The 57671-nt window shown below is 59.3% G+C and carries 39 protein-coding genes (1 of these 39 running past the window's edge); 25 read left to right on the forward strand and 14 right to left on the reverse strand.

Translation table 11 applies throughout. The annotated features are described in order from the left end of the window. From AC13QO_RS22770 to AC13QO_RS22780, 3 genes are all read right to left on the reverse strand, one after another. Positions 1–1804 (reverse strand): recombinase family protein (locus AC13QO_RS22770; protein ID WP_488541926.1); only part of this gene is annotated, 1804 nt, incomplete at its 3' end. Positions 1805–1891: 87 nt separating this feature from the next. Beyond that, complete coding sequence (locus tag AC13QO_RS22775) at positions 1892–2728, reverse strand: recombinase family protein (protein ID WP_488541927.1); 837 nt, start codon at positions 2726–2728, stop codon at positions 1892–1894. Between the two features lie 158 nt (positions 2729–2886). Next, positions 2887–3684 carry a hypothetical protein gene (locus tag AC13QO_RS22780; protein ID WP_488541928.1) on the reverse strand — a complete coding sequence of 266 codons (798 nt, stop codon included), beginning with the start codon at positions 3682–3684 and terminating at the stop codon, positions 2887–2889. Between AC13QO_RS22780 and AC13QO_RS22785 the strand changes: the two genes are divergently transcribed. Continuing rightward, the gene (locus AC13QO_RS22785) at positions 3671–4060 is read left to right on the forward strand and encodes a hypothetical protein (protein ID WP_184337107.1); all 390 of its coding nucleotides are present in this window, start codon (positions 3671–3673) and stop codon (positions 4058–4060) included. The genes AC13QO_RS22780 and AC13QO_RS22785 overlap by 14 nt on opposite strands. 245 nt (positions 4061–4305) lie before the next feature. Here AC13QO_RS22785 and AC13QO_RS22790 read toward each other — a convergent pair whose 3' ends face one another. Next, positions 4306–4641: a hypothetical protein gene (locus AC13QO_RS22790; RefSeq protein WP_184337108.1), complete on the reverse strand. Its 336-nt coding sequence runs from the start codon at positions 4639–4641 to the stop codon at positions 4306–4308. An 858-nt stretch (positions 4642–5499) separates the two neighbouring features. Between AC13QO_RS22790 and AC13QO_RS22795 the strand changes: the two genes are divergently transcribed. The 12 genes from AC13QO_RS22795 (at position 5500) to AC13QO_RS22850 (ending at position 23481) form a co-directional block, all read left to right on the forward strand. After that, positions 5500–6678: a hypothetical protein gene (locus tag AC13QO_RS22795; protein ID WP_184337110.1), complete on the forward strand. Its 1179-nt coding sequence runs from the start codon at positions 5500–5502 to the stop codon at positions 6676–6678. A gap of 320 nt (positions 6679–6998) precedes the next feature. After that, complete coding sequence (locus AC13QO_RS22800; protein ID WP_184337111.1) at positions 6999–8063, forward strand: hypothetical protein; 1065 nt, start codon at positions 6999–7001, stop codon at positions 8061–8063. 117 nt (positions 8064–8180) lie between these two features. Beyond that, positions 8181–8723 carry a hypothetical protein gene (locus AC13QO_RS22805; RefSeq protein ID WP_184337112.1) on the forward strand — a complete coding sequence of 181 codons (543 nt, stop codon included), beginning with the start codon at positions 8181–8183 and terminating at the stop codon, positions 8721–8723. Next, complete coding sequence (locus AC13QO_RS22810; RefSeq protein WP_488541929.1) at positions 8716–10686, forward strand: AAA family ATPase; 1971 nt, start codon at positions 8716–8718, stop codon at positions 10684–10686. Before AC13QO_RS22805 ends, AC13QO_RS22810 begins: the two co-directional genes overlap by 8 nt. Beyond that, a complete protein-coding gene (locus tag AC13QO_RS22815) occupies positions 10683–11453 on the forward strand; it encodes an ATP-dependent metallopeptidase FtsH/Yme1/Tma family protein (RefSeq protein ID WP_184337114.1) in 771 nt (256 codons plus the stop codon). Before AC13QO_RS22810 ends, AC13QO_RS22815 begins: the two co-directional genes overlap by 4 nt. Positions 11454–11495: 42 nt before the next feature. Then, positions 11496–12434, forward strand: a complete 939-nt coding sequence (locus tag AC13QO_RS22820) for a DUF429 domain-containing protein (protein ID WP_184337115.1) — start codon at positions 11496–11498, stop codon at positions 12432–12434. Positions 12435–12763: 329 nt separating this feature from the next. Next, complete coding sequence (locus AC13QO_RS22825; protein WP_488541930.1) at positions 12764–15613, forward strand: SNF2-related protein; 2850 nt, start codon at positions 12764–12766, stop codon at positions 15611–15613. An 11-nt stretch (positions 15614–15624) separates the two neighbouring features. Next, the gene (locus AC13QO_RS22830) at positions 15625–16155 is read left to right on the forward strand and encodes a very short patch repair endonuclease (RefSeq protein WP_210289379.1); all 531 of its coding nucleotides are present in this window, start codon (positions 15625–15627) and stop codon (positions 16153–16155) included. A 36-nt stretch (positions 16156–16191) separates the two neighbouring features. After that, positions 16192–17436: a DNA cytosine methyltransferase gene (locus AC13QO_RS22835; protein WP_184337117.1), complete on the forward strand. Its 1245-nt coding sequence runs from the start codon at positions 16192–16194 to the stop codon at positions 17434–17436. Continuing rightward, on the forward strand, positions 17433–19226 hold the full coding sequence (locus tag AC13QO_RS22840) for a site-specific DNA-methyltransferase (protein WP_184337118.1): 1794 nt from the start codon (positions 17433–17435) through the stop codon (positions 19224–19226). Before AC13QO_RS22835 ends, AC13QO_RS22840 begins: the two co-directional genes overlap by 4 nt. Before the next feature lie 17 nt (positions 19227–19243). Then, positions 19244–20509 (forward strand): HNH endonuclease family protein, encoded by a 1266-nt coding sequence (locus AC13QO_RS22845; protein ID WP_184337119.1) that lies wholly within the window; start codon positions 19244–19246, stop codon positions 20507–20509. Beyond that, complete coding sequence (locus tag AC13QO_RS22850; RefSeq protein WP_488541931.1) at positions 20506–23481, forward strand: restriction endonuclease; 2976 nt, start codon at positions 20506–20508, stop codon at positions 23479–23481. Before AC13QO_RS22845 ends, AC13QO_RS22850 begins: the two co-directional genes overlap by 4 nt. Before the next feature lie 455 nt (positions 23482–23936). Here AC13QO_RS22850 and AC13QO_RS22855 read toward each other — a convergent pair whose 3' ends face one another. Continuing rightward, positions 23937–24755: a BrxR family transcriptional regulator gene (locus AC13QO_RS22855; protein ID WP_184337121.1), complete on the reverse strand. Its 819-nt coding sequence runs from the start codon at positions 24753–24755 to the stop codon at positions 23937–23939. A 72-nt stretch (positions 24756–24827) separates the two neighbouring features. Between AC13QO_RS22855 and AC13QO_RS22860 the strand changes: the two genes are divergently transcribed. The 5 genes from AC13QO_RS22860 to AC13QO_RS22880 all read left to right on the forward strand — a co-directional run bounded on the left by AC13QO_RS22860 (position 24828) and on the right by AC13QO_RS22880 (position 37958). Next, positions 24828–25976, forward strand: a complete 1149-nt coding sequence (locus tag AC13QO_RS22860; RefSeq protein ID WP_488541932.1) for an exonuclease SbcCD subunit D — start codon at positions 24828–24830, stop codon at positions 25974–25976. Further along, positions 25973–29035, forward strand: a complete 3063-nt coding sequence (locus tag AC13QO_RS22865) for an AAA family ATPase (protein WP_184337123.1) — start codon at positions 25973–25975, stop codon at positions 29033–29035. The genes AC13QO_RS22860 and AC13QO_RS22865 overlap by 4 nt, the downstream gene beginning before the upstream one ends. Positions 29036–29195: 160 nt before the next feature. After that, positions 29196–32342, forward strand: a complete 3147-nt coding sequence (locus AC13QO_RS22870) for an SNF2-related protein (protein WP_184337124.1) — start codon at positions 29196–29198, stop codon at positions 32340–32342. A 1-nt stretch (position 32343) separates the two neighbouring features. Next, positions 32344–33966: an Hsp70 family protein gene (locus tag AC13QO_RS22875; RefSeq protein ID WP_184337147.1), complete on the forward strand. Its 1623-nt coding sequence runs from the start codon at positions 32344–32346 to the stop codon at positions 33964–33966. Positions 33967–34424: 458 nt separating this feature from the next. Then, a complete protein-coding gene (locus tag AC13QO_RS22880) occupies positions 34425–37958 on the forward strand; it encodes an AAA family ATPase (RefSeq protein WP_488541933.1) in 3534 nt (1177 codons plus the stop codon). 287 nt (positions 37959–38245) lie between these two features. Here the strand turns inward: AC13QO_RS22880 and AC13QO_RS22885 are convergent, their stop codons facing one another. The 3 genes from AC13QO_RS22885 to AC13QO_RS22895 form a co-directional block, all read right to left on the reverse strand. Beyond that, positions 38246–38569, reverse strand: coding sequence for a hypothetical protein (locus tag AC13QO_RS22885; protein WP_184337126.1), 324 nt, complete (start codon positions 38567–38569; stop codon positions 38246–38248). Positions 38570–38644: 75 nt separating this feature from the next. Then, the gene (locus AC13QO_RS22890) at positions 38645–39037 is read right to left on the reverse strand and encodes a hypothetical protein (RefSeq protein WP_488541934.1); all 393 of its coding nucleotides are present in this window, start codon (positions 39035–39037) and stop codon (positions 38645–38647) included. A gap of 147 nt (positions 39038–39184) precedes the next feature. Then, complete coding sequence (locus AC13QO_RS22895) at positions 39185–39379, reverse strand: hypothetical protein (RefSeq protein WP_184337128.1); 195 nt, start codon at positions 39377–39379, stop codon at positions 39185–39187. A gap of 450 nt (positions 39380–39829) precedes the next feature. Between AC13QO_RS22895 and AC13QO_RS22900 the strand changes: the two genes are divergently transcribed. After that, on the forward strand, positions 39830–42097 hold the full coding sequence (locus tag AC13QO_RS22900) for an McrB family protein (protein ID WP_488541935.1): 2268 nt from the start codon (positions 39830–39832) through the stop codon (positions 42095–42097). A gap of 8 nt (positions 42098–42105) precedes the next feature. Next, on the forward strand, positions 42106–44733 hold the full coding sequence (locus AC13QO_RS22905; RefSeq protein WP_488541936.1) for a hypothetical protein: 2628 nt from the start codon (positions 42106–42108) through the stop codon (positions 44731–44733). Positions 44734–44959: 226 nt separating this feature from the next. Here the strand turns inward: AC13QO_RS22905 and AC13QO_RS22910 are convergent, their stop codons facing one another. From AC13QO_RS22910 to AC13QO_RS22925, 4 genes are all read right to left on the reverse strand, one after another. Next, on the reverse strand, positions 44960–46903 hold the full coding sequence (locus tag AC13QO_RS22910) for a DUF3732 domain-containing protein (RefSeq protein WP_184337132.1): 1944 nt from the start codon (positions 46901–46903) through the stop codon (positions 44960–44962). After that, positions 46900–47385 (reverse strand): three component ABC system middle component, encoded by a 486-nt coding sequence (locus tag AC13QO_RS22915; protein ID WP_184337133.1) that lies wholly within the window; start codon positions 47383–47385, stop codon positions 46900–46902. Before AC13QO_RS22915 ends, AC13QO_RS22910 begins: the two co-directional genes overlap by 4 nt. After that, positions 47382–48593 carry an ABC-three component system protein gene (locus AC13QO_RS22920; RefSeq protein ID WP_184337134.1) on the reverse strand — a complete coding sequence of 404 codons (1212 nt, stop codon included), beginning with the start codon at positions 48591–48593 and terminating at the stop codon, positions 47382–47384. Before AC13QO_RS22920 ends, AC13QO_RS22915 begins: the two co-directional genes overlap by 4 nt. A gap of 209 nt (positions 48594–48802) precedes the next feature. Next, entirely contained in the window at positions 48803–49558 is a 756-nt protein-coding gene (locus AC13QO_RS22925; protein WP_184337135.1) for a DUF2971 domain-containing protein, read from the reverse strand. A 141-nt stretch (positions 49559–49699) separates the two neighbouring features. Between AC13QO_RS22925 and AC13QO_RS22930 the strand changes: the two genes are divergently transcribed. The 5 genes from AC13QO_RS22930 (at position 49700) to AC13QO_RS22950 (ending at position 53742) form a co-directional block, all read left to right on the forward strand. Next, positions 49700–50653, forward strand: coding sequence for a phage exclusion protein Lit family protein (locus AC13QO_RS22930; RefSeq protein WP_488541937.1), 954 nt, complete (start codon positions 49700–49702; stop codon positions 50651–50653). A gap of 571 nt (positions 50654–51224) precedes the next feature. Then, a complete protein-coding gene (locus AC13QO_RS22935; protein WP_285194050.1) occupies positions 51225–51416 on the forward strand; it encodes a DUF6494 family protein in 192 nt (63 codons plus the stop codon). A gap of 263 nt (positions 51417–51679) precedes the next feature. Continuing rightward, positions 51680–52681: an NADH-quinone oxidoreductase subunit NuoH gene (gene nuoH, locus AC13QO_RS22940; RefSeq protein WP_488541938.1), complete on the forward strand. Its 1002-nt coding sequence runs from the start codon at positions 51680–51682 to the stop codon at positions 52679–52681. Positions 52682–52691: 10 nt separating this feature from the next. Continuing rightward, positions 52692–53258 carry an NADH-quinone oxidoreductase subunit I gene (locus tag AC13QO_RS22945; protein ID WP_097600739.1) on the forward strand — a complete coding sequence of 189 codons (567 nt, stop codon included), beginning with the start codon at positions 52692–52694 and terminating at the stop codon, positions 53256–53258. 43 nt (positions 53259–53301) lie between these two features. Further along, the gene (locus tag AC13QO_RS22950) at positions 53302–53742 is read left to right on the forward strand and encodes a CBS domain-containing protein (RefSeq protein ID WP_085779269.1); all 441 of its coding nucleotides are present in this window, start codon (positions 53302–53304) and stop codon (positions 53740–53742) included. A gap of 76 nt (positions 53743–53818) precedes the next feature. Here AC13QO_RS22950 and nuoG read toward each other — a convergent pair whose 3' ends face one another. Both nuoG and nuoF read right to left on the reverse strand, forming a co-directional pair. Then, positions 53819–56398 (reverse strand): NADH-quinone oxidoreductase subunit NuoG, encoded by a 2580-nt coding sequence (nuoG, locus tag AC13QO_RS22955; RefSeq protein WP_285194371.1) that lies wholly within the window; start codon positions 56396–56398, stop codon positions 53819–53821. A gap of 33 nt (positions 56399–56431) precedes the next feature. Continuing rightward, on the reverse strand, positions 56432–57671 hold the 3' portion of the coding sequence (nuoF, locus tag AC13QO_RS22960; protein WP_488541939.1) for an NADH-quinone oxidoreductase subunit NuoF. It continues 26 nt past the right edge of the window; 1240 of the gene's 1266 nt are visible here — the last part of the coding sequence; its start codon lies off the right edge, out of view; it ends in the stop codon at positions 56432–56434.

The following is a 57671-nucleotide window of genomic DNA, read 5'->3' on the forward strand; positions in this document are numbered from 1 at the left end:
CTGAGACTTGAATATTTTGCCATTCAAGTCGTTTAACAGAAAGCTCCTCCGCGTAAGCGTCGAGGAGCTTTTTGCGTTTCTGCTCCGTCTCGAGTTCGCCGGCGCGCAGCTTCTCCAGATAATCGTTCTGCTTCAGTGCTTCGAACCGCTTCTCCAGGATCGTCGCCGCTTCCATCGCCGCGAGGATCGAGGCGATCCGGCCGTGGACTTCGAGTGATGCCGGCTGGTGGCCGGGTGTCTTGCCGATCACCACCTTCTGGATGAACTGGCGCACGATGTTGATGAAGGGCTGCTTCGTCTCGGTATCGGCGTGCTCGCGCAGGTAATAGAAGGCGGAGTTGATGACCAGCTCGACAGTTTCCGGGCTGACTTCCGCCTTCAGCTTCCTGAGCTTCTCCCCGAAATCTTCCTCCGTCGGTGCCTGTTTCAGCCGTACCTCGAGCCCGGCCCGGCGCTCCTCGAGCTGGTCGAGCATATCATCCAAAGCGGCGAGGCGAGGGCGGCCTTCGGCCGCGCGATCACTGATCTGCTGAATGATCTGGCGCTGCTCCCGTTCGGCAGCCTTCAACTCCCCGGAAATGCGCTGGTGCTCGTCGGGTTCGTTCTTGACGGACGCTGTGAGGTTGCGGCGCGCCTGTCCGGCGAGGTCGTCGAATACGCCCATGCCAAAGAAGGCGGCGGGCAGGCACGACAGGACGCGGTCCTCCAGGTTCTTGCGTAGAATGGTCTTCTGGTTGGAGCAGCAGGCGCCGTCGAGCCCGTCGATTGGCAGGTTGTTCTTGTGGTTGGAACAGCCGTAGCGTTCCTTGGCCATGATGGCGTAGGAGCCGCCGCATTCGGCGCATTCCAGCATGCCGCTCAGCAGGTAGCTTGGCCGGTGTGTCCTGTTCAGCCGGTTGGTGGTCGTGCGGGAAAAGTTCTCGAGCGTCGTCAGTTGCCGTTCCTTTACGCGCGCCCAGAGTTCGTCGCTGACGATGCGCATGGCGGGAACCTCCGTCACGACCCAGTCGCTTTTGTCGTTGAGGCGAGCGGTTCGCCGTTCGGTCTCCGGGTTCTTGCGGTAGTTCTGCTTGTTCCAGACGATCCGGCCGACATAGAGTTCGTTGTGGAGGATGCCGGTCTGGCGTTTGCCGTCGCCGCGGATCGTGTCGTCGCGCCAGTACTTGTGCTGCGGCGCCGGCACGCCGCGGGCATTCAGGCTTTGGGCGATCGCCGCCGGACTGACCCCGTCGGCATATTGCTCGAAGATCCAGCGCACGGTCTCGGCCTCGGCCGGTTCGATCTCGCGCAGGCCCCTGATCCGGTCGCCGTTGGCGTCTCGCTGCTGGCCGAGGCGGTAGCCGTAGGAGAGGCGGGTGGTTGCGATGCCCTTGCGCGCCGCTGTCTTCATTCCTTCTCTCGTGCGGTAGCGGATCTGCTCGACCAGTTCGTGACTGAGCGTGGAGCGCATATGCAGCTCGATATGACTGATCTCCTGCCCGGCCTGGACCGTCCAGATCGCCGTGTCGTGGTAGTTGAGTTCCTTGAGGATTTTTGAGCTGTGCTCGACGTCGCGCGACAGCCGGTCGACAGTGACACAGAGCACGACATCGATCCGCTCGCGCTTTACATGCGCCAGTAGTTGCTGGATGCCGGGACGCGATGTGAAGGAGGTTCCGCTGATTGCGGAGTCGGCATAGGTCTCGACCAGCTTCCAGCCCCTGTCGGCGACAAATGTCTTGCCGAGTTCGATCTGAGTTTCGATCGATACCTCGTTCTGGCGGTCGGTGGAGTAGCGGGCGTAGAACAATACAGTCTTGGTCATCTGCGGAATTCCATCTCAAACAATCTCTTGGTGAACACTGGCCGGCTTTGCCGGCCAGTGTGATGCGGATTTGCTCGTGCTGGTGCGTTATTCCGCAACGCCCCGTGCTGCCAGACGCTGACGCTGCTTCACGCGGTGCCAAAGATCCTGGGTGACGATCTGAAGTGCCGGCACGAAGTCGAAACGGTCGCGGTCCGGTATCCAGAAGCGGCCGAGATAGATCTCATCGTTGAGAATGCCGGTCCTTTGCGTGCGGTCACCGCGGATCGTGGCGTCGCGCCACGCGTTGCCGCGAGGGCCGGCGATACCCAGTGTGTTGAGGAGTGCTGCAATCTTTGCCGGCGACATGCCCTCGGCATACAACTGGAAAATCTGCTGAACCGCGTTGGCAGCGTCTGCATCCACCGCCGTGAAGCCGAAGATGCGCTGACCGTCCGCATTGCAGGCGCCGGCATAACGGTAGCCGAACGGGAGAGGCACAAGATGCCCGGCCTCGCGCAGGTCATCGGGCACCTCGGCAATACGGCTGCCCATGACAAACATGTTGCTGCGGTCGCTGATATAGTAGTCGGACAAGTTCCGGGCAGTGATCCGCTCGCCAGGATCGGCGACCCAGAGTTCGATGCCTTTGCGAGCGAGTTCGCTCAAGAGTCGGCTGGTGATATCAAATCGCGAGCACAACCGGTCCAGCGTATGGCAGAGGACGATATCGATCGCCTCGCGCTCGATATGGGCGAAAAGCTTGCGCACGCCTGGCTGCGCCATGAAGACGACCTCGCCGATGTCCTCGTCAGCATAGGACTTCACGAAGGTCCAGCCATTCTCCTTGATGAAGCGGTGCCCGTAATAGAGCTGCGTTTCGAGGCAGGCATGGTCATGGTATCCGGCAGAATGGCGTGCGTAGAACAGAACGTTCCTGGTCAATGGAGTGAACTCCGTTCGAACTGGCTAAGTCGGGGACATGGTAACCGGCGGCGGGGTGCTTGAGAGCCCCGTCGCGATGCCGGGTCATCATGGCCCGGCAGGTGTGGGGTGTAGGCGGCAATAATTGCCGCCGATGAAGTGCTGCTCCTGAGCGCTGGTCAGTAACCCATCGTGGCGCGGTAGGCCGCGGCCGCATTGGTGTTGCCGCCAATCCAGCCATGCTCCTGAAGCTTGAGAAGGCTGTCGATGACGCCATCGCGCGCGCCGCACCACGTCCAGCCGGAATCGGCGGGGCGGATAATGAAGACTTCGGTGGAAGTCACCTTGATCCGCGTTGCACCGGTCTCCGCCTTGACGGCTTCGCGAAACAGGCGGTCCAGTTCCTTGATCCGGCCTTTCTGCTCGCCCGTCAGGTGCGCCGGCTGGACGCGGGACGGGGTCTTCGACGGGATCTGCGTCGCAGGGATGCGGTGGGTGAGGACGAACACACGGTGCACCTGCTTGCGCCGTGAGCGTGCCCGGTCGATATCGACCATCAAACCGTTATTGGTCACATCGCAAAACAGTTCGCCACTGATCGCTACGCGGTGGTTCCCCAGAAAAACGATGCAGGGGTGGCTCTGCTGAATTCCCGTCCGGGCGTTGAGGTATGCCGCAAGGGTCGGACGACGTTTGAAGTCGTGCCATTCTCCCGCATAACCCAGCAATCGCAAGGTGCTCTCGATCTCGTCGTCACTTGTCGTTGTAATCGCAGGAGCGCGGCGGCGGTCTACCCAGCCTGCGCCGTGACGGGCGAGCCGCACGGCATCCCGGACGCGGGACATAGATGCGCCCGTGATGGAGGCCATGGCCACTGTACCGGAATACAGCCGCGCTTTGGTGTCGTTGTCGACATCGTGGAGGTGATGCGTTTTAACCGCAACGATGGCAGACGGATGCTGGATGATATTCGACATGGAATCTCCTTGTGCTCGTGGATCGTCGTCGCTTGCGACGGCGATCCACGCGGAGAACTTCCTCGCGCATGCGGCCGGTGCAGATTCCGAGACCGGAATCGTCCTTGCACTCGATGTCCCGGGACGGCTGGATCGTGGCGCCGTCGACATGGAAAACGTGAACCATGGGCGCCTCCTTTCCGTTGCGGGCTGGCCTGTTGAACACTTGTCGGCGCCAATAGCGCACAAAGCGGGGCGCTTCTCAAGTGTCCTTATCTGCATGGCTTTCGATGCCAGTTTGCCGAAAATTACCGGAATTCCCGAAATGGCACGGCCAGAATCGTTGATCGGTGGGCGAGCGCTTTCAGCTATCAAAACGTCAATAAATCATTGTTAAGTATATATTTATTTGGACTGTAGCTGATGCGCAACACGCTTGTTCCCGCGACGAATCCGTCAAATCGTGGATCACGTGTCGCCCCCCAAATCCCCGCGAAAGTGCTGGAAACATTCGATTCACGACAAACGGCGTTTAACCGAGTAATGGGGGGAGGTGTCGTAGAGATTGCAAACGCCGTTAGGCGTTCCGGTGGCGGCACAGGGTGAGCAAGCCGGGATCGGTATGCAGGCAGACGAATCCGCTCAATCGCCCTCGTTGGCACCCTCAGGATAAAGCAGATGAGGCTTGCGGCGGAAGGGCCAGTCGCCGTCTGCGTACTTCTCGACGAGCTCATCGACGACGGTGCGGGACGCGCGTTCATCGAAACCCTGCTGAACAAGCATCTCGATAACGAGAGACCGAAAGGCTTCCAGCGCGTCGTGGCTCCCTTTCGCTACCATGCTCGAAATCGACATGAACAGTGCCGTGCGGGCCACATCGTCGCGTCCGGGGCGCTTGGCCTTTCGGTCGGCATCACGCAGCTTCTGCTGTCGCTCGCGCTGTTTGCGGTTGCGGATCTCCTCGGACTTCGCTGGCATGCACTCTTCCCGGTCAGGTCTCTGGCTACCGATGCCAGACCGTTGTCGCCACGGCAACGCCGTTTGCATGGAATCGGAAATCCCGGTTTATGAATCGTTTTCTTGGGGTTCTGAATCAAATGATCGCAATTTGAGATCAATTGCGGGCACGTTGAGACAGGTCGAGATAAGCTGGCGAGGGACAAACGGCGGTCGTGAATCAAATGATCAACGTTTGGAATCAAAAATATCGGACCGTGAATCAAATGAGCGCAATTTGTTTCGACGTGAGGGCACATCGAAACGACCTGTGGGCAAGCTGACGGAAATCGCCGGCGGTTTCGTGTCGCGCTTGCGCCTGCAGACTCATCTCCCTCATCTCCATTCCGGCCTATGAGGCCGGCGAACCAAAACCTTCCCGTTTGGTTCATCCGCGAAGGCGCATGTCCTATGTCCAAGCCGTTCGCGCGGAATGTGCCATCTCTGGGTGGGAATCAGGCGTTGCCCCTGACGACGCGACGTTGGCCCCGTGTTTACTTCGTTGCGTGTTTCCGTGACGACAACACTACTTCGTGAAGGCCTTTAATGTGGGAGGTCGGCTATCCGGCTCCGGATTCTGGATTTTGCGGTGAAATAATATCGATGAAATACGAATTCAAAATTTTTTGAAATATTGTATAGCGTGATATTTAATGATTAATGCGCCGTTTATTATTAAGTATAATCGCCAGAAACTACATCAAAATAAAGATTACAATTGAACATATACTATAATGATATTTTACTTGAATTTGCATTAAATCCGTATTGGCGCGATCATATAGTCATCCGATGCGTTGTTCGTCGGATACATTGTAAACGCGTCACACGGAGACTTCCATGCGCACAAAGACCACCAAGACCACTGCGACCGCCGCCTTCTCTTATAACTATGAAGAAGAGGGGATCGGGCACACAACGCGCGATCTGCTTGAAAGCAGCGCGGCCCATATCTTCGACCTCGGGCGCCGCACCACCGAGCAGACTTTTGAGCTCGGCGACCATCTGAGCCGGGCTGCCGACCTGCTGCCCGACGGCCGGTTCGACAATTGGGTGAAGATGCGTTGTGGTCTCGCACCGCGCAGCGGTCGCAACTATATGGCGGTGTTCCGCAACCTCGGCCATGTTCGTGATGAATTGGTCGATCTCTCGGTCGGGGCGACGGTATTGTTCCACCTGAGTTCGGCAACCGACGATCAGGTCAAGGCTGCCATTGCCTTTGCCGAGGAGAACGGGCGCCTTCAGGTCGCCGACGTGAGGGCCATTTTGACCGGTGGCGAGGAGGGTGGTGACAAGGTCGAGAGGGACGATCAGTTCTGGACCGGCGGTGTTGGCGGGCTGAAAGTGTTGATTGCGTCCAAGATCCGCGATGGATTGAAGGTGTTCATCGAGCACGTCGTTACGATCTGCAAGGCCGTCGAGGCTGCGCTGGGCAGGAGCCGCGTGATCAAGGAAGCGCTGGCGAAGGAAATCCAGGACATCGCCCGTGTCGCCCGTGAGGAGCTCGAAAGCCTGGCCTTGTTCCTCGAGCCGGAGCTCGATTATGGCCGCAACACCAAGCCAACGAAGTTCCCCAAAAAGACCGGCTGGGCGGAGGTCAACGACACGCTCTACACATTGGGTGGTGTCGATGGCTGGCCGAAGTCGAAAGAAATGCCAGATTGGCTTCGGCTTCATGTGCTTCCGGTGCTCGGCTGGGCGGTGTCCAAAGAGCGGAAGCCGGAATGGCCGCTCGCCATGCCGAGTGCTCCGGCTTCCGAACCGGCGGTTCCGGCAGAAGCGGACAGCGTCGGCGATAGCCACGATGCCGAGCCGGTAATGTCGGACGAGGTCTCTGATGATGCCGATGCCCCGGATGAGGTGGTCGACCGGTTTGGTGCTGCGCTCGAGGAGGCGACCGGCGGCTTCATGACGGTCAGCCGGGAGGCGCCGCGAAACCGCAAGCAGTTTGCCAAGGTGCCGGCGCTTGCCGATGACAGCGTCGCCGAGGCTGAACTCGTACCCGCCGTCACGCCGTAAGATGCAGTTTGCACGAGGGCCGGGCGACCGGCCTTCCCGCCAAACACGAAAGGGCCGCATGTCGGCCCTTTTCCTTTCGCCTGATGATGGCGCGCGGAAACGCGTTGCAATCACCGCAAGCGTTCATCGGCCCGGGCTTCGTGAGCCCACCGTTAACTATGTACCGGCTTTGTTCTTTTTTGCTCTTCCGGGTCCTTGAGCCCGGCTCCCGGTCCTGCCAGGTTGGGGTCGTCCGCAAGACCGGACACAAACGGCCCAAGGCAGCGCGCCAACGCTACCGAGGGCCTGACCCTCAAGCCTTCTGGAAAAGGAATCGGGCTATGACCACGCATACTCTCTCTACCCCTGCCGGGGAAGTTCTCCTTTCGACCGCAGCAGCGGCATCTGTCTTCTCCAACCGCTCATTCGGTATCGGTGCCTACAGCATCAGCGAACCGGCCGCCTTGCGCCGCCATCCCCACATCGTTCGCTTCGCCGAGGTCGAAGCCGATCTCGATCTGCTGATCGATCGCGCCATCGCGGCGATCGCCGACGGCGACCCGGTCGAGGACGAAATCCTCGGCCACTACGTTCACATCGCCTCGCTCGTTCGCGCCGTCTCGTTCCGTGAAGGCAAGCTCCTGGAGCAGGCGGTCGAGCGTCTGGCGAAGGCCAATTCCAACATTGTTGTCTTGACGCAGTCGCTGAAGTTGCCGCTGGTCAAGGCGGCGCTCGAAGCCGTCTCCGGGAACGACTGGCAGAGTCTGGATGGGGTCAAGCTCGATTGCGAGGCGCCGGCCAAGGGATCGTACACGCCCGACCTGATCCTTGTGAACCGCGCCCGGCACACCGCCTACATCCTTGACCTGAAGCGGTCGCTGGCGTCGTATGGCGATACCAGCCGTCTCGAAGAGTTGAAGCTGAAGATGATGGCCTCGGCTATGGTGCTGCCGGACTGGCTCTATAAAAACCACAAGCGCATGATGGTCGACACCGTGGAGGTTGCGATCGTCGACGGCGCCAGCCGCCCGAGCGATCATACCAACGGCATCTGGGCATTGTCGGAGATCGACGACCTGCTCGAGATCGACGGAGTTGCCGCCTGCATGGCAGAACTGCGCCTGCGCTTCGGCCGCCGCGTTCAGCAGCTTCTTGAGGCAGAAGCCCGTAAGGCACTGGGTGTGGTGGCAATGGCCATCTCGGATACGGCACCTGCCGCTGCCATTGTCGCAAACCCGCTGATCGCTCTGAACGGTCCGGCCCGCACTTACGAAGAAGAGCGGGCGATGGCCGCGCAGGACGAGGACGATAGTCACTACGATCTCGGCTGCTTCGACGATCAGGACGACGAGCCGGAGCCCGTCCGTATCCGGGTCGGCTTCGCCCGCCGTCCGCGCCGGCACTGACGAGCCGCTTAGCCCAGCGATACTGATCGCGGCCCCGCCTGACGCGCGTGGCCGGCTTCTCCAGTCCTTTCCATTCCACCAACGTCGGATGCGATGCGCTCCGGCGAGGAGACAGTCATGTCCATCGATACCCACAGCCCGTCTGTGGCCGGCCTTCGCTGCGAAGCGGTCACGACCGATACCATCGCGTCGCCCTGCCTTCGCAGCAGGCTCGCGAATATCCCTCCTGCACAATCCGATGACCTGGATCGCGGTTCGAGCGATCGCGACGACCCCGCCGTTCTGATCGGCCTGGCACTCGCCTTCGTTCGGCAAGGCCCTCTGCTGGATGGCCTTGTTCCTGAGCCTCTGATGCTGCGGTTGCGTGCAGTTGCCGACAGCGGCAATGCGGCATGCCGCCTGCTGCTCGACTGGCTGCGGAGCCGCAACCGGCATCTCGATCCGTCCCGGAGCGAACACCTGAGCCTGTCTGTCTCGACCGGTTCGTCGGCTGACGCGCATGCGCCGCGTCGTTCGCCTCGCGAGCGTGTGTTGGCGCGGATCCCGAAGCCCGCTGGTATTAACGGGCTGCGGCGTGGTCGGACGCGTCGGCGCGATCTGCAGCAGAACGCCCACACGGCAATTATTGCCGCGGAGACGGGAGGTCGGACTGATGGATAAGATCGCCCGATTGTTTATCCGCCGCCTTCGTCATCTTAACCGTCGCGAGGCACGCCGGACCGCACTTCGCAACGGTCTGCTCGAGGCCAAGATGGTCGATGTCGATGGTCAACTCACCTGCCGCTTTAGCCCGGCGTTCGACACGACACGACTGACCGGCGATCCGATCCGTGACGATACCTGGTTCCTGCGCAATTTTGGTGACTGGCTTGTCGCACCGAAGGAGACCGGCAATCCGACAGCCGGCTCTGCTGGCGATGGTGCCGTGACCGCCGGGATCGTTCATCCGCCGTTCGCCTCGCAACTCGTGGCCCTCCCTCGGGCGCGTCGCGGCGCAATCGCGCAAGACGCGGTGCTGGGTAACGGAGTCGATCGGCGTACCTACGCCGTCGGCCTGGTGGATCGGGTGGCAGTTGCGCCACTGGTCAGTCACATCGTTGCAAGCCTGGTTCTGGCGCGTGCGGTGCAAAGGAGCGGACGGTCGCTTCGGGAGATCTGTTATACGCTGACCCGTGTGACACCGGTCGTCACCCTTCATGCGCCGCTCGAAGGCTTCGAACGGGAGGTGCTGCGGCTCCTTGAAAAATCCCGGCTGGTGCCGGGCGGTCCGTTCGCAATCATCGACTCCGATCATATGTTCAACGACGATCACTTCGATGTCCTCGAAGCTGAGACGCGCAGGCGTCTGATGACCTTCTCGGGCGCGGGCGTGCATCGTGTCACGGGCAATGCCCTGCGCCGGCGGATGCTCAGCGCGCTGTCCCGCGACCTGTCCATCCTCGCCATCGCGGAGAAGCGGTCGGACATTCCCTCGCTGCTGCAGATCTCCGCTGACCTGTCGCTGGAAACGGGAAAGCTCGATCGCAGGTTTGTGGCCGATCTGGTCGAAGTGCTCTATGCGGACACGGCGATTGAGACGCTCGGTCTGCCGTCGGATTCGGATGCGCGCTGGCTGTCGCTCGAGGATCTGGTGCTCGCGTTTCGTCCCGGGCGGCATATCAAGGACGTGCTGCATGTCCTTGCAGTGCTCATTGAGCGCAATCGCAGTGACTTCGAGGAAGAGGAGGGCGGTGGTGGCGACAAGGCATCCGGGTCGGCATCGTCGAGCACGTCCACCGAGAAACCCCAAGGCTCGCACGAGCAGTCGAAACCGACCGACACCGAAAACAGCGGCCGCTGGAAGAAGGACAAGCCGTCGGGCTCCGAAGTGATCCATCCGGAACCTTCGTCGACGGTGGGCGAGATCGGCTATAAGCCGCCATTGACCGTCGAAACGCTATCCGGATACGGCACCGCGAAGGACTGGGCGCTCGATCTCAAGGCAGATCTGGATGATTACCGCGCCAGCATCCTGGCATGGTCGGAGATGAGCACCAAGCTGCTGCTGTCCGGTCCGCCCGGGACCGGCAAGACAACCTTTGCGCGGGCGCTGGGCAACAGCCTGCAGGTTCCGCTGGTCGTCACCTCCGTTTCGACCTGGCTGCAGGGCGGACATCTGAACGACGTCATCGACAGGATGAGCAAGACCTTTGTCGAAGCGCGGGCCATGGCGCCGGCGATCCTGTTCATCGACGAGATCGACGGCATCGGCAAAAGGCAGCCGGCTGAGCGGGAATATGCAGACTATTGGAATACCGTCGTTAACAAGGCGCTGGAACTGCTCGATGGCGCGATCAAGAACGAAGGGCTGATCATTGTTGGTGCCACCAACCGGCCCGACCATATCGACGAGGCCATCAAGCGCTCCGGACGGTTGGAGACCCATATCGAAATCCCCAGGCCCGATGTGCCGACGCTGGCTGAAATCCTGGCCCATCATCTCGGTGATGATGTGACATCGCTGATCCGGGAGCCAGTACCAGAAACGCTGTCGGAAGCCGATGATGGATTCTCCCTGAAGAAAATCGTTGCCGACTATCTGGAGGAAGACGAAGAAAGTGAACGGAAGGGAGCCAGCCGATGACCGGGCCACAGAATGGCAACACGGCGGTAGCAGACGGCCAGCAAGCCCACTCCGTCAACGAAATTCTCAAGCGCCTCGCCACGCGGGCGATGGGGCTGACGGGTGCTGATATCGAGCGCGTCGTCCGGGAGGCGCGATTGAAAGCGCGGCGTGGCAAGCGGGCGATCCGCTATGAGGACATCGAAGACGGTATTCGCGGTCATCGCCCGCCCGTGCCCAATAATCTGCGCTGGCGCTACGCCTTCCACGAGGCAGGGCATGCCGTCGTCCATCATGCGCTCGATCTCGGACCCGTTCGCGGTCTCAATATCGATACCGGCGAGGGCGGCTACAATCTCGTCGGCTTCCACTCTTGGGCGACCGATACCCGCGATTGGTACGAAAACATGCTCACCATGCTGATGGCCGGGCGGGCTGCCGAGCAACTGGTGCTAAAACGTGTCTCGAGCGGTTCCGGAGGTACCGACGACAGCGATCTGGCGCGGGCCACGCGGCTTGCCTTCGATATGGAGCGCACTCTTGGCTTCGGGACTGAACATCCGCTGCTCTATCGGCCGCATCGCGATCCGGGCGCCGTCCTCGACCGTGATACTGAACTGGCGGTCCGTGTTCATGCTCGGCTGGAAGTCGCAATCGACCGGGCGGCGGCAATCCTCAGGAGGCGCAGGCCCACATTCCATGCCCTAGCAAAGGCGCTGTTCGATGCCCAAGCAATGGATGAGACGGCGGTGATGCAAATTCTGACGGACGGCGATCTGCCGCCTTAAAGCTGATAGTCATGCGACCGATGAGCAGAAGCGGAGTGCAGGATGAGCGTCGCGGTTGTCGCCCATTGCGATTGGAGCATGGAGCAGAAAAAGCGCTGGATGGCTGTGGCTATCAAGCGCGGCGGAGACTGGCATCTTCAATCTCCGGAACTCGTCGGTGACACGTCGAGCTTGTTCGACCGGCTGCAGCGTCGCGCCGTCGATCCCGGCGCGCTTCTCATCGGCTTCGACTTCCCGATCGGCCTGCCGGAGGCCTATGCACGTGCAGCCGGCGTCGGATCTTTCCGGGAGGCACTGACGTCATTCGGCTCCGGGATCTGGTCGGATTGGTACAATGTCGCTGATCATCGCGACCATATCTCGCTGCAGCGCCCGTTCTATCCCATCCGCCCTGGTGGCACGGCACGTGCCCATCTCTTCGATGCCCTTGGGATTTCTGGTGCGTCATCGCTCCTGCGTGTCTGCGAACGGGCGACCGTCGATCGGCAGGCTGCATGCATGTTCTTCTGGACGCTTGGCGGCAATCAGGTCGGCAAAGGCGCGATCTCGGGATGGCGGGAAATCATCGTGCCGAGACTGGACGAGATTGGGCTATGGCCGTTCGATGGAAGCTTGGCCGAGCTCGCCAACAGAAATTCAGTCATCCTTGCAGAAACCTACCCTGGCGACGTGTATCGTCAGATCGGGATGCCACGAAGTGGCTGGAGCAAGCGGCGTCAGGCAGACCGGACACGGATGGGACAGACTATATTTCCTTGGCTTGCAGCGCGGCCGAACCTCGATACCGGTCTGCTTCGGCCGTTCATCGACGATGGCTTCGGCTCAGACAAGGCAGGCGAGGATCGTTTCGATGCCGTGGTTGGTCTGCTGGGGATGCTCGATGTCGTCGATAGGCGGCGCGGTGAAGGCATCCCGGCAATCTATGCCGTTCAGAAATGGGAAGGCTGGATCCTCGGACACCATCGCGACGATGTGATGTGACTTGGGGCACCTTGTCGGCAACTCACATAAGTTTCCGGCAACCTGAAACAAACCGCGCTTATTTCATTCCGAATGCTTCGAAGCTCCAAATAGAGAGCAGATCCAAGGGTTTCGGTAAATATGGTGAAAGGGGGCCCACAGGCCTTGTAATACGTGTTCGTTTTTGCTGAGTTCGCTGCAAATATTGGGCTAGACTGCCGAGTCTCTCTCCTACTCTCCTCAAAACCTGGGAACGAAGTCCGCTTGTGCAAGTCTCATTGAAGGCCGGGAGTGAAAGAGGGAAGAGGCATTAACGATCAGGTTTTACGGAGACCGGGGGCCGGGGCAGATTGATCACTGAATACCACGCGAAGCTATTCGCTCACGAACTGAGCAGGCGGCATTCCGTTGCGGATGCCGAAAAGCTCGCCGGTGCTCTCCTCGATGCCCAAGTCGATCTTAACCCGCATCAGGTCGAGGCGGCATTGTTCGCCTTCAAGTCGCCCCTTTCGAAGGGGGCGATCCTTGCCGACGAGGTCGGTCTCGGCAAGACCATCGAGGCCGGGCTCGTGCTGGCCCAGAAATGGACGGAGGGCCGCCGGCGCATCCTCGTCATCACGCCCGCAAACCTTCGCAAGCAATGGGCCCAGGAAATCGCCGAGAAGTTCTTCCTCCCCACTATTATCCTTGAGGCGCGCAACTACAACAGGATGGCGAAGGACGGCGTTCGCCGCCCGTTTGAACAAAAGGCGCTTGTCATTTGCTCCTTTCAGTTCGCCGCGCGCCATTCCGAAGAGCTGATGGTTATTCCGTGGGATTTGGTAGTCATCGACGAGGCGCACAGGCTGCGCAACGTCTATCGGCCCGACAACCGCATCGGCAGGGCGCTCAAGGGCGCGCTTGCGAATGCGCCGAAGGTATTGCTCACAGCCACGCCGCTTCAGAACTCCCTGATGGAGCTTTACGGGCTTGTAAGCCTGATCGACGATTACGCTTTCGGCGACGCGAAAAGCTTCCGCGCCCAGTACGCCCGGCTTTCCGGAGACGGCCAGTTCGATGAGCTGAAGGGCCGGCTGAAGCCCGTCTGTCACCGGACGCTGCGGCGGCAGGTGCTCGAATATATCCGCTACACCAATCGCATCCCGATCACCCAGGAGTTCGTTCCGACCGAGGCCGAGCAGGCCCTGTACGACATGGTGTCCGACTATCTGCGGCGGCCCTCGTTGCAGGCGCTGCCCTCAAGCCAGCGCACGTTGATGACCCTCATCATGCGCAAGCTGCTTGCGTCCTCGACCTTCGCTATTGCCGGAGCGCTCGATTCCCTCGCGCGCAAGCTGGAACGCCAGCTTCGCGACGATACAAACCTTCGCCAGAAGCTCGAAGAAGAGATCGCCGAAGACTACGAGGAATTCGAGGAAGTCGCCGACGAATGGCAGGAGGACGGCGGCGAGCAGGAACGTCTCACGGCCGACGACATCGCCAACATCGAGCAGGAGATTGCCGATCTTCGCGGCTTTCGCGACCTTGCGGTTTCCATCTCGGAGAACGCGAAGGGCCTGGCGCTTCTTAGCGCGCTGCGCGCGGGCTTCGCGAAGGCGATGGAGCTAGGCAGCGCCGAGAAGGCGATCATCTTCACAGAGTCGCGCCGGACGCAGGAATATCTCGTCCGGCTGCTATGCGCGAACGGCTATGACGGCAAACTCGTCCTGTTCAACGGCTCGAATTCCGATCCGCAGTCCAAGGCCATCTATGAGGCTTGGGTCGAGCGCTATAAAGGCACCGACCGCGTGACCGGCTCGCGCACCGCCGACATGCGGGCTGCGCTCGTCGATTATTTCCGCGAGAAGGCCGCGATCATGATCGCAACAGAGGCCGCCGCCGAAGGCATCAACCTCCAGTTCTGCTCCATGGTCGTCAATTACGACCTGCCCTGGAACCCGCAACGGGTCGAGCAGCGCATCGGGCGCTGCCATCGCTACGGCCAGCGATACGACGTCGTGGTCGTCAACTTCCTCAACAAGAACAACGCCGCCGACCAGCGCGTGTACGAGCTGCTCGCCGAAAAGTTCAAACTCTTCTCGGGCGTGTTCGGCGCTTCCGACGAAGTGCTCGGTACCATCGAGTCCGGCGTCGAGTTCGAAAAGCGCATCGTATCCATCTATCAGAACTGCCGCTCGACCCAAGAGATCGAGGAGCAGTTCGAGCGGCTGCGCGAGGAAATGGAGACCAACATCTCCGTCACGATGGAGGACACGCGCCGCAAGCTGCTGGAGAACTTTGACGCAGAGGTGCATGACCGCCTCAAGGTCAATATGTCCCAGAGCAAGGAGTATCTCGATCGCTACGCGCGGATGCTGTGGGCCGTCACCAAGCACGAACTCGGCAAGCAGGCGAAGTTCGACGACGATTATTTCACATTCATGCTCAAGGGCGCGCCTGCCGGCCTCAATGTCGTTCCCGGCAGCTACTATATGTCCCGCCACGGCATCGACGGGCACCGCTACCGCCTCGGGCACCCGCTGGCGCAGCACCTTCTCTCGATTGCTGGCTCGCGCAAGCTGAACGGCGCGTCAATCGTATTCGACTACACAGCATGGCCACAAAAGGCGGTGGCCATCGAACCGCTTGTCGGCAAGGCCGGAACGCTTGTCGCGCACAAGCTCTCGGTGCGCGGTTCGGATGACCAGGATCATATCATCCTCGCCGCCATGACCGATGACGGCGCGCGCCTCGATCCGAAGGCCGCGATGCGCCTGTTCGAGCTTCCCGGCCGCATGGATGGGGCGGCAGGGCTGGCGTTGCCCGGAACGGTCAAGCAGGCCGTGGAGAAGGAGCGCAAGTCCATCCTCGACGATATGGCCGCGCGGCAGTCCGCGTGGTTCGACGAGGAAATGGAGAAGCTCGACAACTGGGCCGAGGACAAGCGCGCCGGCCTCAAGGCGGACTTGAAGGAGCTGGACGAGCAGATCAAGGCGCTAAAGAAAGAAATCCGCCAGACCGGAAACCTGCCGGCCAAGCTCGCGCTGCAACGACAGGCGCGGTCGGTGGAGACCAAGCGAGAAGAAGCGTGGCGCGCCTATGATGCCGCCGCGAAAGAGATTGAGGTTCAGAAGGACGGCCTTCTGGATCAGGTGGAAGAGCGGCTCGGGCAGAGCGTGACCGACGAAGAGCTGTTCGCAATTAGGTTTGAAATACAGTGAAGGGGCAGGACATGAATAAGCCGGAAGCCAAGGCGGGAAAGACGAGCCCCAAGTCTGGGCACCGCGGAGCACCGCGAAACGATGTAGCCTATCGGCCGCGTACAGCGCAGGCTACATCGTTCCTCATGTCTCGTGTCCGAGCAAGCGACACACGAATGGAGGTGGAGCTCAGGAGTTTGTTGCATCGACAAGGCTTTCGATTTCGGAAGAATGTTGCCACCCTCCCTGGCAAACCCGACATCGTATTCTTGAGAGAAAAAGTGGCGATTTTCGTTGATGGCGATTATTGGCACGCGCGCATCCTAAGAGAATCAGGGGTGGACGCACTGCGAGCAAGTCTCAAGACTAGCAATCGCGAGTTTTGGGTTGCCAAATTGCAGCGCAACTGCGAGCGCGACGTTGCCGTGACAAGCGCACTGGAAGAACTAGGCTGGATCGTCGTGCGGCTATGGGAAAGTGATCTAAAGCGGGGCATGACTGATTGCCTTCGAGCCATTTTCGCGGCTTTAGAAGGAAGAGTGTCTATTCGAAGCCACCATTGAGGAGACGCCACTGATTGTAACATTTGCGAGTTGACGATGACAAAAACAATGCACCAAACAAAAACAGAGTTCGCTGAACCACAGAATGCCTATTTGAGCTTGTTCTCTGGAATAGGAGGATTAGAGCATCCCTCAATTCCGCCGGTTCTTTTTTGTGAACAAGACACCGAGTGCCACGCGGTCATTCGAAGCCGCCCGTTGAACCTGGACGTTCCAATCCACGATGATGTCAGGAGCCTCAACGTACCTCCTCCAGCCTCCTTTGTGGTTGGAGGTTGGCCGTGCCAGGATATAAGCTCCGCAGGCAAACAACTCGGCCTCTCTGGGAACCGCTCGGGATTGTTCTTTGATATGCTGCGCGTAGCCGTGGCATCTGGCGCGCATACTATCGTGGGTGAGAATGTCCCGAACCTGTTGACGCTCGCGGGCGGAGCCGATTTTGAGGCAGCAAAACTCGCTGTCCGGAGCCACGGCTTTAACTACATCGCGTGGCGTCTGCTGAATGCTCGGGAATTCGGTCTTCCCCAAGACCGCAATAGGTTATTCATCGTCGCGTCAAAACATCCGTCTTATGCGTTGGGTCTTCACAGTGATGTCCCAGCAGATTTTGCTGGCAGTGACACGCGAAACGTACACGGCTTTTATTGGACCGGCGGCAAGAGATCCATATGCTATTCGACCGGCTATGTTCCTGCCTTGAAAGTTGGAGCGACGGATAACAGAGGCAGAGGAACAGTAGCGGTATTCAACGGTCTCAGTGCCCGTAAGTTGACTGTCGCAGAGAACCTTGCGCTTCAAGGATTTTCCGACATCCCCGCCTCTGGTCTCTCATCATCGACGTTACTCAGGATGGCGGGCAATGCGGTTGCGAGGCCGGTCGGGGAGTTTGTTGTATCGAGAGTCATGAATGCCTCCCCGCCATCGGGAATACGGAGCGGTTTCTCTGTCCGCTCAGCCTCCGGATACTTCGATGGCGAAGTCGAATGGGCGATAGATCACAAGTCGAGCGCGCTGGCTTCGAACCTCGCCGATTTCCTAGAGCCAAGCGATCATCCGCCGCTTTCGGCGCAGGCGTCTGCGGGCCTCATCGTCCGTTCCGTCCGTTCAGGCACCCCAATGCCACCAGATCTATTCGATGTGCTTTATAAGCAGACTCTAGAACGACGTGGAAAAATACATCCATCTCGTGGGGATAGTCTGACTGCGTTTGGAGAGATGCTTTCGGAAATAATGGAGTATCGAAACAATTTGGAAAAACTAGAGCGATGGGGCGACAATTGAACGAGAATACGGGCAATCTGGATATGCCAATTGACGACCTTCTCTCGTCAATTGGGGGGGAACGTGTCGACGACAAGTTGCTGCGCGATTTTATATTGGACGCTTTCGCCCGAGATCTCACCAGCAAGGATGCAAATAGATTTAGATTCGACTGGCGAGGGAAGTCGTCTCTTCTGAGCCGAATCCAGCGACCCGCACAAGGTGCCTTGCATCCTGACCCGACGACTTCGACGAATTTCGACTCAGCACGTCACGTTGCGATTCAAGGTGAAAACCTAGAAGTTATGAAACTCATCGAACGATCCTATTTCGGTCGGATCAAGATGATCTATATGAATCCTCCGTTCAACATCGGAGGGGAACTGATTTTTGATGACCGCGACGGTCATTTCGAACGGTATTTACAATACGTCGGCGGTAAAGACGTGAACGAAAGCGTCGGAATACCCGCTGGAAACGGCCATTCCAGTTGGCTGAATATGATATACCCCCGACTATTCTTGTGCAGGAACCTCCTTTCGAATGACGGAGTGATTTTTGTTTCGATAGACGACCATGAAGCCCATCATCTTCGTGCCGCGATGGACGAGATTTTTGGCGAGGAGAATTTTGTAGCCTCGTTCGTATGGGAGAAGCGATATTCGCCGCCTCCGGACACAAAGGACGTCGGGTACGTTCATGAGAACGTGCTGTGTTACCGGCGCTCCGAAGAGTTCGCGGCGGGCTTGTTGCCCATGACTGACGAGCAGTCAGCCAGGTATACGAATCCAGATGCCGATCCACGAGGCCCTTGGAAGGCCGCCGACTATACGTGCAGGTACACAGCAGAAGAGCGTCCTAATCTGTACTACCAAGTCACCAATCCCAACACGAGCGAAAAAAAGTTCCCCAAGAAGACTCGAGTTTGGGCCTGCTCGCCCGCAGAGCACGAAAAGAATGTGGAGGAGAAAAGGCTCTGGTGGGGGGTCGATGGAAAGAATTCGATACCGGCGAAGAAGAAGTATTTATTTGAGATACGCCAAGGAGCGATGCCCAAGACGATCCTTCAGCATGATGAGGTAGGTCATACGGACGAAGCAACAAAAGAGCTGAGGAAGCATCTTCCGGATTTGAAGCTGTCTCAGAAGCCAACAAGATTGATGAGACATCTACTGAGCATAGCGAATGTCGGGAAAGATGATTTGGTTCTGGACTGCTATGCCGGCACAGGGACGATGGGGGAGACGATTTTCTCTCTCGAAGAGAGTGGGCAAGCGCCGTCTTTTATTCTGATCGAATTTCCTGAAAAGCTGGAGGGAAGCAGTCTGACGCTTTCGGAGGCTATGCTACAAAGATTGGCGTCGAATGCCTCACGAAGAAAAGATGCGTCCCTGGGTTTCCGAAGTTTCAAACTTGCGCAATCGAATTTTCGGCACTGGAGCGACGATTCGGACGGAGATATGATCAGCCGCCTGGATAGCCATGTTCAGCATCTTAGGGAAGGCGCCGGACGTGACGAGCTGCTATTCGAGTTACTCCTGAGCGCTGGTTTTCCCCTAACCACAGAGTACCAGATGGTAGAGTTGGCTGGAAAACAAGTATTTTCAGTCGAGAATGGTGCGCTGCTCATCTGTCTTGAGAAGGAGATCACCCCGGAACTGATCGATGCGCTTGCGGAGGCCAATCCGTTGCAGGTCATCTGCCTGGATGAGGGGTTCAAGGGCAACGATCAGTTGAAGGCGAATGCGGTTCAGACCTTCCGGGCGCGGGCCGAGGCCGAGGAATCCGAAATCGTCTTCAAGACGGTTTGAGGGGGTTGATCATGAGAATGAGCAAAAAACCCCTCCCGATCTCGACGATTTGCGCTTGGCAGAAGAAGGTCGATCCCACGCCCGATTATCAGCGCCCTCCCGCCTGGTCGCGGAAGCAGAAGCAGCTATTGATCGATTCCATTCTTCGCGAATTCGACATTCCGAAGATGTACTGGCGCGCCGTCAATCGAGCTGACGGCGTGAAATACGAGGTTATTGACGGGCAGCAGCGTCTTCGGACGATCTGGGAATTCCGCTCCGGCGAGTTTGCGCTGGCCCGCGACACCGATCCGGTGAACGGCTTCCCTTGCGCCGGAAAAACCTACGATCAGCTCGACCTTGATGTCAGCACGATCTTCGATGCGTATCCGGTGGACGTGGTTATCGTCGATGACGCCGTGCAGAACGATGAGGAAGATGAAGTCCGCGATATGTTTCTGCGGCTTCAGAACGGCACGACGCTGAAAGCGCAGGAAAAACGCAATGCCATGCCGGGCCAGATGCGTGATTTCGTGAAGGAGCTTGCCCAGCATAAGCTCTTCACAAAATGCAAGTTCAGCAACAAACGCTTCACTTTCGACCAGGTGGCGGCGCAAGTCGTTTGCCTAGAGATGGCCGGCGGCCCGACAAGCGTTCGCGACGCCGACCTCAACCGTATGTATAACGAGAATGTTGTATTTGACGGCAGCGGCAAGGTCGCGAAGAAGGTTCGCCGCGTCTTCGACTACTTGCTGCGGGCGTTCCCCGAGAAAACCCCCGAACTTGAGCGTTACAACATCATTACGCTCTATTGCCTCGCCTCGACGCTGCTAGAGAAATACGTCCATGCGGGGACGGAAAGCGCGCTCGCGGATTGGTTCATAGGTTTTGAAGCCGAGCGGCGGGCGCAGGAGGAACTTGATGAGGAACTGCGGGACGCGACGCTGGTCGAATATCGCCGCCTCACGAGCTATTCGACGGACGGAGAGGATTCGATCAGGGGACGGCTTGAATATCTGGAAAAGCGTTTCTTCCTCGCTTGCGCCGATATTCCGACGATAGATGCCATCCGTGTATTCACGCCGGAGCAGAGGCTCGCGATCTACCGCAAGGACGATGGGCGCTGCCAAATCCATACGCATTGCGGCGGGGAAAAGCTCGGTTGGGCCGACTGGCACGCCGACCACAAGGTGCCGCACTCCAAAGGCGGGCAGACCACCGTGTCGAACGGGCAGGTCGCTTGCCCGACCTGCAATCTGATCAAGAATAACAAGCACTCTGATCTTGCCGAGGTCGCCGGATGAAACTAAAATTCGATCCCTCCCTTCAATATCAGCAGGACGCGATCAACGCCGTTGTCGGTGTGTTCGATGGTCAGCCTTTCGCGCAGGCCGGGGCGATGGCGTTTCAGAACATCCAGATCGGCGGGCTGTTCCAGACCGAGCTGGGCATGGGCAACCGGCTCAATCTGCCGGATGACGAGTTGCTAAAAAACGTCCATCGGGTTCAGGAGGCCAACGACATTGAGAAAGTCGCGGCCCTTGAGGGGCGCGAGTTCTCCGTCGAAATGGAGACCGGGACGGGCAAGACATATGTCTATCTGCGCAGCATATTCGTGCTGAACAAAACCTACGGCTTCAAGAAATTCATCATCGTCGTGCCGAGCGTTGCCATCCGCGAGGGCGTGCTCAAGAGCATCGAAACGATGAAGGAGCATTTCCAGACTCTCTATGACAAGGCTCCGTTCGATCACTTCGTTTACGACAGCAAGCGCCTCGGCAAGGTTCGGCAGTTCGCGACCAGCAACCAGATTCAGATCATGGTCATCAACATCCAGTCCTTCCAGAAGGATGTTGCCGACAAGGACTTGTCGGAAATGACGGAGGAGGATCTGAAGAAGCTCAACGTGATCAACCGCGAGAACGACCGGATGTCCGGGCGGCGGCCCATCGAGTTCATACAGGCCGCCAATCCCATCGTCATCATCGACGAGCCGCAGAGCGTCGATACGACTGAGAAGTCGCGCAAGGCGATCGGCAACCTCAACCCGATGGTGACGCTGCGCTACAGCGCGACCCATAAAAACCCGTACAATCTTGTCTACAAGCTCGATCCGGTCAGGGCCTACGATCTCCGCCTTGTGAAGCGGATCGAGGTCGCGTCGGTGCGCTCGGACGAAAATTTCAACGACGCCTATGTGAAGCTGATTTCAACCGACAATACGAACGGAATCCGCGCCCGCGTCGAAATTCACAAGGAAGGCAAGATGGGGCCGAAGGCCACGAAGATATGGGTCAAGCAGGGCGACGACCTGTATGTGAAGTCCGAAGAGCGCGAGGCCTACCGCAACGGCTACATCGTGCAGAATATCGACTGCACGCCCGGATCAGAATATATCGAGTTCAATCAGGGGCGGTTCCTGGAATTGGGGCAGGAATCCGGCGGCCTTGCCGAAGACATTATGAAAGCGCAGGTCTACGAGACCGTAGAACAGCATCTCAAGAAGGAGCGCGCGCTCAAGGGCAAGGGCATCAAGGTGCTCTCGCTCTTCTTCATCGACCGCGTCGCCAACTACCGCGTCTACAACGACGACGGCACGACCAGCCTTGGCAAGCTTGGCCAGTGGTTCGAGGAGGCGTACAAGGAGCTTACGGCCAAGCCGATCTACAAGGGCCTTATCCCGTTCGACGTTGCCGAGATTCATAATGGCTACTTCTCGCAGGATAAGAAGGTCGTCACACCCTTTGAAAACGTACATTCCGGCAAGACGCAGCTAGCCGCAGACGAAGACGTTTTCAATCTGATCATGCGCGACAAGGAGCGGCTGCTCGATCCCGAAGTCGCGTTGCGCTTCATCTTCTCACACTCCGCCCTGCGCGAGGGGTGGGACAATCCCAACGTGTTTCAGATTTGCACACTCAACGAGACCCAGTCCGCCGACAAGAAGCGGCAGGAAATCGGTCGCGGATTGCGGCTTCCTGTCTATGGCATGGGCGAGAAGCGGGGCGAGCGTGTTCACGACGAAACTGTGAACCGGCTGACCGTTATCGCGAACGAGTCCTATGAGGATTTCGCGCGGGCGCTTCAAACTGAATTCGAGGAGGATTTCGGCATCCGCTTCGGAAAGGTCGAGAAGATTGCGTTCGCGAAGCTCGTTCGCAAGGCCGAAGACGGGTCGGAAAGCGAGATCGGGCAGGATGAATCGGCGAAAATCTGGGCCGAGCTGGTAGCAGGCGGCTATCTCAACAACGCTGGCGACATTCTGGACAAGTTTGATCCCAAAAAACCGCACTTCGAGCTGAAAGTATCGGATGCATTCGGCGATCTTCGCGCGGAGATCGTCGATGAGGTCAACCGCAAGGTCTTCAAGAACCGCATCGTCAACGCCCGCGACCGGCGGGAGTTGAAATTCCGCAAGGAAGTCCATCTAAGCGAGGACTTCCAGAAACTCTGGGACAAGATCAAGCACCGCACCCGTTACCGCGTGACCTTTGCTCCGCCCGACCTCATCGAAAGGGCGTTAGAGCGCATCAAGCAGATCGAGCCGATCAAGGCGCCGCGCGTTGCCACGACCGTCGTCGAAGTGGACATTACGGATGCGGGCGTGTCGGCGGACAGGCAGATCGCGACCCGCGTTCGCGAGGCCGAGCCGGCGAAGATGCTGCCGGACATCCTCGCCTTCCTGCAAAAGGAGACGGAGTTGACCCGGCACACCCTTGCGGAAATATTGAAACGCTCGGGCAGGCTTGGCGAGTTCAAAATGAATCCCCAGGCCTTTATGGCGGCGGTCGCGAAGGAAATCTCGCGCGCGCTTCACGATCTCATGCTGGAGGGCATCAAGTACGAGAAGGTTGCCGGTGCTCATTGGGAGCAAAGCCGCATAGAGCAGGACGCCGAGGAGGGGATCGTCCGCTACCTGAGCAATCTCTACGAGGTGCAGAATCGAGAGAAATCGCTCTTCGATGCGATTGAATACGAATCCGAGGTGGAGAAGCAATTCGCCCGCGATCTGGACAGCAACGAGAACGTCAAGCTCTTCGTCAAACTGCCCTCATGGTTCAAGATCGACACCCCCATCGGCTCTTACAATCCCGATTGGGCCTTCGCTACCGAGCGCGAGGAAAAGCTCTACTTCGTCCGCGAAACCAAGAGCACCATTGATTCCGAGGAGCGCCGCACCAAGGAAAACCAGAAGATCGCCTGCGGCCGCAAGCACTTCGAAGCCATCGGGGTCGATTACGGTGTCGTGACCTCACTGGCAGAGGTGTCGATATGAACTCGACGGGCATCGCTGGCATGAATGAGAAGGATGAAGTGACGCCGTCAATTCCACATGGTGCAGATGCGCGCATAGCATGCTCTTTTACCACCTGCACGCTGTGCCTTCGGCGACGTTGCCCTCAAACAGGCAATCCAGTTCGTGCAGCAGGCGATAGTGCCGAGCTATCATTTTGCGAGGGTGTTCACCGCTTCGACGGCCAAAACCAAAGGTTGAGGCTGTCCATCGGGGATCTCTGTTGCCAGAGAGCCGTGGGAACCGACTGTCACGGAAGACCGGCTGCCTACCAGTCTGGAGTCGGCGGGAGATTGCGGATTGATCAAAACGATGGAGGCCGGCTTTCACGTCTAAACCTCGTCTGGCTATGCTCGGCTTCGATTTGAAATCAGGCTACGATAAGGATACATCTCAGGGCAAACAGGCAGGAGCCGGCGAGGGGCGCGGGAGGAGCGCTAGGTCGTTCCGCCATCAGCAGGGCGGGTTTCGATATACTCAGTGCCGACGCGCTCAAGCCTTGCTTCCTCCCTGTCGAGATTCCACCGGCGGTCCGCGTAAAACTCCATGGCCTTGCGCGTCTCGACTACCAGAACGTCGCCGTCAAACGCGTATTCACGGCGCACAGCGGCTGCCTGCTCTTTGGAAAGATTGCTGCGCGGGCGGAGGGTAATACGGGCGACTGTGTGCCAGTCGCGGTCGAACGGCAGGTCCTCTTCCAGATTCCTTGTCTCAAAGCTGCTATCAGGCGCAATCCGTTCCGGAACATAGTCGCGGTATTCGCCATGCTTGAAACTGTAAGCGCGCACATGGATGCGCGAGCCATCCGAGGCAAACCGCGTCGGCGCGATCCATTGGGGCGTCTGATCGCCGGTCGTCATGGAGATGTACTGCACTTCGACTGCCTGCCGGTTCTCAGCAGCCCGGCTTAGCAGCGCGAGCATGGCGGGATCGCTCCGCCGGGTCAGCGAGGGAAGTGCATCGAAGCGATCGGTGCCGCTTGCCTGCAGCACCCGCTCCCAGTCGCCGAACGAGAATTCGGGGGTGATGGGACGATGGTTCGCCTGGGCGATATAGACCTTCCTGACGGCATCGTAGCGCGGCGCGTCCTTTCCGGCCTCGGCCAGATAGGCCTTGAAATCCAGCGCCGCCTGCGCTGTCGAAACCCCGAAACGATCCATCAGGTCGCGACGGTTGGCCGTGCCGCGCCAGGTGAAGCATTGATCCAGAAAAACCAGCCTTTCGCGCTGCGGATGTTTGAGGGTTTCCAGGCTCATAACAAGGGCTTGACTCTGATTGCGATATACGTCTAATTTTTATACATGTAATTTTTAGATGGATCAATGGCTATGAAGATTTTGCACACAGGGGACTGGCATCTGGGGCGCCAATTTTATGGGCAATCGCTTGAGGCCGATCACGGCTCAGTCCTGGATCAGGTGCTCGGGGCGGTAAGGGCGCATTCTCCCGATGCCCTGGTTATTGCAGGGGACATATTCGATCGCGCCTCGCCACCCGCCACGGCGGTTCGCCAGTTCAATAATTTCATCCGGACGGTTCACGCCGATTGCGACACCTCGATCGTACTGATCGCCGGCAATCACGACTCCGGGGACAGGATCGCTTCCTACGCGTCTTTTGCCGATCCGAAGCGGCTGCTGATACGCGGGCCGCTTTCGCCCGAGGAGCGCCCCTTGATCCTCGAAGACGGACACGGGCCTGTCGCGTTCACCGGCCTGCCTTTCGGCAATGAGTTCTCGGCGCGGGAGTGCTACGGGGACAACTCGATCGCATGCCCTGCCGACGTTTTGGCCGCGCAGGTGGCATGCGCCCGCACTTACGTGCCGCGCAATGTGCGCTGGGTCGTCGCGGCCCACGTCTTTGTCGCCAACGCGACCCCGAGCGAGAGCGAGCGGCCTCTGCAAATAGGCGGCATCGAGACTGTCCCATCCAGCGTCTTCGACGGCGCGCACTATGTCGCACTGGGCCATCTGCACCGGCAGCAGAGCGCCGGCGGCGATCATATCCGGTACAGCGGCTCGCCGCTGGCCTTCGGCTTCGACGAAGCGGGCAGCACCAAATCGCTCACCATGGTCGATCTTGCCGGGGACGGATCGGTGACCCTTCGGCAGCTCCCGATCAATCCGCCTCGCGCCGTTCGCGTCCTGAAAGGGGAGTTCGAGGAGCTCCTGGACAAAGGCAGCCGCGAGCCGTCGGAGGATTTCATCAAGCTCGTGCTGACCGACAAGAAACTCCTGATCGATCCGATGGGCAGGATCCGGGAACATTATCCCAACGCCCTTGCGCTCACCTACGAGCGTGACGAGAGCGCCGAGCCGATTCTGTTGCGCGGCAGTTCCCAGGCCAAGCTCGACGATCCGGTCGCCGTGGTTGGCGAGTTTCTGAGCCAGGTGCGCGGCGAGGAAGGTACGGATGACGAAATGGCGCTAGTGGGCTCTGCCCTGAAGCAACTTAATAACGTGGAGGAGCGGGTATGAGACCGTTGCGGCTTACACTCCGGGCCTTCGGCCCTTACGCGGGCGAGCAGGTTGTCGATTTCAGGGACGCACTCAGTGCCGGGCTCTTCGGCATTTATGGCCCGACCGGATCGGGGAAGTCATCGATATTCAGCGCGATATCGTTTGCGTTGTTCGGTGAGCCAGCCCGGGACGACCAGGATGCATCAAGCTTGAGGTCGGATCACGCGAGCCCGGATTGCCTGACAGAGGTCGGACTCGTCTTCGAACTCGGCGCACAGAGATACCTTGTGCGGCGCAGGCCGGAACAGGTGCGGCCGGCCCTGCGTGGGGACAAGGAGACGAAGGAGGCGCATTGCGCGTGGCTGTTCGATGTCACCGGAATTCCCCTCGATGAAATCACCGCCGAAAACCAGGGTACGCCGATTGCGGAGAAGAAAGTCTCCGAGGTGCGTGATGAGCTTGAGCGAAGGCTAGGCTACGGGCCGGAACAGTTTCGGCAGATCGTGCTCTTGCCCCAGGGGCGCTTCGAGAAATTTCTTGCGGCGAAAACCAACGACCGCCTGGCGATCCTGCGCGAGCTTTTCGATGTCTCGCTTTACAAGCAGCTTACCCAGAAGATGAAGGACGACGCGAAAGCTGCCGAGGACAAAATCAGGGCCGATCGCCAGTTATGCGCAAGCAGGCTGGAGCAGGAAGGTTTTGCGACGCTCGAAGACCTTTCGGCGGGAGCGCAGCAGGCGCAGGAAGAATACAAAACCGAGTCTGCTGCGGCGGAGGCGGCAAAGGGCTATGCGGCGCTGGCCGCTCAGGCGCTGGCTGCTGCCCAGGAAGTCGAGAAAGCCTTTGTCGAGAACGACGCGGCGGCGCTGGCACTGGGATCCATGGAGGCCAAAGGCAAGGAAATCAAAGAAGACAGGGCTGTCCTGAGCGGGGCACTCGTGGCCCGGGGCCTGAGCGATGTCGATGCCGTAATGCAGCGCGCGTGTACCGATCTGTCCACCGCAAACGACACCTGTGCGAAGGCGCAAGCTGCGCGCGCGGCGGCCGACGAGGCGATGCGGAAGGCGGCCGAACTGCTGGCGGCGGAACAGGCAAAACGCGGCGAGACCGAGATCCTGCGGGAGCAGGGCAAGGCTATGATGCGTCATCGCGATACGCTGGCTCTCGCCGAGAAGAAGAAGGCGGCCAGGGAAGAGGCGGCGCGTAACGAGAGCAATGCGGCGACGATCTTTGAGACGGCGCAGAATAGCCATAGCGCGCTCGTTCGCGAACAATCCGGCATAACAGCGCAGATCAAGACGGCGGAAACGACGGCCGGGCAGCGGGTGGCGCTTTCGGCAGCGGCCCAGGAGCTGAAGTCAAAGCTCGAGGCGGCGCGTGGCTATGACCGGGCGCTCAAGGCGGTCAACGACGCGCGGAGTGACGTTGCCGGCGCTCGCGAAGTTCACGAGAAGAATTGCCGGGCGCAGGAAGATGCGCAGCGCGGCTTTGACGAGGCAGAGGCGGCGCTGGCAGGAGCGCAGGCGCAGCATCTTGCCGAAAAGTTGCGGCCTGGTGAGGCTTGCCCTGTTTGCGGTTCCCACGACCACCCAGCGCCCGCCCACGGGCGGGCGGAAAGCGCGGGGCGCAACGATGCCTTTACCGCTGCCCGCGAGGCGTTTGATAGCGCCCGAAGCGTGAGCGCTGCCAGCGGCCAGGCCCTTGCCGCGAAAGAGGCGACGCTTTCGGAAAGGAAAAATCTTCTTGCGGGATTGGCGAAGCCGGAGAACACTGCCGCCGAACTTCAGGAGCATAGCGCCAAGGTTCAGGGCGATATTGAGGCTCTCGACCCTGCGGTCGATCTCGAAGCGTTGCGAGGCGCGTTGGAGCGAGTCGAAGCCAGGTTGCCTGAAGCGAGCGCAGCCGTAGAGGCTGCGCGCGTGGGCCGCGATCTGGCTAAAACCGGCCGTGCCCTTGCCGACCAGGGGCTGGAGGATGCCCTTGCGTCGGTTCCCGAAGATCTCAGGACGACGGAGGCGCTTGAGGCCGCGATTGCCGCTGCCGACGACGAGCTTAGAAAGCGCGATCTTACTTTTGAACAGGCGATCAAATCCGAGCGTGAGGCCGGGGAGACGCGGATCGCCGCGCGCAAGGACGAGGAAGGCGCGGTGAACGCCCGTGAGGTTGCGCTCGCCAAGCAGCAAGAGGCGGAAGAAGGTTTCGGCGGCCGTCTGGCCGCGAACGGCCTGACCCGGCAGCAATACGAAGCCCATAAGGCGAATATCGGCCGCATCGAAGAGTTGCAGGCCTCTATCGAGCGCTTTGGACAAGATCTCCATGCTGCTCGCGACAGGGCCGCCCGTGCCGGCGCAAATGTCGAAGGGAAGGATCGTCCCGGCCTTACCGGGCTTGGCACCGAAAGTGAAGAAGCGACGCGAGTCAGGGATGAGGCCTATCGGAAGGCGGCCTTCGCGGCTTCCCGCGCTGAGTTTCTGGCAAAGCTGACCGACAGCATTGCCGGTGCGTTGAGTGAGATCACGAAGGCCGAAGACGCCTATGCGCCGCTCGCGGCGGTCGCGCATGCGTTCGACGGTAAGAACAACGCGAACATGATGTTGGAGGTTTTTGCCATTGCCGCCATGTTCGACCTTGTGCTCGCTTCGGCAAACGCAAGATTCAAGCCGATGAGCGGGGGGCGCTACAGCCTGGAGCGCGAACAGGATGTTGCCAAAGGCGCCGGAAAGAAGGGACTCGGCATCGTTGTGCATGACGTGCATACGGGGCGTACTCGCGCAACGGCGACCCTTTCGGGGGGCGAGACTTTCATGGCGGCGCTGGCGCTGGCCCTGGGGCTTTCCGACGTGGTGGAGAGCGTAAACGGGGGCGTTCACCTCAATACGATCTTTATCGACGAGGGTTTCGGAACGCTCGATGGGCAGGCGCTGGATCAGGCGCTTCAGATTCTTCAGGACATTGTCGGCGAGAGCCGGGCGGTTGGTCTTATCTCGCACGTTGACGCAGTCCAGCAGGCAATCCCGTTCGGGTTCCAGATCAGCAAGACGACGGGCGGCAGCCATATCAGCCAACGCTTTGCGTAGCCAAACAAGGGGTTGCGATAAAATGAACGCGGGCTAACATCGTCGGCCAGGGGGAGCCTCACAAGATGTAGCTGAAATATAAATAAGTAAAGATGTGGAAATGCCCACATGGGTATTGGATTTAATTTGGTTGTTCGTGAAATACTGTGCGAGGGGCACTATGACGGGCGCAATACGGGAAGAAGAGCCGTCCGGCTGGAACCCGGAAGCGAGCGGGACGCGCGTTCGGCTCCGCGATAATCCGGGCAGGCAGGGAACGACGACCGGAAGGGTCAAGAAGGCAGGCACTTTCCTGTTGGTCGAAGTGAATTTCGGCCCCCACGAAAAGCAATACAAGCGCTACGAGCTGCTGGAGCCCATCGCGGACGAGGTGCAGATTTTTGATCTGCTTGAGGGAGGCTCATTCGGCGGCCCCAGCGACCTCAGGCAGGTTTTGACCTTTGAGAAGATCAAAGGCGAATTGACCAACGTCTTCTATTCGATGGAGGCCAGCAACACGGACTTCTATCCGCACCAGTTCAAGCCGGTCATGCGGTTTATCGAGTCCCCGATCGGCCGGATGCTGATCGCCGACGAAGTCGGTTTGGGGAAAACCATCGAAGCAACGTATATCTGGAAAGAAATTCAGGCCCGTCATCAAGCCAGGCGGCTGTTGATCATCTGTCCCGCCATGCTGCGCGAGAAGTGGCGCGAGGATCTGCGCAAGCGTTTCAACATAACCGGCGAAATCGTTTCCGCGCGTACCCTTTATGAGAGGGTCAAGGACATCGCCAGCTACAAGAGCGCGGAGTCGTTCGTCTATATAACCAGCCTGGAGGGATTGCGTCCTCCCGCAAATTATGACGATGAGAATGTCGGCGGCGTCAGGGCGCAATTTGCCCGCATTCTTGACCAGAACACGGCCAGCGAGGAGTTCGCCCTCTTCGACCACGTCGTTATCGACGAGGCCCACTATCTGAGAAACCCCTCGACCGCCAACAATCGGCTTGCCCGCCTGCTAAGAGAGGCATCGCACCATTTTGTGCTGCTGACTGCAACGCCGATTCAGATCGGCAGCGACAACCTTTACCAGCTTCTGCGCCTGATTGATCCCGATCAGTTCTACGATTCATTTCTCTTTGGAGAAATGCTTTCGGCGAACTCCTGCATAGTGCGCGCGCAGAGGGCGTTATGGCAGCAGCCGGCGGACGTTCCGGCGGCGCTGAAGGCAATTTCCGAGGCGGAGAAGTCCGACTATTTCAAGAATGACGCCGTCCTTGCGCGCATCAAGGAACATCTTCGCGTTGACGCCACCGATGCCGAACGGCGCGTGGAGATTCTCAGGCTTCTGGAATCGCGCTCGCTCCTTTCCCAATACATGACCCGAAGCAGGAAGCGCGAAGTTCTGGAGCGGCGCGTCGAGCGGGCGCCTCAGGTTCTCAGCGTCAGGTTCAGTGCGGCGGAGAAACAGCTCTACGACCATGTTACCAGCCGGCTGCGCGATGAAGCGGCGGGCAAGACCGGCGTGTCGCTATTCTCGCTTATCGCTCGGCAGAGGCAGATGGCCAGTTCGATCGTCGGCGCGCTCGAAAGCTGGGGCGACAAGGGCCTCATCGAAGAGCTTCTGTGGGAAGACTTCGGGATTTCGCCGCAGCTCCGTTCGGAGCCGCTGGGCAATAAAGACGGCGACGATACGGTTGATGCCGCCTCGCCCGACATGGGCCTCAGGCACGATCTCGCCGTGCTGGAAAAGGGCGATGAAAAGTATCGCAAGCTCCAGAAGTTTCTTGCGAATGAGCTGAAACGGAATCCGCGCGAGAAGTTCGTCATCTTCGCCTTCTATCGCGGTACCCTCAAATACCTGGCCCGCCGTCTGAAGGCTGACGGGATCAATGCGGCGCTGATCATGGGGGACATGGGAAAAGAGAAGGACGATCTGATACACGCCTTCGCCCGACCCGACGGGCCGTCAGTCCTGCTCTCTTCCGAAGTCGGAAGCGAGGGCATCGACCTTCAATTCTGCCGCTTTATCGTGAACTACGATCTTCCCTGGAACCCGATGCGGGTTGAGCAGCGGATCGGCCGTCTCGACCGCCTGGGGCAGAAAGCGGAGCGCATCTCGATCATCAATATGGTTGTCGAGAACACCATCGAAGACCGCATCCTGATGAGGCTCTACGATCGCATCAACGTGTTCCGCGAGAGCATCGGCGATCTCGAAGACATTCTCGGGGAAGTGACCGAGCAATTGCTCGTCAACCTGCTCGATCCGACCCTGACGGACGAGGAGCGCGAGCGAAAATCCGTCGAGGCGGAGCTCGCAATCTGCAACACACAGCGGGAGCAGCAGCGCCTCGAGGAAGAAGCGGTCAACCTTGTCGGGTTTTCCGACTACATCCTCGACCATATCAGCGATAGCCGCGAAAACGGCCGGTGGCTCAGCGCAAGCGAGCTCCAGTCCCTCGTGGAGGATTTCTTCGCGCGCAATTTCCCCGGCACCAAATTCGAGGCCGTCGCGGGCGCGGAGTATGCCCTGCGCATTACTCTCTCGGAGGAAGCGCGGCGCTCGCTGGGTTACTTCATATCGGAGGCACGGCCATCGACGAGAACGCAGCTTCATCGAAGCGGCAGGCCGACCCTGTGCATTTTCGACCCGCGCCGGGTTGACGAGGTTTCCGGCGAGGCGGAGTTCATCGAGCCCAGCCATCCTCTAATACAGTGGGTACGCTTCAGTTACGAGGACGACCAAAGTCAGCTCCATCGCGTCACCGCGATAAAAGTCCCGGCGCAAGACGCCGGCGTCCCTCCTGGCGACTATGTATTCAGCGCTCACCGCTGGTCGTTCAACGGCCTGAAATCCGATCAGTCGCTTGCCTTCAGGGTGAAGCCGCTGGGAAGCGACCGAACCCTTGGGGCCTCGGAGGCCGAGGCGCTGATTACCGTTGCCTCGCGCGTGGGAGAAAAGCTGCCGAATGCGGTCAACGTGCTTCCGGACATCGAGATCATCTGTGAGGCGGCCGTGACGTGCGAAGAGTCCCTGGGGGATGCCTTTTCGGAGCGTCTTTCCGATTTTGAGGCGGAGAACACGGTGCGCTGCGATCAGCAGCGAACCAGCGCCGAAAAGCTCGCGAGCCGCCGCATCGAAGGCTTGAAGGCCCGCGTCGCCCGGTTTCGCGCGGAAGGAAATCTGCGCCCAGTTGCGATGACGGAAGGTCTTATCAGGAAAGAGGAGGAGCAGTTGAAGACCAAGCTTGATCGCGTTTCACGGCGGCAACAGGTCGATCCAACGATGATCCCGCTTGCGGCCGGCGTTGTGAGGGTCGTCTGACATGGCAAGCTGGCGCGACAGGCTTAATTCACTTCGCGAGCGCGTGTTTGGCAGGGCGGAAGTCCCGCCATCCTTTTCCGAACCGGATGTAAGCGCGGCATCAGACGTCGAACAGCCCGGTGTTACCGAGTCTCCCGCGCTTGCGCAGGCAGCGCCAGTTGTGGCAGACAAGGCGCCCGCAAGCCGGGCAAGAGCCCGTACGGGCACAGCTCCGAAGACCGTCACGACCCAAGGCAAGCGGGCGGCGGTCGCATCGGATGACACGCCGCCACGGAGCGCGCCCAAAGCAAGACCGCTTCCCATCAATCTCGGCATCGATTTTGGCACGAGCTTCACGAAAGTCTGCTTTCGCGACCTCGGCAGTGAGGTTTCGGGAACCGTTGCTGCCGGCAACGGCGGCAAGGAAGCGCTTGTGCCGTCCATTGTCGCAATCGGTTCCGATGGAGGGCTGTTCCTTGGTGACAGCGTTTCCGGCAAGCAATCCGCTGTCATCGTTCCTTATCTGAAGATGCGCCTTGCGGGCGGGCCAATCGGCGAACACCTGCCCGAGTTCGAGGGGATCGACCTGAACAAGGCCGAATCCGTTAGGGCGCTTGCTGCGTGGTTCCTTGCGTCGGTAATCCAGCGCAGCCAGCAATGGCTCGCCGTCCATGAGGCCGACAGGCTGAAGAACCGCGTTCCGGTGTGGTCGGCGAATGTCGGTGTACCCGTCGAACACTACGATTCACAAGCGCTTGCGACGTTTGAAGAAGTGCTTGGCGTCGCCTGGCTGTGGGTCAAAGACGATCTGGTCCCGAAAACGCTCCAGCAGGCGCTGCCTTCGTACAGGCTCACGCAGCCGCGCCTTGCGGCCGAGGTCACGGACTTCCACGCAGTGCCGGAAATTGCTGCTGCGGTACAGTCGTTCGTCATGTCCCGTGAAGCCGTCCCGGGCATTTATGTTTACTTCGATGTTGGCGGCGGTACGGTCGATGGCGTCGCGTTCAATTTTCGGAACTTTCGGGGGGAGCGCTGCATCAACTTCTATTCCGGCAAGGTCGAGCCCTTAGGCGTCTCCGCGATTGGAGCCGCCCTTGCGGAAAGCGCCACAGGTAAAATCGACGCTGTGGTACTGGAGAAGCTGCTGAAGAGCTGCGCGCCCTCGATACTGGCCGAGTTCGTTCAGAGAATTCGCAGGCTCGTCGGTTACGTCATCATGACCGCGCGGCAGAAAGACGGGCGGAACTGGCAGGAAGACGCCTTCCAGAACGCCGACTATGAGCGGAAGTTTATCGGTGAACTGTCGGCTTCGCGCATGCGCCCCCTGGTAGTTTTCATAGGCGGTGGCGGATCGAACTCCGATTGGTATAGGCAATCGATAGAATCCACCTATAAGGCCTTTCAGCACCACAATGCGGGCGTTCCGCCGTATAGACTGGTGGAGGTTCCCCGGCCAAAGGACTTCATCGTGCCGAAAGGCAGCGGCGATGAGTTCATTCGCTTTGCCATCTCGTACGGCCTGTCGTTCCCCTTCGGGGAGGGGCCTGACATAGGATTGCCGAGCCAATTCGGCGAAGCCGAAAAGCCTCGCCAATGGACGCCTCCCGGTGTGGTCGATTACGCGGACAGCAAGGATTACTGTTGATCGAGAAGCAAGACCGCCATGCGCTTCTGCCATGGGTTGGGCGCTAAGTGCTGAGAGGGGTGCTCGATGGTCAAATATTTAGAGCGGCTGGCAGAGGCAGGCATCGAGCGTTAGCGATAGTTACGACAAAGCGACTACCGAAACGGCAAATGACCTCAGCCAAAGCCGGTGCGGCTCCGCACAAAGTGAATTGATACGAAATATTGCAAAATGGGGCATATTTAATGATAGAGGGCGCACGCAAGCTACCGACACAACACGTTTCAATTCGTGTGCCGTGGCATGATTCTGGTTGGTCCGGTCGCGTTTGCGCGAATCCGTCGAAAAACACCCATTGCGTTGCGCTTCCGCGCATCGGCGACACTCGTGATGATTCCTGGGAGGAGTCCGTTCGGGGGGAGTTATTCGATACGGAAGGTGTCCGACTGCCTGCGTGCGCTGCCGAGCGCGGGGCTTTCATGGCGGATTTTGCGTATGAGCGCCGTTTTCCGCATCCCTATGAGCACCATGCGCTCTACACGCATTTTCGGAGAACAAGGTATGTTCACACGCTACGATCGGCGTCGGCCATTCCCTTCGCATGGATGATGAAGGGTGATGATGGCTTGCCGGAGATCGCCACCAGGCTCGCGCTCGGTTTCCGGCCGGAGCGGGAGCCTGAACTCGGCTTTGAGAGCATCTGGGTTCAAGAGCGGCGCAATCAGCTCGTCATGCTGGACACCTTCTTCGGTGCGATTGAACCGAACGTGTCGCTGGTTTTCTTCTACGCGAAGAAGACCCCTCTCACCGAAGATCCGCGTCGCGTCATCGTCGGGATCGGTCGGGTGAGGAGCGTCGGCGACGCTACTGAATATAACTATGAGGACGCGCCCAAGAATGCCCTGCGCTCGATGGTGTGGGAGCGCAATATCGGCCACTCGATCGAGCCGGAAATCGGCGACGGCTTCCTTTTGCCCTATCGCGAGTTGTTGGAGCACGCAGAAAGCGATCCCGGCTTAGATATTCAGCCGTTTGTGCTGCACGCGCCAAGCGAGAGCTTCGACGCATTCTCGATGGGCTCTGAACACGTCAGCCATGACCAAGCTGTAGCTGTGCTGTTGGCCGCAGCCCCAGTGGTGGGTCGCTATGAGACATTGCTACCCGGTGACTGGGGCGCAGCGCGCCGCTGGATCGATGCGGAACTCAACCGGCTCTGGCGGTTACGCGGTGCATATCCCGGTCTTGGATCGGCGCTTAGCGCTCTGGGACTCCCGAATGGCACTCTGCTTGCGCACGCTATCGGCAATCTGCTGCACGCCGACGGCGGAGAGGATGTTCGTGATCCCTGGCCTGTCGTTGAGACCGTGCTTCGCGATCCGAAGCGCCTGCCACCGGACCTCACTGGCTCAGTCGGCCCTGTCGCTGCGAAGCTATGGGACAGCTTGCGGCCCGAACGCCGAGACCTTCTCAAGCTACTCGCACGTTTCGAGCTATCCGCCGACCAGATGCAGCGGTGGTGGATTCGGGAAGAGCGAGCAGAAGCCGGGATTGAGCTCGACGACGCCACAATCCTTACTAATCCCTATCTCTGCTTCGAGGCGGATCGTGGACGCGTGGACAGTATTCCCCTGTCCGTTGTCGACAGAGGATTGTTTCCTGATCCGCATGTGCTTGCGGCAATCCCCATTCCAGAACCGTCGGTATGTGCGGAAGCGATTGATCCGCGCCGAGGTAGGGCGCTTATGATCCAGGCTCTCGAATCCGCTGCTGTCGAGAATGGTCATACGATGCTTCCTCAGGATTGGCTGGTGGAGCGGGTTCGGACTGCTGAAGTCTCCCCGCCTTGCGCCATCACCGGGGATTGGATTGCCGCCTTCGATGACAATCTCATCCCCCAGCTCAAACGAGTGGAAACTGCAAACGGGGCGCCTGCGTGGCAACTCGATCGCTACGCAGCTACACGCGCATTGATCGGCACGCGGCTCAAGCGACGTCTCGGGGGTGCGCGACACGCTGGCGAACATGACTGGCGTGCACTGATCGATAAGGCTCTGGGAGGACCTGCCAAGCAAGCCGATTCTGCGGAGGAGATGGCGCGCGCGGAAAAGGCTTCGGCACTCGAAGAACTCTTCCGTTCCCGAGCCTCGGTGCTGATTGGCCCCGCCGGCACCGGCAAAACCACGCTTCTCCTGGCCCTATTGTCGCTCGATCAGGTTCGCAAAGGCGGTGTTCTGCTGCTGGCTCCAACAGGCAAGGCGCGGGTTCAAATGCAGAAGAAGGCCGGAGACGTGAAGGCGTTCACGTTGGCGCAGTTTCTGCTCGGTTTCAATCGCTATGACGGGCAGACCGGCGCATACCTCGTGACGGACACTCCAGATCGCGAGAATGGCTTTGCTACGGTTGTTATCGACGAAGCCTCGATGCTCACGGAAGATCAACTCGCGGCCACACTCGATGCCCTTGATCCGTCGAGTGTCCAGCGGCTCATCCTCGTGGGCGATCCTCGCCAGCTTCCACCGATCGGCGCGGGGCGCCCGTTCGTGGATGTGATCCGGCTTCTTCGGGAGCAGGACGCCAAACCTCTTCGCGGCCTGGCCGAACTGACGGTGGTGCGCCGTCAGGCCGGCAGCTCGGAAGATCCTGAATCTCCCCGAGACGATGTGCTTCTCTCACGCTGGTTCAGTGGTGAAGCGCCTGACGCGGGGGCGGACGAGGTATGGGATCGGTTGACGACTGGCTCATCGCGCGGCGTTCGCGCGATAGCTTGGGACAGTGACGCGGATCTGCAAACCAAGCTTCTACAGGAACTGACCGCCCACATCCGTTCGGACGTGGATGCCTCGGTTAGCGACGAGACGGCCTTCGAGATCAGCCTGGGCGGTTCTGAATGGAACGGTCGCGCCTATTTCAACCCTTCGCGCGAAGGCGCAGACGGGCGACGCCAAGGAGGTGGTGCGGGCGTTGAGGCTTGGCAAATCCTGGCGCCGATGCGCGCAGGAGAAACAGGCGTTGACGGTCTCAACCGCTGGATCAAGCGGCTGTTTCGTGTCTCGGTTCGGGGTTGGACTGAGGTAGAGCCGCATTGGCATCGCAAGATCGCCAAACCGATGGGAAGTCAGGCAATTCTCTACGGCGATAAGGTCATCAATCTCTCGAACGGGCGTCGCCGTGACGTCTATCCTGATATGGAGAGAGCATATCTCGCAAATGGCGAAATCGGCCTCGTTATTGGTCAGTACAAAGGCAAGAACTGGAAGCCGAAGAGGCTGCCGTGGAAGCTGGAGGTCGAGTTTTCGACCCAACTCGGATTCAAGTTCGGATTTGGCGGGTCGGATTTTGGCGAGGATGGTGACGAGCGCTTGGAACTTGCTTACGCACTGACGATTCATAAATCTCAGGGCAGCGAATTCGGCACGACCTTCGTAATCATGCCGAATCCTTGTCGACCGCTCTCGCGCGAGTTGCTCTATACAGCTTTGACGCGGCAGCAGCGCGAGGTGGTCCTGTTCCATCAGGGCGATTTGCGTGACTTGATAAAGCTGTCGGGTGCCGATCACTCTGAGACGGCCCGCCGGCTCACGAACCTTTTCCGCGAGCCGAAGCTTGTTGCCTATAGTGGTTCTTTCCTGGAGGAGGGTCTCATTCATCGCACAACGCGCGGCGAACTCGTGCGATCAAAATCCGAGGTCATTATCGCCGACCTGCTCCATGGCCTGGGGCTTCCCTACGGTTACGAGCAACCGTTCACAGGCCCGGATGGTTCGGTGCGGTATCCCGACTTCACGATTGATGACGCGGAGACTGGCCGCCGGATTTTGATCGAACACCTCGGGATGATGGATCGCCCGGATTATGTCCGACGCTGGAAGGCGAAGGAGAAGTGGTATCGGAACGCCGGTGTCCTACCGATCACGGAACGTGAAACTGATGTTGGATTGCTGACAACCACGGAGGTTGGGGGCTTCGATGCAGCGGCGATCAAGGCGCAGATTGGTGCGGCGTTCGGGCTCTGATTGGTTCGCTAAGATTGGAAACCCTGAAGGGGAAATTAGACTGAGGGTTGATATCGATGCTGGCCGATGTTGGCTGAGCCGGAAAGACTTTTCATGAAGGTGAATTCAGTTTGACATAACTCCAGCAATAGGGGTGCAGGCGAGCGAATGGGGCGGCAAAGATGCAAAACTTCGGCCTCAACGGTAGCGAGGACGATGTTACGATGCCGCTCGAGAAGGTGATCTGAGATCCTTGCCTGTCGAGCGAGCAGTTCAAGAACGCTGGGAAAGGATCTTTGTTGTGCTACTCAGATCGCATAGTGAAGTTCGTCGAGTGCAGCATTCAGGAATTTCGATTGAAGTTCAGTGAAATGTCCGGCGCTACGGGCTTGTATCGTGCTTCTGCGTTTCGCTTCCAATTCTTCTCGAAAGGCCTTCAAAGCCGGGCGCCGCGGCGTCTGACCTGCTTCCACGCGCGCCCAATAACCACGGGGAGGCTTTGGAACCTGCATTTTCTCGCAAAGCTTACCGACTGCGACGTCGGAGACGCCGAGTTCGATGGCAATCTCGCTGGTCGGGCGTTCCCATACCAATGCGAAGAGTTCTTCTCTCGACATTTCGCGCTTGGCCATTCGAAGATCCTACCAATCAAACTTTCGGGTGGCAGCGGGCGTCTTCTTTGGGGCCACGAACTCGTATGATTCGCACTACCGGCATAGCCCATCCAACACTAGCATCGCCTCATCCAGGGTCTTTATGCCGAATCTGGCGATCGGCCTGGTTACGAACTGCGTGTATCCAGACAGGTTGCTGTTCGCGCCGTCGCCGTTCGTGTCGGTCCAGCTTCGCCCTTTCGGGTCCTTATCTACTCGCTCGAGCGTTGGTGGCAGGTCGCGCGGCAGTCCTAGGCGGGTAAGCCACAGATTGACACGATCAGAATGGTCGAACTCTATGCCAACAACTCGGCGGCCACGCTTGCTTTCCCAAACTTCAAGATGCGCTCTCCGGCTTGTATCGCGGGCGCTTGGCACTTCAATGAAGTCGCGGCGCAGGCGGGCACGCAAAGCGCCCTTCAGGTTCTCGATCTCGGTATCAGACATATTCATTCGTTCTTTAGGGTGATTGCGATAGTGGTAGGGTAATCCCGCCGGCGCGCGCTCCCGCACGGTCTACCGAGGAGTTATCACCCAGAATATGATCCTGCAGTTAATGCATGCCGATGCCCCTGGAGGGTGCAACGCTGACGGCTAACAATTTGACTGCTTCTCAGCATCATCCTCGGCGTCAAGGAGCCGATCATACGGCTCCATGAGTTCGCGAAAATTCTCCGGCTTGATCACGAAGTACTGGTTTCCGTCCGGCCAGACGACCCACTGACCTTTGTTCAGCATAGCCATCAAGGCGTCATACATCCCCATCTTTGCTTCTATTACTTTGCTCATGCCTACTCCTAAGTTCAAGACCAAGTAGTCGAGCGGAGCATCCCGGGGCGAACGCCTACCAGCGCGCCACTACAGCGAGGCGGATGACATGCAGGCGGATTGGTGAGGTTATGCACGGCATCCCTGTGAACTCATGGTCGCCGTCGCAGCCCCATTTCGCGATGTCGAGACGACGCTGCTAACATCGGCCGGTGCGCGCCTTCCTTCTTACCTTTTGCTTTATCAAACGACTTTCTCGTAAGCCGTCGCTCGCGAAAGTCGCTTAATGATTTGCGATCATCGCGATGGAAAAGCCTTTTAAGCAACATTGTGCGGATATCCTAAGGATCCAAGCTTGAATTGTCGCTACTTTGGTTGACGACATCTTCCAACCTGATTGATTCTATGCCGATGACGTCTGATTCACAAATCCGAGCTGCCGCAGCTAGAAAAGTTGTTACGTTCTAGGCCATGGAACCTGCCGCACGAAAGGCCGACACTGCTGGCGGTGACATCCAAGGTTCACTTGAACTGGCTCTTACCCGCGCGCCTGCTGACCTGCTCCATGAGCTGCGCAGTGCTTGGGGTCTGAACCGATCGGGGCCTATCTGGGTCGTTGGTCGGGTATGGGTCAAGCCCCTGGCGGATGGGCGCGAACTGTGGTTTCTCGACGACATCGAGCATCCGGAAAGTGGCGCGGGTCTGCTATACCCGACACTTCCAGGCGTGCCAGGTCGCGACGACCCGGAACCATCTGCCGCATTCATCCCGCCGGGCCCGTCCCGTAAGGTGATAGGTCAGCGTGACGCTGAGGGAGGCAAACAATGGGCTGTCGCCGAACTTGAGCTTTCATCCCTTCCTGAGCGCCGAAAGCGTCGAAATCCATGGCTCCTCAACGTCCGCTCGGGCACAATGCGGCCGCTGGCCGACCTCCCGGCCGAATGGCAGGTGGCAGTATCCGGCTCTGAAACAGCGAGACGAATCTCGGCCTTGGCGCGGCATGAGATCGAGGACCATGTCCGCAAGGTGGTCCTGCAAGAAGACGAAGACCTAGCCCTTCGGCATGCGGAGAACCTCGAGACGCTAAGCAGGCTGGATGCGGATCGACGTCAGGCACAGGATGATGCTCGTGCGGCCCGGGCCAAGATAGAGGCGGACCTCGCCAAGCATCGCCAGCGCCGTGACGAAGTTGAACGCAGTGCCGCAGATCTGCAAGTCCAGCTTGGCATCGAGCAAGAGCGGTTCGCCGCCTACAAAACTACGGTGGAGCAAGAGAAGAAGCTTATGGAAATCAACTATCGCCGGCTGACGGATCTGCTCACCGAGAAGGGCAATCGGCTCGTTGCCCTGGGACTGGCCGATGCCGAAGACGTTGCTGCGCTCATGCCCAAGATGACGGGCCCGGAAGACGAGCGATCTGGCGTAGGCTTCACTGACGCGATTGCCGGTGATTATGCCCGCCTTGCGCCATTGCTCCAAATCAGGCTGGCTGAAGCCGGCCTGCTCTATTCTCAGGCCCAACTCCGCGACTTTCTGGCGTTGCTGCGCACTCGCGACCTCATCGTGCTGGCGGGGGACTCCGGTTCTGGCAAGACGAGCCTGGTGCGTGCGGCAGCGGCGGCGATCGGCGGTGTCTGCACGGTGATTCCGGTCAAGCCCAACTGGACTGGTCCCGAGGACCTGCTCGGCTACTACAATCCGATCGAGCGAGGCTATCAGGCTACTCCTTTCCTTCTCGCTCTACAGGCCGCAGCGCGCAGTCCGGACGTGCCGCATTTCATCTGCCTGGACGAGATGAACCTGGCACGGGTAGAGTACTACTTCGCCGATTTCCTCAGCTTGTTGGAGAGCCGCTCCACGTCACCCGAGATCCATCTCTACACGGCCGACGAGGAGCGTCACGTCGTCGTGGAGCAAGGAATCTTCCTAGCCGTGGAAGCTGAGGTGCGCCGCCGCACGGGACTTCCTGATACCGCGACGCTGGAGGAGATTCTCCGTCACGACCAGGCCAACGCCGAGCTTCATCGTCTCGGAGGCCTGGCGGACAACGAGTCCGTACTATTGCATCATGCCCGCCTGCGACGCTCGCTGGCGGCCCAGATGCGCATGCCCACCTCGCTTACTCTTCCGGAGAACGTGTGGATCTTCGGCGCAGTGAACATGGACGACACGACGCACCAGCTTTCACCCAAGGTGCTCGACCGTGTGCAGGTACTGCGCTTTCGGAACCCCATGCTGGCCGATTGGGACGCAATGGAGCGAGAAATCCGGAATGCCGCGTCAACGCTGGCCTCTGTGACGGCCTCCTTGCGAATGATGCCACACGAACTCGGTCAGCGCGCCGACTATCCTGCTTTCGATCGCAGCGACGCAAATGTGGCCTTCCTTTTGCAGATCGCGCGGCAGTATCTCGACCCGCTAGGGGTGGAATTCGGACTGCGCGCCGCGCGCCAGTCCCAGGGGTACATCGACGCCGCCACTGCTGCCGGGATTGGCTCAGATGAGGCGTTGGACAATGTGGTCAAGCACAAGATCCTGCCGAAGATCGCGTTTGACTCGGCGCGCCCCGCCGGCAATGGTCGGTCACGACGCGAACTTCTGATCGATTTGAGCGCCGAATTGGGCAAGCGATTTGAAAATGCAGGACTCGATCCAGACACAAGCAGCGTTGCGGATCTGGAGCGCATGATCAAATTCGCCGAGGGCAACAACGGCATCGTCAACTACTGGCTGCGCTAAGCCGTCCCATGGGGGTTCTGGCGCACTATCTCGATATTGAATGGCAGGCTCCAGGCGTAACGCGCCGAGTGGAGGTGTCGACCTATCCCATCGAGATCGAGATCGCGCCGGATGGTACGCTTCATGCCGAGGTATCGATCTTCCGGGACTTCGCCCCATGGGTTGGCCTTCAGTTGTCGGGTGCTCTGGCTGGCGTCGAGCCGTGCACGATCAACGCCGAGAATGAACGCTTGCCGTGGCTGCAGGTGTCCGACGGCAATGACCGAACGTGGTGGATCCCCGAGACGGGCTGGAGCAAGGCCGGCAGCAAGCACGTCTCGGAAATGCATCGCTCGTTCGGTTCGTTTTCAGTCGAGCTTGGCTCTCGCCAGAAGCTCATCCTCGACGCCGTGGCATTGGAGCTCGATCGTGCGCATGCCCAAGAATACCTCGACGATTTCAGAGATGAGCTCGTCTGGCTTGCGATAGGGCGCCCGACCGGCGCATTGGGCGAGGTGGGATCGGACAACAGTCGTGAACTGCTGGATGCCCTCAAAGGGTTCAATGACGCCGCCAGCCGCGTTCTCGAGCACCCGGCCCGCGAAATCCGCGAAGTGACCGGCGCGGTAGCGACGGCACGGGTCCGTCCCAATTCGGAGACTTTCCGCTCCGTGATGCGTCGGCCGGGAGCTCGAAGCTACCCGGGCCGAACCGCACAGGAAAGCGCTGACATTCCGGAGAACCGCTATCTCCGTGGCCTTGTCGATCACTGCCGCGGCCTTGCACGATCCGTCGCCCGTTCGTCCGGCCACCATCAAGTCAATCTTGCTGCCAGAGCAGCGCGCGAGAAATCGCGAGCAGTTGATCTGCTGGCCGTGGAGAGGGTAGAGGTCAATCCCGAGATTTTTGACAACCAGCTTTCTGACATTCGTAAGCGCCTCGATGCCATAGCTACCTGGTCCGGTTCCTCGGGCGCGCCAGGGCCGGGCGAGCGGCTTTACCGATTGATCGTCGGCAAGGAGTTCAAGGTAGACAGAGGCGCTGCCAAGGAATTTTTCTATCGCAATCCTGATCGCGAGGACCGTTATGACGAGCGCGAAGGCATTAATTTCAGTGTGGCGCGGCTCCCCGGCGATCTCCATGACTTGGTGATTGCCGCATCCCGCTTCGACAAGGATATCTGTCTGGACCTAACGGGGAACGCGGTCATCACCACCTTCCGGACAGCTAATGGCAAGCTAGGTCGTCGAGCGACTTTCACGCACATATCAAATGCGCTGCCCCGTTCGCCAGTACTTGTGCGTCGCGAGACCGCGCGATCCCGGTATGAACGAGATGGATGGCATCGGCCGATAGGCCGCAACGAGCGTGAAGAATATCACCTCGAAGCGAACACGGCACTCACGCGCGCCAGCCATTTTGCAGAACGCGTCGAAGGTAGTGCGATCGTCTCGTCTGAACTGAACGTCGTCGCAGCTTCATTCGATCAGCAGGACGCTGCGTGGGAGCATCTCGGGGTCGTTTCCAGTTCGAAATTTCCGCTGGGGATGCGCTTTTTTCAGGCTCCGATCTACGCTGCGGCACTGGCTGCCTACCATAGGGTCTCTGAATTGGTAAAGCGCACAGGCCTCAGCGGAGATGCGCTCGACAGGCTGGGGCGCATTAACGCGCTACATGCCAGTGCGCTATACGAACGCTGGTGCCTGATCAAGATTATCGGCATCCTGATGCAGGATTTCGGATTCGAGCCACAGCGGGAATGGGTGCAGCAAATGGTCACGTCCATATCGCAAGCCGGACAGCCAAATGACGCCGAGTTTTCACTGCGTTTCACGCGGGTTCATCCGAGCATGACCGCCCGCCTCGATGCTGAGCCCTTGCTGGCTAATGGTCGTCGCCCAGACTTTCGCCTGCGTTTCACCGTCGGGGACGCTCCGGTTTCGGAGAGCGATGCTGATGAACCGGATTGGGCGCGTCGCCGGTCTATCTTTCGAGATGTGACACGGCCACAGTCCGGCCTGGTCATGGACGCCAAGTTTCGTACCCGGTGGAAGCCAGATGAGCTTCCTTCGATGTTGAGGGTGCTGGTCGATACGAAGAAGTACGGCCAAGACGGCGACCGCGTCTTTATCCTTCAACCTGCGAAGGGCGCTATTGCACGCCGGACCTCTCCGCTCGGCTGGAGTCGGGACTGCGATTATGGACAGGAGCATCCCACGGGACACGCTCACGGCAGCATTCAACTTGCCGCCGACCCCATATCTGGCGCGGCGTCATTGACCAATCTGCGACGCTTGATCGCTCTCCAGCTTCAGCAGATGTTTCCGGAACCCGAGGTCGGAGAAGTGCGAGATGGAAACGGCGACGGGAATGTCGGGCGTTGGGGCAATACTACCGAAAATTGCCGGTCGAACTCCAGTTTCTGTATCGCCTGCGGAGAGGCGCATGAGCCAGCGGACGTCAAGCCAGATCGGACCGAAAGAGGAAACCGGAAATGGTATTACAGGTGTAGCCGGTGCGGCACCGGCACTATGCAGACGCGCTGTTTCGGCTGTGGAACATTTTTGTACAAGAACGGCCTGCAGATGACCTACCATCTGACGGTCGCCGATCAGATCTCCAACGTGGTCTGTTCTGAGTGCGGCGCTGGCTTTTGACTGCTGCTGGGAAACCACTGATGTGAGCCTGTCAATTCCCTTCAGGTTTGATCGGATTTCCGCTGAATGGCACTATCGGTGGGGCCCCTAGACGCCGCCGGGCTTCAGCAAGCCGCTTCCGGAAAGTGCCAATAGCGGTCATCGGCTTGATCCCTACGGACAGGAGATTGCGGCTAGGCTGGTCTCCTTGGCACTTCGCCAACCGAACATGCCGGATAGCGGTCGTTCACCCCCGTTCCGGCCAATCGGAAGGAATGAGCTTTTCACCGGAGTTCCTTGTCCAACGACCCTTGACTGCGGCTACGTACTTGGGGTCGCTGTCGATGTAGGCATGCTCGATCAGAATGACCTGAAGGCCGGCTTGACGAGCCGTCTCCTCGAACAAGAACTTGACGATCTTCTGCATGGCAAGTCGATCGTCGTCGCTCTTCATTTCGGCAAGACCCTTCTCGTCGCCACCCTCGTGCTCTGGGTAGTAGGGGCGGCTCACCTGGTCGATCACGAGCAGGCCGGGGACAGGTGCCTTCAAGGTCTGGAACAGTTTCTGCAAAGAGAACGACAGGGCCAGGTGCATCGCGAGGTAGTTCTGGTCGGATCCGATTTCCGCCATCGCCAATGCGGCGCGGGTTTTCGGCTCGATTATCGACAACTTCGGTGTTGAGGTAAAAAGAATTCTCGCGTCGGTGGCGGGCGCCACCGTCGGTAGTTCTCCCAGCATGTCGGTCGCGTAGGTGCCAATGAGGTTTTCGGAATCGCGAAGCCGGTCGCGCCGACCTTGAGGATCGACCTTTTCCCGCAAGCTGTCGATCTCGGCTAATAGAGAATCTACTTCAGAGACATCGGGTGCGAAATCCTTCGCGGTGGTATCCAGGAACTCGTCGATGCGTCCGACGATGCGCACCCGCTCTAGGAGCGATGAACCCACCGAGGAAGCTTCATCCTCAAGTCGAACGAGCCCGCTGAGCTGCGTCTCGATGTCGCGAAGTCGGCTTGTCCTCCGGCCGATTTCGCTCTCCACGTGGCCTACATGGTCTTGAAGTCGCGGGCGCATCACGTCGACGGAGGCGATTTCGTCCGCAACGATGGCGAGCGACCGCCGGATTTGCGACGCCATCATCCGCCCCGGCGCGTTGTCTGCTTCGCAGACAGGGCAACGTCCATCGTCAAGTTTGAGGTGCTCGACAAGCGCAAGCTTGTGGGATTGGCCTGACACGGCGGCCTCGTACCCGGAAGCATCATTCATCGTGCGCCTGAGAGCTTGGCGCGTGGATCGTAGCTCCTGAAGTTCCGTCACCAAATCGCGCCGCTCGTTTTCAAGCTTCCCGCGCTGGTCGTCGTGTGAGGGTTCACCCTTCGTAGTGGCGCTCGCCGAGAGGCTCTTCAGTCGTCCGAGCAAGGATTCATCGGATTCCTCCGAAGTAGGCACTTCGTCGACCAGGCCGAGGCCATGGGCCTGCGTAAGCAGATACATGCAACGCTCGGTCAGGAGACCTTGGCTTCGCTGCTGGGCTTTGACCGATCTCTCAATTCTCGCCAGAGCAGCTTCGAGTTGCTTGAGCCTGCGGCCTGCGAGTACGCTTGCCTGATCGACTGCGCCTAGAAAGTACGGCATCGTAGCTTTGATGTCGCGAGCTTTTTCCGGACGGTTCAAGTCATGAAGAAGCGTCACTTTGCTGATGATTACGTCGCCAGAAAGAAACAGATAGGGCGTGATGTCTCTAATCGTGGCCCGACCTTTGGATGATTTCTCGGCTACCGCTGCATCGTCGACGTCTGCGATCCCGAAAGTCTTCTCGATGACGGCGCGCGCCGTCTCCCTGTTCGTCGGTCCTTCGAGCGTTGACGTGTTCGTTGCCAAGGACAGGTTTCTGCCTGACTTGACGAACATCTGATCGGTCCCCCGACCCGCCTTGGGAATTCGCCTTCCGACGATAAGATCGCTATCGCCATTCGTCCAGTGGACCGCCACGGCTTCGGCGTGTTTCCGCACGAAGAACGGCAGGCCGCATTCCGTCGACCCGAGGCAGTAGTCGATTGCTTCGATGATCGCTGTCTTGCCCGTGCCCGAGGCGCCGGTGATGACGTTCACCGCAGCAAGATCGAACTCAATTTCCCGGCGGCGACCGCCGGTCCCGTAGAAGGCTAGGTTGGCAACGTTCCAGCGGCTCAAGGCATCACTCCAAAGGCAGAAAATACAGCGCCGGTAGAACCGGAATGTCCCATCCAGGTACCGAGACGCTCGGCCCTCTTGATCACCTGCTTGGGATTGGATGGCAGTTTCTCGACGGGCCTCCTGGTGGGCGCGGCAGCGTCTGGCCCAATTGTGCCTTCCACCCCGAGTCTTAGCGCTCTGGACGCCAGCCCAAGTCGAACGGCGGAGGTGACGACGTCACGTGACAGTTCTAGGCGTTTCCCGAGTTCCAGACGGATGTCCGGATAGCGGTTCAGCCAGGACAAGAGTCCTGTTCGCGCGGACGTCTCCATGAAGGACTTATCGAGATCGTCCGACATCGCGATGGGGAGCGCTACGTAGGCGAGGGCGACGTGCGGGTCCTTGCCCGCCGCCTCCAAATAGCTGCGGCAGAAGCCCAGGAGAGCGAAGGTTCCAAACGCTGGATTTGTTTCTGCGAACAGGTCGTGTGCGGTGCTCATTCGTCGAAACCCAAAAGCTTACGGTAGTCGGGATGCCAGCCGACCTCACCATCGATTGAAAGCACCTGAAAGGACCCTCGAACATAGCTCGGCGCGGTTATCGTTGGCGCGATCGATTCGATGTCCTTCGGAGCGCTGAAATGACTCCAGGACAGCAGTTCCTTCCCCTTGAGCGCCATGTCTCCATCAGACTTTCCGCTGCATTTCGAACACATGTCAACGTGGCGGTCGGACCATTCTTCTTTCAAGCGGATGTCGTAACGGGCGATCGCAGCCTTCTTCATGGGGCTCTCGTTCGACCATCGCGAGCGGGCCTCTCGGGCGCGCCATTCGTTTTGAACTGACCGACGGATTTCAGCTTCTGAGCCGCCGACGAGTTCGATCTGCCTCGATACCATCGGATGCGACTGATATGCGGGAGGAGGGATCTCCGTGGCATAGTAGTCGACGAAAGCGTCGCTCGTCACGTCGGCGACGATGTTCATATGAAGTTCCACCAGTTCGTGACGATGGATTGCCTTGGGCCGCTTCCCACAATGGGCGTGAACGATCTCTCGGTTCCACCACTCGACCATCCGGGCGGCGACATGGCCCTGATCCTTGGAGCGCACACTCGTCAGCGTCTTTGCGAGATCATCTTCGATTTGCCGGATGTCGCTCTGGCCGGGCATGATGCGAGCATTCTTGAGGATGTTGAGTTGAAGGTCCCCATCAAGAGCCAGGAACGCCTCGCACGCCGTCGCGCGCGGGGCATGCGGAAGAGGGGTCACGCCTTTCGACGCAGCGTCCGCCCTCTCTTGCCTGACACGATGTGCTTCATCTCGAAGGGCGATCAGCAGCGTCTCCCTACTGTCGCTTTCTGTAAGCAGCACCGCGAGTTCCGAGGTCGGGGAGATGTCTGCCACTGTGACGAGGTGGAACCTAGTCCGTCCGAGCTCGAGCGTTGGAAGGACGTCAATCCAGGCCTTTAGCGTTTTCCACACGTTCAAGCTTGCCAACGTGATTGCGGGCGGCTTTACAGCCAGAGAGTGCTTGAGTTGTTCCAGGATAATTTGGCCGTTGCTCTCCAGCACGACGTCGTCCAAGGTCTCAAGATGGATCGTGGCATCGTAACTTGCATCCTTCCACAGGCGGAGCAAGGCGTATTGCGCTTGATACAGGAAGCCCAAGGCTGCGGCGTCGGCGCTGTGCGCATTCGTAGTATTCAATTCCAGCCTCGGAAGAAAATCGACTATGACCGTCTCGGGTACGCTTTACTTTTCGTGGAAGAATCCGAGTGATGCAACCGGTATATTTGCAGTGAATTCTGTCCTCAAGATTGGATTGGCGAGCAACACTACTTATACCCGATGTTTTTGGCCTCGCAGTTTGAACGTCCAAGAGACGGCGGCGTCGCCTTGCCCTCCTAAAGACCCGCTCACTTGGCGTTAGGTTTGGCGCCCCGCTTCTGGTTGGACATCACTTTCGATTCTCCGGCCTCTGCAAGCGTCAACGCTGGGCGATGTGCTTTACCGGCTATTCTATCTGCGGCCTCGCGCCAAGTCGTACTGTTGGTCAGTTGCGATGGCTTCACGTTCAAATTCCTGCAACCTGGTATCTCTTTAATGGTCTCAATTAAACTCTGCGCCTGGTTTTCGTAAAGCCAGGGGTTGAGGTAGACAGTGTCGATCCAGTCGTGTGGGCAGTCTATGAAGATGGCTGGTTGTTGGTCGGCGACTGTCTCAATGACTATTCTATACTCGTCTTCGTCTTTGAAACCGTAGCGCTTCAAAAAGGGAAGATCCTCGATATCATTCGGAGAAAGCTTCTTCACCTCATCTAGTGTCAGGTAATCGACCTCGTCGTACCTAATCTCTGTACCCGGCTCCGGCTGATGGCTATCGAGATAGGCTTCGACAGGTGGCCGTTTCAGCACTATGCACGCCCCGGATGCCCCGCCCGCGAAGATTTTCCAATGATGATATGTTTCGCCACGAAGCGCAGCACACATGCCATACAGGCCGCCCGCATTCTTATGGTTTTTATAGGCCCGCATGAACAGCCGGTCATTCCGGTCGTCCCATCCCTCGGGGTTCAAGATAGCCAATTTTTGCCGGCGCAGCGTGTCAATCAGAGCCGCAATAGACAGGTAGCGCCTGATGTGCATCTTCTTCTTTTTACGAACGACAACCATTTCCTTCTCCGGAGACCTCGGTGCATTTTGAACGAGTAGGCAGCAATGGTTGCTAGATCGTTCGGGATAGGGCTCGATACGGTACGGTCAAAGTGTTAATTGACCCCGACCGCGAATAGCAAGATCGACGAGAGCCAAACCATGAGCCATCCAGACGACGACGCTCAAGCTGTCGATCCTAGAATCATAGATATTCTGATCGAGGCGGCCGCACCTGAGAAGGCTAAGGAATGGCGAGAGCTTCGCCAGCAGTATGAAGTTACATTCCATCCGATCGCTGATCGCAAAGGAGCAACCCTGCGAGCGCGGGGCCGCCGTGTCGAATTCGATAACAAGACAATGATCTGGCTCTGGTTGCTAGGATTTGCCGGTTGGTCTGCCTTTCGATTGCACAGCCCGCACATATTGTGGCGTGAGATGACCGGTGCAGCATTGGACGGGCAACTCCGGGCAACCGATTCGACATACCGCGAAGCCGAAGGGATCCTCGGAGCGCTCAGATACGCTGTTCATGATTTCCGTGAGTTGGCAACTTTTGACGATGATAGTTTCTGGCCTGATGGAATCCCGCGACCGCAGTCTAATAAGGACGGTTTCGACATCGAGCAGGAGGCGGCGTTTGATCTCACAATGGTTGCGACGGCCTATATGCTGTTGCATGAGGTGCGCCATGTCAGGTTTAACGTTGATGGCGGTCGGCCGTTAAAGCCCGAGGAGGAGCTTGCCTGTGATGCTTTCGCTCGCGAGTTCCTTCTCCAAGGAGTGAATGACTATGTTGCCACCTCAGGCGAGCTAGTTGATGCTGTGGTCGCGAAGCGGCAGGCGGGAATTGCACTTGGTGGATACGCAGTCTATGAGTTGACCCCAAAGGGCGGCCGCGGTGGGACCGAGAATTATCCGCCAATTGCCGACAGGTTGGACGCGTTGTTGTTGGAGGTCGGCCTGCCAACCAGTCACTGGTTCTGGGTTTTCGTGGCGTCGCTGTTGATTGCTATTGTTGTAGATCGAGATCCAACTGCCACTGTACCCGACCTTGCGGGAGAAGAGCTCTGTCACGCCCTCGTGCACACACTGCGGGAAACGCACGAGATGTAACTGTACACAGCCTCGAGATGATGGAGCCAGAACATACTCTTTGCTGTCCGAAGGACACAAATTTGAGATCGACTGCTGAAGTCGCCTGTAGGCTAGGCCAACGGCAGCTTCAGCCCTTCTATGGCTGAAACCTGTAAGTCTGCAAGCGGCCCCATATCGGTCACCGTTGGGCGTGTAGCGTCTTAGTTTCTTCCAACGTGAAATGGACGTAGATGCTAGAAGCGGAGACCACTTCGACCAATGCGCGCGCTATCTAGCTGAATTTACAAGTCTCCGTGCAGTCAGGCCCCCGCAACCAATATTCCCAGGCCCCAAAGACCTGCTCGGCAAGCTGACGGGGCTTTGCCGTTTCTGAAGAACTGCCTAGCCAAACGCGTCGCGGAGCTTTGTTCTTTGGCCAGGGCTGTCGCCCCACCGCGGTGGCCCAGCCGGTCGATATCTCAACTTCCCATCTCGGGTTCCGCTGCATCACGAGAGTGCATTTGAGATTAGGTGCGATCGCGCGTCACCGTTCTGCTTCCTTGCCGACTTGCCTTCCCCTATAATCCCTTCCGGCCACACAGGAGTTCACATGAGCGAAGACGCCTTCAATATGTCGATTCGCAAGTTCCTGAAGGAAGTCGGCGTCACCTCGCAGCGCAAGATCGAGGAGACAGTGCGCGAAGGGAAGTCCGGCGGCAAGAAGCTGAAGGTCCGCGTGACGCTGACGGCGGAAGGCACCGGCCTCAACCACGTGGTGGATGGCGAAATCGAACTTCCATAAAAACCGCTTACGTTCAGTACCCTCGAATCTCCGCGATTTTTGCAAGTTTCTGCGTTTTCAGGCCCCGCAACCAAACAAATAGCCCGCCAACACGGTGGGCTTTTTGTTGGTAACGGGTCGAGCGACGGCATAGCGGCGACGGCATTGTGTGAGGTGCGTCGCCGTTGTACCATGAAGTCTGACAAGTGTGCGCAGTGCTCATTGTCGAGCCGGAGCTAAAGCCCGGTCGCGCGCTTCAACCCGATGAATAAGTAGTCCGGATCATGGAACTTATCGTCGCCCTTGGCCTAATCGTCTTGAAGGTCGCGTTCCTGATTGCGATCCTGCTATTGCTACCATTGCCGCTCACCTGGCTGGAACGCAAGGTCGCCGGGCACATCCAGCAGCGGATGGGGCCGATGCGCGTGGGATGGCACGGGCTGTTGCAGCCGGTGGCGGACGGAATCAAGCTCCTGACGAAAGAGGATCACATCCCGGCCGAGGCCGACCGGTTCCTGTTCAAACTGGCACCAATCCTGGCGCTCGCTCCGCCCTTTGTGGTGTTCGTCGCGATCCCCTTCGGCGAAACTGTCTCGGTCCTCGGCCACGGGATCACGCTCTACGTCTCCAACATGAATGTGGCGCTCCTTTTCGTTTTCTCGGTGATCGGGATCGAGGTCTATGGCGTCATCTTTGGCGGATGGGCCTCCAACAGCAAATACGCTGTCCTGGGCGGCCTCAGAACCTGCGCCCAGATGATCAGCTACGAAATCCCGATGGGGTTCGCGGTCATCGGCGTGGTCATGCTGGCGCAGTCCATGAGCCTTCTCGAGATCGTGCGGGCGCAGGCCGATGTCTGGAACATCGTCTACCAACCGGTCGGGTTCTTGGTGTTCTTCGTCGCCGGATTGGCCGAAGCGCAGCGCATTCCCTTCGACCTGGCGGAAGCGGAAGGGGATCTAGGGGCCGGGTTCCATACCGAATACAGCGGTATCCGCTTTGCCTTCTTTATGGTCAGCGAATATGCCATCGTATTGCTTGTGTCGGTCTTGGTGGTGATCCTGTTCTTCGGCGGTTGGAACGGTGTTCTGATTGCCTTGCCACCGCTCCTGTGGTTTGCTCTCAAGGTCGCGTTCTTCGTCTATGTGTTTATTTGGTTCCGCTTCACTTTCCCCCGCTACCGCTACGATCAGTTGATGGCGATCGGATGGAAGGTCTTGCTTCCTCTGTCGATGGCGAACATAATTATAACCGGTGTACTTTTAGGGGTCGTAACGGCCCCGTAGCGAGGCGGCGATGTCGCGCGCGCAGGACAGAGTTGGAACATGGGTTGGCTGGGCGTTCTTCGCCGATCTGGCGAATGCCTTGGCTCTGACCTTCGGATATCTGTTCTCCAAATCCGTGACCATGCAATATCCGGACAACGAAAAATGGCTACCCTACTCGCGTTACCGCGGACATCATTTTCTGAAGCGTGATGAAGAGGGCGAGATCAAGTGCGTGGCCTGCGAACTCTGCGCGCGGATCTGTCCCTGCGACTGTATCGAAGTCGTCCCGTACGAGGACGAGAAGGGCAGCCGGCACCCGGCGAAATTTGAAATCGACACAGCCCGCTGCCTGTTCTGCGGGTTGTGCGAGGACGCCTGCCCGGCGGATGCAATCGCGCTTGGGCAACAATACGAATTTTCCAGTTTTTCCTCTGCTGACCTGGTGATCGGGCGCGACGATCTGCTCGCCAAGCCGGGTAAGGCGGCAACCGGCGGTGGCGTGGTCGCCGCGCGCCTGAATACGAAGAAGGACGTACTCGTGGAGACGAAAGAGACGCACGGCTACAACTGGTGGCGGAATATCCGGCGAACATGAAAGCGCCAGCCATCAAACCGAAGCGCTCGAACAGGAGGCTCAGATGTTTGTCGGTGAAATCATGAAGAACAAGGGTGTCGGTGTCATCGCAGTCGCCCCCGATCAGACGATGGTGGAGGTACTGAGGTTGTTTCGAGACAACAATATCGGCTTCGTCGTCGTGAGCCGATCAAACAGCAAATACCTCGGTACAGTGTCGGAGCGGGATTGCTGCAATGCGGTGGCGGAATACGGGGCCGCGGCAGCGGCGATGCGGGTCGCGGACATCATGAACCGCAATGTCGCGACGTGTTCGACACAAGATCTGCTACCCGTCGCGATGGGGATCATGACCCAGCGGCGGACGCGCCATGTGTTGGTCACGGATGGAGGCAACGTTGTCGGCGTGGTCAGCATCGGAGATGTGGTTAAGCACAGGCTCGACGAAGCGCAGCGTACAGAGCAGGAGCTGCAGGATTACATATGCGGTACCAGGTATCACTGACGCCGCCCACTCGATGTAATGACGCTGGGGCGGGAAGCTTGCCACGGAGTCTTGCGGTGCCCCCGATCCCAAATCCTCAAACCCCGCGCCAGATCCGGCCTGGGGGGGCGACCTCAGGAGTGGCATGCGCCTTCTGGACTTCCACCACGCATGGATATTCGCCCCGCCGCAGCAGGCTGTTGAGACGCAAGGCTCTATAGTTTTCCGGAACGAAGACGAGGCCCTTGGGAAACCGCCTGTCGACCTTGAGCTGCGCCGACAGTTCGCCCTGGCCGGAACGCACGATTACCTGATCGCCATCCGAAAGGCCAAGCTCCGCAGTATCCTGCGCGCTCATCGCGACATAGGGATCGTTCGCGACTGTGTTCAGCGTGTCCGACCGTTCGGAAAGATATCCGTTGTGGAACAGGCAGTCGCCGGTGATCAGCATGAGCCGGTCGGCTGCTGTTGGAGCGGACGGCGGCGCAAGGAACACGCCAGCCGATAGTGTTGGCACCGCCCTGGTGAATGCGCCGTCGCCGCCAAGTCCGTCCTGCGTCAACCCCTGATAGGCCGGAATCAGCCGGGCAATCTCGTCGAAAATTTCGCCTCGCGTCGATGGCGGCAACGCCTGGCTGCGTAGCGCGGCGACGAAGTCGATAATCGCCAGATTGCCTCGCGCGTCGAAGACGGGCTCACGGAATTTGCGAACATTCTGGATCCGGCCCTCGTTGTTGGTGAACGTTCCGGATTCCTCGCCGTATCCCGCCGCGGGCAAGACGACCTCGGCCATGCCCGCCGTATCCGTGAGGAACGCGTCCTGCACGATCAGGAGATCAACTGCGCCAAGCGCCGACGTCACAAAGTTCCGGTCGGGATAGGCGATCAGGGGGTCGGTTCCGACGATGTAGAGCGCGCCCATCCGGCCACCGACGCAGAGCTCCAGCATGGCATCGAGATTCGCGCCGGGTTCAGACGGGATTTGGGCGCCCCAGTTTCGTGCAAGAGCTGCGCGCGCCGCGTCATCGGCGACTGCCCGCAGCCCCGGCAGAGCCGCCGGCAAGGCCCCCATGTCCCAGGCTCCCAGCTGGTTGGCACGGTCGAAGAGAAATTGCATCGCCGGGCCTTTGCCTAGCAGGCGGAGAACCTGCAGCAGGTTGTAGAGCTGCAGCAGCGTCGCGCGCGCTTCGGGTGATCTCAGGAGGTCGACGCTGACAAGCACGGTGACGCTACGGGCTTCCTTGAGCGCGGTGGCCAGACGATCCGGCCCGTCGCTGCCGGTGCCCGTTGCCGGCCTGCCGACCATCGCCCCGATGTCCGCAAATGCGTCGCCCGGCAAGGTCTGACGGGCCACCGCCATGAGCGCGGCTACCACCGCCGCAAGGCTTGCCTCTTCTCCGCCCGGCGGCACGCGTACCACCACCCTGGCATCGGCGTCCAGGCGCGAGGGCCGCGCCGAAAGCATCAGCAATCCGGCCTGCCGCCGCCGCGCGGCGTCTCGCAGCAGGTATTCGGACACGGGATTCTCCTCGGTCACGTTGCCGCCGACGACGAGCACGCAGTCGTTGCCGATTACGTCGGCCAGCGGTGTGCGGCTGTAGAAAGTTCCCAATAGCGGGCCGAGCGTATCGAAGGGCGCGGCCCAGCGTGACGAACAATCAATGTTGTTGGTCCGGAATACTGTTCGCATCAGCTTCTGGAACTGATAAAGCACCTCATTGGGCAGGCGAGGCGAGACCAGCCCGCCGGCCTCCTTGCTCTCGACAGCCAACAGTCGCCGGCGCAGATAATCCCCCGCTTCGTCCCAGGAAACCGGGACCAGGGCGCCATCCTGACGGATCATTGGCTGCTTGATCCGGTCCCGGCTTGCAACGAAATCGAGGCCGAAGCGTCCTCGCACGCAGAGAGTTTCGTGGTTGACACCTTCGTCCCACTTCGAGCGCACCCGCATGAACTCGCCCTTGCGCGTGCCCACTGTCAGCTGGCAACCGGTGCCACAATGCGGGCAGATCGTGTCGGTCTCCACGAGATCCCAGGGGCGCGCCTTGTAGCGATAGGGGAAGCTCATCAGCGCGCCGACCGGGCAGACCTCGACGCAATTGCCGCACTGGTCGCAACTCGCCAGACTGCCCTCGAAGCCGGTGACGGCGGTATCCATGCCTTTCTCGACGGTACCCAGCGCCACCGCGCCGACGACCTCCTCGCACATCCGGACGCAGCGCTGGCATTGGATGCAGCGGTTGACGTTCATGATGATAACCGGGCTGAGGCGAATGTCCTCGGAGTGGAACACACGTTTGTCATCGCGGAACTGGCTTTCGCGGGGCCCATAGGCCATTACCATGTTCTGAAGCTCGCATTCGCCGCCCTTGTCGCAGATCGGGCAGTCGAGGGGGTGATTGGCGAGCAGCATGTCGAGCATGGAAGAGCGCGTTTCCTCGATCAGAGGCGTATTCGTCCGCACGACCATGCCATCGGTGACCGCAGTAGCGCAGGACGGCTGCAGCCGCCGCAGGCCCTCGATCTCCACCAGACACATGCGGCAGGAGGCCAGCGGCGGCAGACGCTTCAGATAGCAGAAGGTCGGAATATCGATGCCCAAATGCCGGGCGGCCTGCAACACTGTTGAGCCAGCCTCAACTTCCAGCGTTTGTCCATCGATCGTGACTTTAAGCATGGTTTCCTCACAACCCTGATCAAGCACACTCCTTCAGTGAAACGGGCACCTCCGCTCCTCGACATGGGCGACGAATTCATCTCGGAAATGCGTGAGTGCTGCCCGCAATCCCATCGCTGCACCATCACCCAAGGCACAAAACGTATTGCCGAAAATGCCCTTGCAGAGCATCTCCAGTTGCTCCAGATCGCCGGCAGCACCTTCGCCGCCTTCAACCCGGCGCAGGACTTTCACGACCCAGTTCAATCCTTCCCGGCAGGGCGTGCACTTGCCGCAGGACTCGTGGTGGAAGAACTCGACAATCCTGGTGGCGACCTTGACCATGCAGGTGCTATCGTCGATTACGATAACGCCAGCTGAACCGAGCATCGAGCCGGCGGCAGCCAGCGAGTCGAAATCCATCCTCACTTCCAGCCCGTGCTCCGGGATGACCGGCGCTGAGACCCCGCCCGGGATCACTGCCTTGATCTTGCGTCCCTGCAAGGTCCCGCCGGCATGTTCTTCGACCAGCTCGCGCAGCGGTATGCCCATCGGCAACTCGTAGAGGCCGGGTTTGCGCACCTGTCCGCTGAGGCAGTAGAGCTTCGGGCCGGGGCTCTTGTCCGGGCCGATGCCGCGGAACCAGTCCGCGCCCCGCGCCACGATATGCGGCACGCAGGCCAGCGTCTCGACATTGTTGATCACAGTCGGGCTGGCGTAGAGCCCGGCCACGGCCGGAAACGGAGGTTTCAATCGCGGCTGCGCCCGCTTGCCCTCGAGCGACTCGAGCATCGCAGTCTCCTCGCCGCAGATATAGGCGCCGGCGCCGCAGTGGATGTGTACCGCGAAATTGAAATCCGAGCCCAGAATGCGCTTTCCGAGATAGCCCTTTGCGTGGGCCTCCGCGATCGCTTGCTCCAGACGGCGGATCGCCGTCACATATTCTCCGCGAATGTAGACATAGGCGGTTTCGGCCCCAATCGCGTAGGCACTTACCGCCAGCCCCTCGATCAGTTGATGCGGGTCGCGCTCCATGATGATCCGGTCCTTGAACGTGCCCGGCTCGCCCTCATCGGCGTTGCAGCACAGGTATGTCGGCTTGCCGGTGCGCTTCGGCACGAAACCCCATTTCATGCCCGTTGGGAATCCGGCACCGCCGCGACCGCGCAGGTTGGACCGTTTGACGAGGTCGATAACCTCGTCGGGCGTGTACTCGCGCAGCGCCTTCGCCAGCGCCTGATAGCCGCCGCCAGCCTCGTAGGTCGACACCAAATGACCATCCGCCACATCGACA

It is taken from the genome of Rhizobium sp. CNPSo 3670, assembly GCF_057784555.1.

Bases quoted from the DNA above. Each gene is read 5' to 3' on its own strand.
- AC13QO_RS22785 (WP_184337107.1), top strand. From the start codon at position 3,671: ATGATATTCGACATGGAATCTCCTTGTGCTCGTGGATCGTCGTCGCTT.
- AC13QO_RS22780 (WP_488541928.1), bottom strand. From the start codon at position 3,684: ATGTCGAATATCATCCAGCATCCGTCTGCCATCGTTGCGGTTAAAACG.
- AC13QO_RS22790 (WP_184337108.1), bottom strand. From the start codon at position 4,641: ATGCCAGCGAAGTCCGAGGAGATCCGCAACCGCAAACAGCGCGAGCGA.
- AC13QO_RS22795 (WP_184337110.1), top strand. From the start codon at position 5,500: ATGCGCACAAAGACCACCAAGACCACTGCGACCGCCGCCTTCTCTTAT.
- AC13QO_RS22800 (WP_184337111.1), top strand. From the start codon at position 6,999: ATGACCACGCATACTCTCTCTACCCCTGCCGGGGAAGTTCTCCTTTCG.
- AC13QO_RS22805 (WP_184337112.1), top strand. From the start codon at position 8,181: ATGTCCATCGATACCCACAGCCCGTCTGTGGCCGGCCTTCGCTGCGAA.
- AC13QO_RS22810 (WP_488541929.1), top strand. From the start codon at position 8,716: ATGGATAAGATCGCCCGATTGTTTATCCGCCGCCTTCGTCATCTTAAC.
- AC13QO_RS22815 (WP_184337114.1), top strand. From the start codon at position 10,683: ATGACCGGGCCACAGAATGGCAACACGGCGGTAGCAGACGGCCAGCAA.
- AC13QO_RS22820 (WP_184337115.1), top strand. From the start codon at position 11,496: ATGAGCGTCGCGGTTGTCGCCCATTGCGATTGGAGCATGGAGCAGAAA.
- AC13QO_RS22830 (WP_210289379.1), top strand. From the start codon at position 15,625: ATGAATAAGCCGGAAGCCAAGGCGGGAAAGACGAGCCCCAAGTCTGGG.
- AC13QO_RS22835 (WP_184337117.1), top strand. From the start codon at position 16,192: ATGACAAAAACAATGCACCAAACAAAAACAGAGTTCGCTGAACCACAG.
- AC13QO_RS22845 (WP_184337119.1), top strand. From the start codon at position 19,244: ATGAGCAAAAAACCCCTCCCGATCTCGACGATTTGCGCTTGGCAGAAG.
- AC13QO_RS22850 (WP_488541931.1), top strand. From the start codon at position 20,506: ATGAAACTAAAATTCGATCCCTCCCTTCAATATCAGCAGGACGCGATC.
- AC13QO_RS22855 (WP_184337121.1), bottom strand. From the start codon at position 24,755: ATGAGCCTGGAAACCCTCAAACATCCGCAGCGCGAAAGGCTGGTTTTT.
- AC13QO_RS22860 (WP_488541932.1), top strand. From the start codon at position 24,828: ATGAAGATTTTGCACACAGGGGACTGGCATCTGGGGCGCCAATTTTAT.
- AC13QO_RS22865 (WP_184337123.1), top strand. From the start codon at position 25,973: ATGAGACCGTTGCGGCTTACACTCCGGGCCTTCGGCCCTTACGCGGGC.
- AC13QO_RS22870 (WP_184337124.1), top strand. From the start codon at position 29,196: ATGACGGGCGCAATACGGGAAGAAGAGCCGTCCGGCTGGAACCCGGAA.
- AC13QO_RS22875 (WP_184337147.1), top strand. From the start codon at position 32,344: ATGGCAAGCTGGCGCGACAGGCTTAATTCACTTCGCGAGCGCGTGTTT.
- AC13QO_RS22880 (WP_488541933.1), top strand. From the start codon at position 34,425: ATGGCGGATTTTGCGTATGAGCGCCGTTTTCCGCATCCCTATGAGCAC.
- AC13QO_RS22885 (WP_184337126.1), bottom strand. From the start codon at position 38,569: ATGGCCAAGCGCGAAATGTCGAGAGAAGAACTCTTCGCATTGGTATGG.
- AC13QO_RS22890 (WP_488541934.1), bottom strand. From the start codon at position 39,037: ATGTCTGATACCGAGATCGAGAACCTGAAGGGCGCTTTGCGTGCCCGC.
- AC13QO_RS22895 (WP_184337128.1), bottom strand. From the start codon at position 39,379: ATGAGCAAAGTAATAGAAGCAAAGATGGGGATGTATGACGCCTTGATG.
- AC13QO_RS22900 (WP_488541935.1), top strand. From the start codon at position 39,830: ATGGAACCTGCCGCACGAAAGGCCGACACTGCTGGCGGTGACATCCAA.
- AC13QO_RS22905 (WP_488541936.1), top strand. From the start codon at position 42,106: ATGGGGGTTCTGGCGCACTATCTCGATATTGAATGGCAGGCTCCAGGC.
- AC13QO_RS22915 (WP_184337133.1), bottom strand. From the start codon at position 47,385: ATGAGCACCGCACACGACCTGTTCGCAGAAACAAATCCAGCGTTTGGA.
- AC13QO_RS22925 (WP_184337135.1), bottom strand. From the start codon at position 49,558: ATGGTTGTCGTTCGTAAAAAGAAGAAGATGCACATCAGGCGCTACCTG.
- AC13QO_RS22930 (WP_488541937.1), top strand. From the start codon at position 49,700: ATGAGCCATCCAGACGACGACGCTCAAGCTGTCGATCCTAGAATCATA.
- AC13QO_RS22935 (WP_285194050.1), top strand. From the start codon at position 51,225: ATGAGCGAAGACGCCTTCAATATGTCGATTCGCAAGTTCCTGAAGGAA.
- nuoH (WP_488541938.1), top strand. From the start codon at position 51,680: ATGGAACTTATCGTCGCCCTTGGCCTAATCGTCTTGAAGGTCGCGTTC.
- AC13QO_RS22945 (WP_097600739.1), top strand. From the start codon at position 52,692: ATGTCGCGCGCGCAGGACAGAGTTGGAACATGGGTTGGCTGGGCGTTC.
- AC13QO_RS22950 (WP_085779269.1), top strand. From the start codon at position 53,302: ATGTTTGTCGGTGAAATCATGAAGAACAAGGGTGTCGGTGTCATCGCA.
- nuoG (WP_285194371.1), bottom strand. From the start codon at position 56,398: ATGCTTAAAGTCACGATCGATGGACAAACGCTGGAAGTTGAGGCTGGC.